The organism is Polynucleobacter sp. UB-Tiil-W10 (assembly GCF_018881605.1).
GTDB lineage: Bacteria > Pseudomonadota > Gammaproteobacteria > Burkholderiales > Burkholderiaceae > Polynucleobacter.
Map to the genome: position 1 here is coordinate 288,358 of NZ_JACVPZ010000001.1, position 55,220 is coordinate 343,577.

At 45.0% G+C, this 55,220-nt stretch carries 64 protein-coding genes and 1 tRNA gene (1 of these 65 running past the window's edge); 26 read left to right on the forward strand and 39 right to left on the reverse strand.

Annotation, left to right across the window (positions count from 1 at the left end):
* Positions 1–201, reverse strand: partial view of a heme-binding protein gene (locus ICN33_RS01340; RefSeq protein ID WP_215391278.1) — the 5' end (the start) only. Its footprint begins 207 nt before the window's first position; only the first 201 of its 408 coding nucleotides appear in the window; its start codon is at positions 199–201; its stop codon lies off the left edge, out of view.
* Positions 202–334: 133 nt separating this feature from the next.
* Positions 335–1,519 (reverse strand): alanine--glyoxylate aminotransferase family protein, encoded by a 1,185-nt coding sequence (locus ICN33_RS01345; RefSeq protein WP_216193832.1) that lies wholly within the window; start codon positions 1,517–1,519, stop codon positions 335–337.
* A gap of 227 nt (positions 1,520–1,746) precedes the next feature.
* Between ICN33_RS01345 and ICN33_RS01350 the strand changes: the two genes are divergently transcribed.
* Together ICN33_RS01350 and ICN33_RS01355 are read left to right on the forward strand one after the other, a co-directional pair.
* Entirely contained in the window at positions 1,747–2,433 is a 687-nt protein-coding gene (locus tag ICN33_RS01350; RefSeq protein ID WP_216193835.1) for a GntR family transcriptional regulator, read from the forward strand.
* Positions 2,430–5,528: an FAD-binding and (Fe-S)-binding domain-containing protein gene (locus tag ICN33_RS01355; protein ID WP_216193837.1), complete on the forward strand. Its 3,099-nt coding sequence runs from the start codon at positions 2,430–2,432 to the stop codon at positions 5,526–5,528. Before ICN33_RS01350 ends, ICN33_RS01355 begins: the two co-directional genes overlap by 4 nt.
* 12 nt (positions 5,529–5,540) lie before the next feature.
* Here ICN33_RS01355 and ICN33_RS01360 read toward each other — a convergent pair whose 3' ends face one another.
* Genes ICN33_RS01360 through queG form a run of 3 tightly spaced genes read right to left on the reverse strand, consistent with a single transcriptional unit; the run spans position 5,541 to position 7,786 of the window.
* The gene (locus tag ICN33_RS01360) at positions 5,541–5,900 is read right to left on the reverse strand and encodes an AzlD domain-containing protein (protein WP_216193839.1); all 360 of its coding nucleotides are present in this window, start codon (positions 5,898–5,900) and stop codon (positions 5,541–5,543) included.
* Positions 5,897–6,682: an AzlC family ABC transporter permease gene (locus ICN33_RS01365; protein WP_216193841.1), complete on the reverse strand. Its 786-nt coding sequence runs from the start codon at positions 6,680–6,682 to the stop codon at positions 5,897–5,899. The genes ICN33_RS01360 and ICN33_RS01365 overlap by 4 nt, the downstream gene beginning before the upstream one ends.
* A gap of 3 nt (positions 6,683–6,685) precedes the next feature.
* The gene (gene queG / locus ICN33_RS01370) at positions 6,686–7,786 is read right to left on the reverse strand and encodes a tRNA epoxyqueuosine(34) reductase QueG (protein ID WP_216193843.1); all 1,101 of its coding nucleotides are present in this window, start codon (positions 7,784–7,786) and stop codon (positions 6,686–6,688) included.
* A 43-nt stretch (positions 7,787–7,829) separates the two neighbouring features.
* Between queG and tsaE the strand changes: the two genes are divergently transcribed.
* The 3 genes from tsaE to ICN33_RS01385 all read left to right on the forward strand — a co-directional run bounded on the left by tsaE (position 7,830) and on the right by ICN33_RS01385 (position 9,916).
* On the forward strand, positions 7,830–8,387 hold the full coding sequence (tsaE, locus tag ICN33_RS01375; RefSeq protein ID WP_216193845.1) for a tRNA (adenosine(37)-N6)-threonylcarbamoyltransferase complex ATPase subunit type 1 TsaE: 558 nt from the start codon (positions 7,830–7,832) through the stop codon (positions 8,385–8,387).
* 20 nt (positions 8,388–8,407) lie between these two features.
* A complete protein-coding gene (locus ICN33_RS01380; RefSeq protein ID WP_216193847.1) occupies positions 8,408–9,754 on the forward strand; it encodes an N-acetylmuramoyl-L-alanine amidase in 1,347 nt (448 codons plus the stop codon).
* An 86-nt stretch (positions 9,755–9,840) separates the two neighbouring features.
* Positions 9,841–9,916, forward strand: a tRNA-Lys gene (locus ICN33_RS01385).
* A gap of 218 nt (positions 9,917–10,134) precedes the next feature.
* Here ICN33_RS01385 and glxR read toward each other — a convergent pair.
* Positions 10,135–11,034, reverse strand: a complete 900-nt coding sequence (gene glxR / locus ICN33_RS01390; protein ID WP_216193849.1) for a 2-hydroxy-3-oxopropionate reductase — start codon at positions 11,032–11,034, stop codon at positions 10,135–10,137.
* 295 nt (positions 11,035–11,329) lie between these two features.
* Here glxR and ICN33_RS01395 point away from each other — a divergent pair, with 295 nt between their 5' ends.
* The 6 genes from ICN33_RS01395 to ICN33_RS01420 all read left to right on the forward strand — a co-directional run bounded on the left by ICN33_RS01395 (position 11,330) and on the right by ICN33_RS01420 (position 16,458).
* Entirely contained in the window at positions 11,330–12,271 is a 942-nt protein-coding gene (locus ICN33_RS01395; RefSeq protein WP_216193851.1) for a 2-keto-3-deoxygluconate permease, read from the forward strand.
* Between the two features lie 82 nt (positions 12,272–12,353).
* Entirely contained in the window at positions 12,354–13,334 is a 981-nt protein-coding gene (locus tag ICN33_RS01400) for a D-glycerate dehydrogenase (protein WP_216193854.1), read from the forward strand.
* 176 nt (positions 13,335–13,510) lie between these two features.
* A complete protein-coding gene (locus ICN33_RS01405; protein WP_068948940.1) occupies positions 13,511–13,708 on the forward strand; it encodes an antitoxin VbhA family protein in 198 nt (65 codons plus the stop codon).
* Positions 13,686–14,279: a Fic family protein gene (locus ICN33_RS01410; protein WP_216193857.1), complete on the forward strand. Its 594-nt coding sequence runs from the start codon at positions 13,686–13,688 to the stop codon at positions 14,277–14,279. The genes ICN33_RS01405 and ICN33_RS01410 overlap by 23 nt, the downstream gene beginning before the upstream one ends.
* A gap of 165 nt (positions 14,280–14,444) precedes the next feature.
* The gene (locus ICN33_RS01415) at positions 14,445–14,939 is read left to right on the forward strand and encodes a hypothetical protein (protein WP_216193858.1); all 495 of its coding nucleotides are present in this window, start codon (positions 14,445–14,447) and stop codon (positions 14,937–14,939) included.
* Positions 14,940–15,051: 112 nt separating this feature from the next.
* A complete protein-coding gene (locus ICN33_RS01420) occupies positions 15,052–16,458 on the forward strand; it encodes a DUF2252 domain-containing protein (RefSeq protein WP_216193860.1) in 1,407 nt (468 codons plus the stop codon).
* A 105-nt stretch (positions 16,459–16,563) separates the two neighbouring features.
* On the opposite strand, the gene ICN33_RS01425 is transcribed toward ICN33_RS01420, so the two are convergent.
* Genes ICN33_RS01425 through ICN33_RS01450 form a run of 6 tightly spaced genes read right to left on the reverse strand, consistent with a single transcriptional unit; the run spans position 16,564 to position 21,883 of the window.
* Positions 16,564–17,370: an alpha/beta fold hydrolase gene (locus ICN33_RS01425; RefSeq protein ID WP_216193862.1), complete on the reverse strand. Its 807-nt coding sequence runs from the start codon at positions 17,368–17,370 to the stop codon at positions 16,564–16,566.
* 9 nt (positions 17,371–17,379) lie between these two features.
* Positions 17,380–18,099: an ABC transporter ATP-binding protein gene (locus ICN33_RS01430; protein ID WP_255530506.1), complete on the reverse strand. Its 720-nt coding sequence runs from the start codon at positions 18,097–18,099 to the stop codon at positions 17,380–17,382.
* Positions 18,089–18,829 carry an ABC transporter ATP-binding protein gene (locus ICN33_RS01435; protein ID WP_216193865.1) on the reverse strand — a complete coding sequence of 247 codons (741 nt, stop codon included), beginning with the start codon at positions 18,827–18,829 and terminating at the stop codon, positions 18,089–18,091. Before ICN33_RS01435 ends, ICN33_RS01430 begins: the two co-directional genes overlap by 11 nt.
* A gap of 3 nt (positions 18,830–18,832) precedes the next feature.
* On the reverse strand, positions 18,833–19,768 hold the full coding sequence (locus ICN33_RS01440) for a branched-chain amino acid ABC transporter permease (RefSeq protein WP_216193866.1): 936 nt from the start codon (positions 19,766–19,768) through the stop codon (positions 18,833–18,835).
* A complete protein-coding gene (locus tag ICN33_RS01445; RefSeq protein WP_216193868.1) occupies positions 19,765–20,625 on the reverse strand; it encodes a branched-chain amino acid ABC transporter permease in 861 nt (286 codons plus the stop codon). The genes ICN33_RS01440 and ICN33_RS01445 overlap by 4 nt, the downstream gene beginning before the upstream one ends.
* 10 nt (positions 20,626–20,635) lie before the next feature.
* Complete coding sequence (locus ICN33_RS01450; protein WP_216193870.1) at positions 20,636–21,883, reverse strand: ABC transporter substrate-binding protein; 1,248 nt, start codon at positions 21,881–21,883, stop codon at positions 20,636–20,638.
* A gap of 210 nt (positions 21,884–22,093) precedes the next feature.
* Between ICN33_RS01450 and ICN33_RS01455 the strand changes: the two genes are divergently transcribed.
* Genes ICN33_RS01455 through maiA form a run of 4 tightly spaced genes read left to right on the forward strand, consistent with a single transcriptional unit; the run spans position 22,094 to position 25,804 of the window.
* Positions 22,094–22,774 carry a GntR family transcriptional regulator gene (locus ICN33_RS01455; protein ID WP_216193872.1) on the forward strand — a complete coding sequence of 227 codons (681 nt, stop codon included), beginning with the start codon at positions 22,094–22,096 and terminating at the stop codon, positions 22,772–22,774.
* 28 nt (positions 22,775–22,802) lie between these two features.
* On the forward strand, positions 22,803–24,323 hold the full coding sequence (locus ICN33_RS01460; RefSeq protein ID WP_216193874.1) for an aldehyde dehydrogenase: 1,521 nt from the start codon (positions 22,803–22,805) through the stop codon (positions 24,321–24,323).
* 40 nt (positions 24,324–24,363) lie between these two features.
* Positions 24,364–25,149 (forward strand): alpha/beta fold hydrolase, encoded by a 786-nt coding sequence (locus ICN33_RS01465; RefSeq protein WP_216193876.1) that lies wholly within the window; start codon positions 24,364–24,366, stop codon positions 25,147–25,149.
* Position 25,150: 1 nt separating this feature from the next.
* On the forward strand, positions 25,151–25,804 hold the full coding sequence (gene maiA, locus ICN33_RS01470; RefSeq protein ID WP_216193878.1) for a maleylacetoacetate isomerase: 654 nt from the start codon (positions 25,151–25,153) through the stop codon (positions 25,802–25,804).
* On the opposite strand, the gene ICN33_RS01475 is transcribed toward maiA, so the two are convergent.
* From ICN33_RS01475 to ICN33_RS01515, 9 genes are all read right to left on the reverse strand, one after another.
* On the reverse strand, positions 25,801–26,289 hold the full coding sequence (locus ICN33_RS01475) for a cupin domain-containing protein (RefSeq protein ID WP_216193880.1): 489 nt from the start codon (positions 26,287–26,289) through the stop codon (positions 25,801–25,803). The two genes, maiA and ICN33_RS01475, sit on opposite strands and share 4 nt — an antisense overlap.
* A gap of 23 nt (positions 26,290–26,312) precedes the next feature.
* The gene (locus ICN33_RS01480) at positions 26,313–26,981 is read right to left on the reverse strand and encodes an amino acid ABC transporter permease (protein WP_216193882.1); all 669 of its coding nucleotides are present in this window, start codon (positions 26,979–26,981) and stop codon (positions 26,313–26,315) included.
* Entirely contained in the window at positions 26,981–27,715 is a 735-nt protein-coding gene (locus ICN33_RS01485) for an amino acid ABC transporter ATP-binding protein (RefSeq protein ID WP_216193884.1), read from the reverse strand. Before ICN33_RS01485 ends, ICN33_RS01480 begins: the two co-directional genes overlap by 1 nt.
* Positions 27,712–28,371: an amino acid ABC transporter permease gene (locus ICN33_RS01490; RefSeq protein WP_216193886.1), complete on the reverse strand. Its 660-nt coding sequence runs from the start codon at positions 28,369–28,371 to the stop codon at positions 27,712–27,714. The genes ICN33_RS01485 and ICN33_RS01490 overlap by 4 nt, the downstream gene beginning before the upstream one ends.
* Positions 28,372–28,390: 19 nt before the next feature.
* Positions 28,391–29,143 (reverse strand): transporter substrate-binding domain-containing protein, encoded by a 753-nt coding sequence (locus tag ICN33_RS01495; RefSeq protein WP_216193890.1) that lies wholly within the window; start codon positions 29,141–29,143, stop codon positions 28,391–28,393.
* Positions 29,144–29,182: 39 nt separating this feature from the next.
* Positions 29,183–29,623, reverse strand: coding sequence for a hypothetical protein (locus ICN33_RS01500; RefSeq protein WP_216193891.1), 441 nt, complete (start codon positions 29,621–29,623; stop codon positions 29,183–29,185).
* A gap of 148 nt (positions 29,624–29,771) precedes the next feature.
* Positions 29,772–30,164 carry a VOC family protein gene (locus ICN33_RS01505; protein ID WP_216193893.1) on the reverse strand — a complete coding sequence of 131 codons (393 nt, stop codon included), beginning with the start codon at positions 30,162–30,164 and terminating at the stop codon, positions 29,772–29,774.
* 14 nt (positions 30,165–30,178) lie between these two features.
* Positions 30,179–31,114, reverse strand: coding sequence for a hydroxymethylglutaryl-CoA lyase (locus ICN33_RS01510; RefSeq protein ID WP_216193895.1), 936 nt, complete (start codon positions 31,112–31,114; stop codon positions 30,179–30,181).
* A gap of 25 nt (positions 31,115–31,139) precedes the next feature.
* Positions 31,140–32,333, reverse strand: coding sequence for a CaiB/BaiF CoA-transferase family protein (locus ICN33_RS01515; protein ID WP_216193897.1), 1,194 nt, complete (start codon positions 32,331–32,333; stop codon positions 31,140–31,142).
* 233 nt (positions 32,334–32,566) lie between these two features.
* Between ICN33_RS01515 and ICN33_RS01520 the strand changes: the two genes are divergently transcribed.
* Complete coding sequence (locus tag ICN33_RS01520) at positions 32,567–32,803, forward strand: hypothetical protein (RefSeq protein ID WP_216193899.1); 237 nt, start codon at positions 32,567–32,569, stop codon at positions 32,801–32,803.
* A 223-nt stretch (positions 32,804–33,026) separates the two neighbouring features.
* Positions 33,027–33,995 carry a sodium-dependent bicarbonate transport family permease gene (locus tag ICN33_RS01525; protein WP_216193901.1) on the forward strand — a complete coding sequence of 323 codons (969 nt, stop codon included), beginning with the start codon at positions 33,027–33,029 and terminating at the stop codon, positions 33,993–33,995.
* A 13-nt stretch (positions 33,996–34,008) separates the two neighbouring features.
* Here the strand turns inward: ICN33_RS01525 and ICN33_RS01530 are convergent, their stop codons facing one another.
* A complete protein-coding gene (locus ICN33_RS01530; protein WP_255530509.1) occupies positions 34,009–34,686 on the reverse strand; it encodes a glutathione S-transferase in 678 nt (225 codons plus the stop codon).
* 156 nt (positions 34,687–34,842) lie between these two features.
* Between ICN33_RS01530 and ICN33_RS01535 the strand changes: the two genes are divergently transcribed.
* Positions 34,843–36,048: a DUF3300 domain-containing protein gene (locus ICN33_RS01535; RefSeq protein ID WP_216193903.1), complete on the forward strand. Its 1,206-nt coding sequence runs from the start codon at positions 34,843–34,845 to the stop codon at positions 36,046–36,048.
* Positions 36,049–36,095: 47 nt separating this feature from the next.
* The gene (locus tag ICN33_RS01540; protein ID WP_216193904.1) at positions 36,096–36,449 is read left to right on the forward strand and encodes a Rap1a/Tai family immunity protein; all 354 of its coding nucleotides are present in this window, start codon (positions 36,096–36,098) and stop codon (positions 36,447–36,449) included.
* An 86-nt stretch (positions 36,450–36,535) separates the two neighbouring features.
* On the opposite strand, the gene ICN33_RS01545 is transcribed toward ICN33_RS01540, so the two are convergent.
* From ICN33_RS01545 to ICN33_RS01560, 4 genes are all read right to left on the reverse strand, one after another.
* A complete protein-coding gene (locus tag ICN33_RS01545; protein WP_255530510.1) occupies positions 36,536–36,862 on the reverse strand; it encodes a hypothetical protein in 327 nt (108 codons plus the stop codon).
* A 78-nt stretch (positions 36,863–36,940) separates the two neighbouring features.
* Positions 36,941–37,114 carry a DUF2256 domain-containing protein gene (locus tag ICN33_RS01550; RefSeq protein ID WP_216193905.1) on the reverse strand — a complete coding sequence of 58 codons (174 nt, stop codon included), beginning with the start codon at positions 37,112–37,114 and terminating at the stop codon, positions 36,941–36,943.
* 5 nt (positions 37,115–37,119) lie between these two features.
* Entirely contained in the window at positions 37,120–38,655 is a 1,536-nt protein-coding gene (locus ICN33_RS01555) for a cryptochrome/photolyase family protein (RefSeq protein ID WP_216193907.1), read from the reverse strand.
* On the reverse strand, positions 38,652–38,921 hold the full coding sequence (locus ICN33_RS01560) for a TIGR03643 family protein (RefSeq protein ID WP_216193909.1): 270 nt from the start codon (positions 38,919–38,921) through the stop codon (positions 38,652–38,654). Before ICN33_RS01560 ends, ICN33_RS01555 begins: the two co-directional genes overlap by 4 nt.
* 370 nt (positions 38,922–39,291) lie before the next feature.
* Between ICN33_RS01560 and ICN33_RS01565 the strand changes: the two genes are divergently transcribed.
* The 3 genes from ICN33_RS01565 to ICN33_RS01575 all read left to right on the forward strand — a co-directional run bounded on the left by ICN33_RS01565 (position 39,292) and on the right by ICN33_RS01575 (position 41,507).
* A complete protein-coding gene (locus tag ICN33_RS01565; protein WP_216193911.1) occupies positions 39,292–39,978 on the forward strand; it encodes a Crp/Fnr family transcriptional regulator in 687 nt (228 codons plus the stop codon).
* Between the two features lie 242 nt (positions 39,979–40,220).
* Positions 40,221–41,084 carry a transglutaminase family protein gene (locus tag ICN33_RS01570; protein WP_216193913.1) on the forward strand — a complete coding sequence of 288 codons (864 nt, stop codon included), beginning with the start codon at positions 40,221–40,223 and terminating at the stop codon, positions 41,082–41,084.
* A gap of 204 nt (positions 41,085–41,288) precedes the next feature.
* The gene (locus tag ICN33_RS01575) at positions 41,289–41,507 is read left to right on the forward strand and encodes a hypothetical protein (RefSeq protein ID WP_216193915.1); all 219 of its coding nucleotides are present in this window, start codon (positions 41,289–41,291) and stop codon (positions 41,505–41,507) included.
* 8 nt (positions 41,508–41,515) lie between these two features.
* On the opposite strand, the gene ICN33_RS01580 is transcribed toward ICN33_RS01575, so the two are convergent.
* The gene (locus ICN33_RS01580; RefSeq protein WP_216193917.1) at positions 41,516–41,893 is read right to left on the reverse strand and encodes a hypothetical protein; all 378 of its coding nucleotides are present in this window, start codon (positions 41,891–41,893) and stop codon (positions 41,516–41,518) included.
* Positions 41,893–42,120, reverse strand: coding sequence for a hypothetical protein (locus ICN33_RS01585; RefSeq protein ID WP_216193919.1), 228 nt, complete (start codon positions 42,118–42,120; stop codon positions 41,893–41,895). The genes ICN33_RS01580 and ICN33_RS01585 overlap by 1 nt, the downstream gene beginning before the upstream one ends.
* A gap of 216 nt (positions 42,121–42,336) precedes the next feature.
* On the opposite strand from ICN33_RS01585, the gene ICN33_RS01590 reads away from it, so the two are divergent.
* Complete coding sequence (locus ICN33_RS01590; RefSeq protein ID WP_216193921.1) at positions 42,337–43,002, forward strand: alpha/beta hydrolase; 666 nt, start codon at positions 42,337–42,339, stop codon at positions 43,000–43,002.
* Here the strand turns inward: ICN33_RS01590 and ICN33_RS01595 are convergent.
* The 4 genes from ICN33_RS01595 to pmbA form a co-directional block, all read right to left on the reverse strand.
* The gene (locus ICN33_RS01595) at positions 42,995–43,780 is read right to left on the reverse strand and encodes a sulfite exporter TauE/SafE family protein (protein WP_216193923.1); all 786 of its coding nucleotides are present in this window, start codon (positions 43,778–43,780) and stop codon (positions 42,995–42,997) included. The genes ICN33_RS01590 and ICN33_RS01595 overlap by 8 nt on opposite strands.
* A 9-nt stretch (positions 43,781–43,789) precedes the next feature.
* The gene (locus ICN33_RS01600) at positions 43,790–45,067 is read right to left on the reverse strand and encodes an NRAMP family divalent metal transporter (RefSeq protein WP_216193924.1); all 1,278 of its coding nucleotides are present in this window, start codon (positions 45,065–45,067) and stop codon (positions 43,790–43,792) included.
* Between the two features lie 114 nt (positions 45,068–45,181).
* Positions 45,182–46,264, reverse strand: a complete 1,083-nt coding sequence (locus tag ICN33_RS01605; RefSeq protein ID WP_216193926.1) for a TRAP transporter substrate-binding protein — start codon at positions 46,262–46,264, stop codon at positions 45,182–45,184.
* Positions 46,265–46,298: 34 nt separating this feature from the next.
* The gene (gene pmbA, locus ICN33_RS01610; RefSeq protein ID WP_216193928.1) at positions 46,299–47,645 is read right to left on the reverse strand and encodes a metalloprotease PmbA; all 1,347 of its coding nucleotides are present in this window, start codon (positions 47,643–47,645) and stop codon (positions 46,299–46,301) included.
* Positions 47,646–47,671: 26 nt separating this feature from the next.
* On the opposite strand from pmbA, the gene mog reads away from it, so the two are divergent.
* Positions 47,672–48,304, forward strand: a complete 633-nt coding sequence (mog, locus tag ICN33_RS01615; RefSeq protein ID WP_216193931.1) for a molybdopterin adenylyltransferase — start codon at positions 47,672–47,674, stop codon at positions 48,302–48,304.
* 65 nt (positions 48,305–48,369) lie between these two features.
* Here mog and orn read toward each other — a convergent pair whose 3' ends face one another.
* Positions 48,370–48,957, reverse strand: a complete 588-nt coding sequence (gene orn, locus ICN33_RS01620) for an oligoribonuclease (protein WP_216193933.1) — start codon at positions 48,955–48,957, stop codon at positions 48,370–48,372.
* A 15-nt stretch (positions 48,958–48,972) separates the two neighbouring features.
* On the opposite strand from orn, the gene ICN33_RS01625 reads away from it, so the two are divergent.
* Positions 48,973–50,226, forward strand: a complete 1,254-nt coding sequence (locus ICN33_RS01625) for a M48 family metallopeptidase (protein ID WP_216193936.1) — start codon at positions 48,973–48,975, stop codon at positions 50,224–50,226.
* Between the two features lie 2 nt (positions 50,227–50,228).
* Positions 50,229–51,242 (forward strand): ribosome small subunit-dependent GTPase A, encoded by a 1,014-nt coding sequence (gene rsgA, locus ICN33_RS01630; RefSeq protein WP_216193938.1) that lies wholly within the window; start codon positions 50,229–50,231, stop codon positions 51,240–51,242.
* Here rsgA and ICN33_RS01635 read toward each other — a convergent pair.
* The 6 genes from ICN33_RS01635 to rpsP all read right to left on the reverse strand — a co-directional run bounded on the left by ICN33_RS01635 (position 51,187) and on the right by rpsP (position 55,161).
* Positions 51,187–52,146 carry a CobD/CbiB family protein gene (locus tag ICN33_RS01635; RefSeq protein WP_216193939.1) on the reverse strand — a complete coding sequence of 320 codons (960 nt, stop codon included), beginning with the start codon at positions 52,144–52,146 and terminating at the stop codon, positions 51,187–51,189. The two genes, rsgA and ICN33_RS01635, sit on opposite strands and share 56 nt — an antisense overlap.
* Positions 52,143–52,880 carry a CoA pyrophosphatase gene (locus ICN33_RS01640; RefSeq protein WP_216193941.1) on the reverse strand — a complete coding sequence of 246 codons (738 nt, stop codon included), beginning with the start codon at positions 52,878–52,880 and terminating at the stop codon, positions 52,143–52,145. The genes ICN33_RS01635 and ICN33_RS01640 overlap by 4 nt, the downstream gene beginning before the upstream one ends.
* A gap of 62 nt (positions 52,881–52,942) precedes the next feature.
* Positions 52,943–53,338, reverse strand: a complete 396-nt coding sequence (gene rplS, locus ICN33_RS01645; RefSeq protein WP_216193943.1) for a 50S ribosomal protein L19 — start codon at positions 53,336–53,338, stop codon at positions 52,943–52,945.
* A 136-nt stretch (positions 53,339–53,474) separates the two neighbouring features.
* Positions 53,475–54,221, reverse strand: a complete 747-nt coding sequence (trmD, locus tag ICN33_RS01650; RefSeq protein WP_216193945.1) for a tRNA (guanosine(37)-N1)-methyltransferase TrmD — start codon at positions 54,219–54,221, stop codon at positions 53,475–53,477.
* Positions 54,222–54,256: 35 nt separating this feature from the next.
* The gene (gene rimM / locus ICN33_RS01655; RefSeq protein WP_216193947.1) at positions 54,257–54,823 is read right to left on the reverse strand and encodes a ribosome maturation factor RimM; all 567 of its coding nucleotides are present in this window, start codon (positions 54,821–54,823) and stop codon (positions 54,257–54,259) included.
* A 92-nt stretch (positions 54,824–54,915) separates the two neighbouring features.
* On the reverse strand, positions 54,916–55,161 hold the full coding sequence (gene rpsP / locus ICN33_RS01660; protein ID WP_071464813.1) for a 30S ribosomal protein S16: 246 nt from the start codon (positions 55,159–55,161) through the stop codon (positions 54,916–54,918).
* Positions 55,162–55,220 lie beyond the last annotated feature (59 nt).

Consider the following 55,220-nt stretch of genomic DNA (forward strand, 5'->3'; position numbering starts at 1 on the left):
TGCAGCAGTGCGTGCTTTCTCTTGCGCAATGTATGCAGATACTGGAGCACAACCATCGCGGCGAGTTAAACCCAATACATGACCGCCATCATCACAAACAGCAATTGTCACTGCCCAGTTATTTTTAGCAGCATGCTTATCTGCCGCGTCCAAAATCTTTTGAACATCAGCTTGAGTTAAGTAAGGTTTAGTAGCCAACATGTTTAATCTTTCTGTCTCGAATATGGTGTATTTGTTTCATGCACTTCTATATAAGTACTTGAATTATAAGGGGTGTAGCTCGATTCCTTATACAGAATCAGGCTCCACCCCGCTCTCGCGCTGTAAGTCCTTCTTATTTAAGGAACTCTTGGGCTGCAACAACTCCGCTGGCCTTGGGTTTGTAGCCCATAGAGCCCAGACTCATCTCTACCCCGCTTAAGGCAGCCATCAAGCTCAGCTCATTACAGTCACCCAAATGACCGATGCGAAATGCCTTGCCTTTGATCTTGCCTAAACCCGTTCCCAAGGAAAGATTGAATTTCTCTAAAGCATGTTTACGTAATACATCCGCATCCATACCTTCTGGAGTAGCTATACAAGTCAGCACTGGTGAATAGCAGCCTTCATCTTGACACTGAATCTCTAGACCCCATGCATTCACCGCTTCTCGACAAGCGGCAGCTAAACGTTGGTGACGCGCAAAAATCGTATCCAGTCCTTCGGCCATCATCATGTCCATGGCTTCATGCAAACCGTACATCAAATTGGTGCTTGGCGTTGTTGGCCAGTAACCATTTTTATTCGACTCAAGAATCTCATCCCAAGCCCAATACGATTTATGTATTTTGTTTTTTTGACTGACTTCAATTGCGCGTGGTGACAAAGCATTAAAGCCAATACCTGGCGGCAACATCAACCCTTTTTGCGATCCAGAGATGGTGACATCGGCACCCCACTTGTCATGCTCATAATCAGCCGAACCCAAGCCAGATACGCTATCCACGAGCAATAGGGCTGGATGCTTTAGAGAATCAATCGCTTTGCGAACGGCAGCAATATTCGATGTCACACCTGTTGAAGTTTCGTTATGCACTACGCAAACTGCTTTAATTTCGTGTTGCGTATCTTTACACAAACGCTCTTCAATCACCGAGGCATCTACACCCCAACGCCAAGAATCTTGTCCCGCTTTACCGACTACCTCAACATCTAAACCAAGACGCTTACCAAGCGCACGCCACAAGTTAGCGAACTGTCCAGTTTCATAAAACAAAACTTTGTCACCAGGATTCAGAACGTTAACCAATGCACCTTCCCAAGCACCCGTTCCAGATGCGGAATAAATAATGACCGGCTGCTCAGTTTTAAAAATCTTTTTAATGCCATCTAATACCTTCAGACCAAATGCGCCAAACTCCGGGCCACGATGGTCAATGGTTTGATAGCTAATCGCGCGCAATACGCGTGGAGGCACAGGACTTGGGCCAGGAATATGTAAAAAATGGCGTCCTGATGCGTGGTTATCAAGTTTCAACATGCTTTGTCTCACTTATTGTGGTTTTATAGATCGTTAGTAGGTGTTTATTTCTGCTGCTAGTGTATGACAATTTTTAGGAAATTGCCATTTTGTATACAATTTATTTTCAATGAAGCTCAAAATAAAGCCTAATTTAAGCCTTTAAAGGCTATATTTATGCCTGAAGATCGTTTATTCTTACTTTTGTATACAAATTAACAGTTACTAGCTTAATCAGGAATGAATGCATGTCAGTGATAGAACAGCCGAATTCACAAAATTTGCATGAAGCGACTTTCGAGAAGCTCAGATCACTTTTGGTCGAAGGCAAGATTGCCCCTGGTAGCAAACTCAATGAACGTGAATTAGCCGAGAGCCTCAACGTCTCTCGTACCCCTATTCGGGAGGCGATTCGTCGCCTGGCTGCTGAAGGCTTGGTTGAGCTTATCGCCAATCGTGGTGCGATCGCCGTACAACTTAGTCTTGAGGATGTACTGAATACATTTGATGTCATTGCAGACCTCGAGGGCTTCTCTGGGGAATTAGCAGCCAAAAATATTAGCGATGCCACCCTCTCTGAATTAGAGGCACTCCAATACGAGATGATGGCCTCATACGCGCGTCGTGATTTGTCGAGCTACTACAAACTCAATTTACGCATTCATCATCTAATCAATCAGGCGGCAAACAATTCTGTTTTATCTAAGCTCTTCACTCAAGTGAATGCGCGTATTGAAGCATTACGCTTTCGCTCCAATCAAGATGGTGTTAAATGGGAGAAGGCTGTAGAAGAACATCAAGAGATGCTCGATGCCTTAAAAGCGCGTGATAGCGTTCGTATGCGAAGAATCATGATTCAGCATGTCAGAAATAAACGTGATGTGGTTGCACATTTACTCAAATCAGAATCCACCCTTGAAACTACCAAATCATGAATAAGCCCTTAGATCTTAAAGAACTCATGATTGATAAAGGTGCACTAGCCAAACGCTTATGCCAAGAAACTGCTGGTGAAGTTATGACCGATAGTGCGAGTCGTGGACGCTATGCAACCGATGCCTCTATCTATCAAGCGATGCCTGTTGCCGTCTTTGTGCCGAAAACTGCGCAAGATATTGCGAGTGCTATTCAGATTGCAGCAGAGATGGGTGTACCTGTTCTACCGCGTGGAGGCGGCACCAGTCAATGCGGTCAAACAACGGGCGCCGCACTGGTAATCGACAATACAAAATACTTTAGAAATGTTTTAGATCTCAATCTGGGTAAAGGCTATGTAGAGGTTGAGCCCGGCATAGTGCTCGATCACCTTAATGGTTCACTGAAACAACATGGTCTTTGGTATCCGGTCGATGTTTCTACCGCTGGACAAGCAACGATTGGCGGCATGGCAGGCAACAACTCCTGTGGAAGCCGCTCGATTGCTTACGGCAATATGGTGCACAACGTTTTAGGAATTGATGCGTGGCTAGCCAATGGGCAAGTGGCGCAGTTTGGCAACTATGCCAATAGCACCGGTGTTGCCAAACAGTTGGGGGACTTTGTCAAAAACTTAGCCACCACCCTCCAACCAGAAATTGAAGCCCGCTTTCCGAAGGTACTTAGAAGAGTTGCTGGTTACAACCTGGATATCTTTCATCCACAGAGTGAGCTGCCCTACACCCAAGATGGCAGCGTGAATTTAGCGCACCTCTTGGTTGGTAGCGAAGGCACTCTTGGCTACTTCAAATCACTCAAGCTCAAACTTGCCCCATTACCGCAGCACAAGGTATTAGGCATTGTGAACTTCGCTAGCTTCTATAAGGCGATGGATAGCGCACAACACATTGTGAAGCTCGGCCCTACCGCTGTTGAGTTGGTCGATCGCACCATGATTGATTTAGCGCGCAGCAACCCTAGCTTTAAGAAGACTATTGAAACGGCCTTAATTGACCACACAGCACAAACTCCAGAAGCGATTTTGTTAGTAGAGTTTTCGGGTGAAGCGCACGCACCATTGCTCGAGAAGCTCAAAGCACTCCAAGAACTCATGAGTGATTTAGGTTTACCAGGATCAGTAGTACCGATGCCTGACGCATCTTTGCAAAAAAATTTGTGGGAAGTGCGTAAAGCAGGCCTGAACATCATGATGAGCTTAAAAGGGGATGGTAAGCCAGTAAGCTTTATTGAAGACTGCGCCGTTCCTTTGGAAAGTCTGGCGGATTACACCCAAGCACTGACTGATGTATTTTCTAAGTATGGTTCTCGCGGTACTTGGTATGCCCATGCCTCAGTAGGCACATTACATGTACGTCCTATTTTGGATATGCGTAGAGATGGCGCCCAAAAGATGCGTGCCGTTGCCGAAGAGGCTTCTGCCTTAGTACGAAAATATAAAGGCGCATACAGCGGAGAACATGGTGATGGCCTCTGTCGTGGCGAGTGGATCTCTTGGCAGTTTGGTCCCAAGATCACTGAAGCTCTCGCAGAAATCAAACACGCTTTTGATCCCAAGGGATTATTTAATCCCGGCAAGATTATTGATCCACCGAAGATGGATGATTCAAGCAACTTTAGATTTCCACCAAGCTATAAAGTAATTCCCTTGCAACCTGCATTAGATTGGTCTGCCTGGAATGTACAAAACGATCCCGTTACTGAGCAAACTACTGCACCCGGTACCGGTGGCGACCCAGCCATGGGTTTGGCTAAGGCTGTTGAGATGTGCAATAACAATGGTCATTGTCGAAAGTTTGATGCAGAAGTAATGTGTCCTAGCTATCGCGTTACGCGTGATGAAAAACATCTCACTCGCGGTAGAGCCAATACGCTGCGTCTTGCGCTTTCGAATCAACTGGATCTCAAGAGTGGCTCCTCAGCAAAGGCATCTCCTTTAGCAAGCGATGCAGTGAAAGAGGTGATGGAATTGTGCGTCAGTTGCAAAGCATGTCGCCGCGAGTGCCCTACTGGCGTTGATATGGCAAAGATGAAGATTGAGTTTTTATCCGCCTACAAGAAGCGCGTTGGCCATTCTTTAAGGGATTTGGCGGTGGCGCACTTACCGAAATACGCACCCGTTATTAGCGACATTCCATTGCTGCCAGCATTACTAAATTTGCGCAACCAGATTAAGCCAATTGCAACGCTCCAAGAGTGGATCATGGGCATTTCTGCGCAAAGAAGTCTGCCAATCTGGAAGAGCAAAACTTTCTGGAACCAAAAAGAGTCAAATGCTGATCAATACACACCAGATCAATTGGCAAATAATGCCGATGGCAAAGGCGTTGTTTTATTGGCCGACACCTTTAATGCTTATTTTGAAGATGAGAATCTCCAAGCAGCATTGAAAGTACTTAAAGCTGCTGGCTATCGTGTTCATATCCCTCATAAGAGTCAAAGTAAGAGCCAAGACCAAACGGCAAAACAAATAACCTCTGAAAGTACTTGCTCAAAAGAGTTTTGCTGCGGCAGAACATACCTTGCCGCAGGCATGGTTGATAAAGCGAAAGCAACTCTTGGTGAATTAGTGAACTACCTCGCACCCTACGCCGAAAAGAATATCCCCATCATTGGTTTAGAGCCCTCTTGCCTCTTTACCTTGAAGGATGAGGCTTTGGTAATGGGCTTTGGTGAAAGTGCTGTTACGGTTTCAAAGCAGGCCCAACTCCTGGAAGAGTTCTTAGCAAGTGAAGTGAAAGCTGGCAAGCTTCAACTCCAACTAAAGGCAGCTAATAAATCTGTGCTTTTTCATGGTCACTGCCATCAGAAGTCTTTTGCCGCTGTTACTCCTGCAATGGAGTTACTCAAACTCATTCCCAATGCAGAGCCTAAGTTGATTGAGTCTTCTTGCTGCGGTATGGCGGGTAGCTTTGGCTATGAGGCAGAACATATTGAAATATCCAAGCAAATGGCTGAAGCCAGTCTTTTGCCAAGTATTCGGAAGTCACCGGATAGCTGGGTGGTTGCTGATGGCACGAGTTGTCGTCATCAGATTGCTGATGGCACTCAAAGAGAGGCTGTACATATCGCCAGAATCTTGGCGGCACATCTTTGAAGAATTAACGTATCAACGAATAATGCCGTAACTCACCATCAGCAAAGTTCCTGTCAGCAATGCAGGAACCAATCGCTTGGTGGGTTTAGAGATCATCACTCCGATAGCCAAAGCGCAAATCAGAATGCGTATCCACAAAGGAACCGTTGCCATTAAGCCTAATGGCATCACGATCAAACGTATGGTTAAAGAAGCGACCATCGCATAGGTCACCGCCGCTAACCAACGGAAGATTTCACTATCTTGGTTAATACTTTGCGACAGGAATACCCCAATTGCGCGGCAGAAGTAAGTACCTAGACAGGCACCTACCAAAGCAATCCACAACCCCCAGCCCGAAAGCGCGCTAGCCATAGTATCCATTGCACTCATCCGACAAGTCCCGCTTTTTTGCGCAGGAACTGGCGATCAATGAAGTAAGCCAAGGTGCCCGCAACCAATCCTGAGGTTAGCAAGCTAGTGTCGCGATCAATCAAAAAGAAGATGGGGCCAAAGATGCAGCCCAAGAAAATCGCAATGCGGTTAATCCAAGGCTTGACCTCGGTAAAGGTGAGCAAGAAAAACAGGGGGTTAATGAACACCAAACCAAGGGTTACAGGGGCAGGCACCAGGCCCGCTAAGAAGTAACCCAAAATGGTTCCTGGGATGGAAATCAACCAACATAGCAATCCCAAGCCAACAAAATAACTTAGACGATGCTTAACCTCAATCGCATGAAACTCGCGCATTGAGATAGCCCATGCAGTCATTGCCAGCAAATGGACAGAAGCATACAAACTGCGATTGCGATCTTTGTGATGAAACTGCGGAAAGAGCGTCACTGTCATCGTAATGAAACGAGTGGAGGTGAGCGTGACCGCCAGAGCGATTGCTAAGGCTGATGAGCCTGTAATTGCCATCTCGAGCAAGACCACTTGCCCCGGTAATGCGAACATGAAGAAGGAGGTAAAGGTAGTGAACCAAACATCAAATCCATTGGTTTTGCCCATTGCTCCAAAGCCCACCATGCCAGCAAAGAGCACCATGGCTGGTGCGCCAGCAGCATCACGAATACCGGACCAAAAAGCATCACTTGGATGTTTAAAGCGTTGTGCCGCAGCCTCCTCTAAAGCGATTTCGCTAGGATCAATGTAGGGTTGGTCTGCAGATGACATGGCCTAATTGTAAGCCTTTAGAGCCCATTGAATATGCTCCGTTACTAAAGCGTCAGCATCAGTAAGTGCATCGCTTAATGCCGATCGTATTGCCGACTTGTCAATCTCCGCTACAGCAGAGTTTGACAGCGCATTACCCATCGCTACCGCCAAATTACGACGCCAACGGATATAACCAATTCTGCGAATTGCACTTCCTTCGTGGCGCTTCTCAAACTCGGCTTCTGTCCAAGACCATAAATGCAAAAGACTCGCCTGCCCTAAACCATGCCGCTGCGCAAAGTCTGGTAACTCAGTGCGTTTTGCAAATTTATTCCAAGGACAAATTAGTTGGCAATCATCGCAACCATAAACTCGGTTGCCCATTGCACTTCTAAATTCAACAGGAATAGCTTCTGGATTTTCAATAGTGAGATAAGAGATACATCTGCGCGCATCCAACTGATATGGCGCTGTAATGGCTTTTGTAGGACATATATCAATACAAGAGGTACAGGTGCCACAATGCTCTTCGATCTCTTGATCAATGGGTAGCGGCACATCTACCAAGATCTCACCCAAGAAAAAAGTAGAGCCAGATTCTCGATTGAGTAAAAGCGTATGTTTACCTCGCCAACCTAATCCCGCCTTACGTGCCAACTCCACTTCCATTAATGGGGCTGAGTCAGTAAATACGCGATAACCCAACTTTCCAATTCGCTCTTCTATTAACTCGGCAAATTCCTGTAAGCGACTACGCAACACCTTGTGATAATCACGCCCACGGGCATACATCGAGACTACCGCTTGAGAGGGATCTTCCAGTCGTTGCCACTCTGTATCAAAGTTGGTTTCGGAAGGCAGGTAATTCATGGAAACGCAAATCACTCGCACAGCCCCGGGCACTAAAAGCTCGGGATTGGAACGTAAATCAGCATGGCGTTGCATGTATTCCATATGGCCATGACGCCCCTCTGCCAGCCACTGATTGAGTCGCTCACTAGCAAGGCCAAGATGCGTATCGGTAATGCGCAACCCATCGAATCCCAGTGCCGCAGCTTGAGCTTCTAGCCAACCCCGTAGATTGGACTCATCTAAAAACTGAGGATTGGTAGATAAAGACATATGGAATACAGAATGTAGCTCAATAATTGAATAAACTAGGGCAATGACCGGAAATCAGACGCCTCAGGCATCTCCCAAAGCATCTCTAAAGCAATATTGTAGGCAGGAAGCGGAAACCGCCAAACTTGCCAAAGGCTTTGCCGCCAGTCTTGAGCGTTTTATTACCCAGAACCCAGATGCCCATCTCAATATCTCCCTAGAAGGAGATTTGGGGGCTGGCAAGACTACTTTTGCCAGATATCTCATTCAGAGCATGGGATATGAGGGCAAAGTGAAGAGTCCCACCTACACATTGTGCGAGCCCTACTCTATTAATAAGACTAAGCAACATAACCAAATTGAATTCTTCACAGTCCATCACTTTGATCTTTACCGCATGCATGATCCATTAGAGTGGCAGGAAGCTGGTTTTGTAGAACATTTTGATGTGCCAGGTTTTTGCTTAATCGAGTGGCCCGAAAAAGCGGAAGGAACTTTGCCCGCATTCGATATTCAGATTCAGTTATCTGCAGGTGTAAATGAATATGAACGATCCATTACGATCAATGCCCTATCAGAGCAAAGTAGAACCGTAGTCGAAGATACTCAAGCCACTCAGTAATGACTAATTGGTAATGATCGATGAGTAAGAAAAATATCAATCTCTCAAGAAGGCAGCATCTCAAGACCTCAGTCAAGCTCTTGAGCTTTGCGCTGCTGCTTACCGAGGTAGAAATTGCTTGGGGCGCCAAGATCTTAGGAGTGCGGGTCTGGCCCTCTGAAGACTACACCCGCGTTACTCTAGAATCCGATACCCCACTGCCAATTACCCAACAGATTCTGACGAATCCAGACCGCTTAGTGGTCGATGTACAAGGATTAGAACTCAATCCTACACTCAAGGATTTGGTCGCCAAAGTAAAACCAAATGATCCATATATTTCACAAGTTCGCGTGGGGCAATTTCAGCCAGGCGTTGTGCGCTTGGTATTTGACTTAAAAGAGCCGATTAAGCCCCAACTCTTTACGCTAGATCCCATTGGTGAATACAACTACCGCATGGTATTTGATCTCTACCCCACCACTCCACTAGACCCTTTAATGGCCCTGGTCAGAAGTAGTGCCAAGAAAGAAAGTGCACTCGAGAAATCCAACGAAGAAGTAGATCTCATTGCGCAGTTTGCCACCAAGAAAGAAAAGGATCTCGCTAAGACTCCAAGCACTCCCGTAGCGCAAGCCATTCCGGATCCTAAGGAATTACCGGCGCCCGCAAAATATAAGCGCTTAATCACGATTGCGATTGATCCTGGCCATGGAGGCGAAGATCCAGGGGCAATCGGTGCTGCAGGCTCTCGAGAAAAGAATGTTGTTCTCGCTATTGCCAAGCGACTTAAAGACAAGATTGAAGGTGAAGCCTATATGCGCCCCTTCTTGACTAGAGATGGTGATTACTTTGTCCCTCTTCACGTCAGAGTACAAAAAGCACGCCGAGTAGAGGCCGATCTATTTGTATCAATCCACGCAGATGCCTTTATTGAGAGAAACGCTAAGGGCGCTTCAGTATTTGCACTCTCTCAAATGGGTGCAAGCAGCACTACAGCAAGATGGATGGCCAACAAAGAAAACGCATCTGATCTGATCGGCGGTATCAACATCAAGACGCAAGATCGTCAAGTAGCTAACCTCCTTCTAGATATGTCGACCACAGCTCAAATTAAAGACTCTTTGCAGGTTGGCAACTCGATTCTGAAGCAAATTGGTGGATTTGCGCCTCTACATAAGCCCAAGGTGGAGCAAGCGAGTTTTGCTGTTTTGAAGGCCCCAGATATCCCCTCCATCCTCGTTGAGACTGCCTTTATTAGTAATCCTCAGGAAGAGGCTAGATTGAACGATGATGGCTACCAGGATCGGATTGCGGAGGCTATTTTGAGAGGAATTAAGGATTATTTTTCCAAAAACCCACCGGTCGCTAGACGCATTAACTCCTAGGAACTTGTAAGTACAAGGGCTGAGAGGCAGACCCCGCAGACCTGAGGAAGACCTACAAACTTCTTGCTATAATTTATGGCTTAACTGGGTCGGTAGCTCAGTCGGTAGAGCAGCGGACTTTTAATCCGTTGGTCGCGAGTTCGAATCTCGCCCGACCCACCAGTTATACAAAGGGATCACAGAAATGTGGTCCCTTTTCTTTTGGCTGAATGGAATGCGGTGGTCACCGTGAGGCCTGACCAAGAATCGGTATTTTTTAAGAATGCGCAGTAATATCGCCAACGCATCGGTAAAAAAATCATATTTGGCCAAATTAAAACCTCATCATTTCTGATGAGGTTTTTTTAACGTAATGCACTTCTTAGGTAGAACGAATTACATTAAGTAGACTTCTGTCCAACTTCGAAATTTGCAAGCTTTTCCAGAGCCTTGACCATTGCAGAGTGATCCCAAGCCTTACCACCATAAGCCAAGCAGGAATTAAATAATTCTTGAGCATTAGCAGTATTAGGTAAAGAAACTCCTAGAGCTCTTGCACTATTGAGCGCTAAATTTAAATCCTTTTGATGCAACTCAATCCTAAAGCCAGGATCGAATGTTCTCTTGATCATGCGCTCAGCATGTACCTCTAAAATTTTAGAGCTGGCAAAACCGCCCATCAGAGCCTCACGAACTCGAGCGGGATCTGCGCCGGCCTTGGAAGCAAACAACAAGGCCTCGGCTACAGCCTCAATATTCAGTGCAACAATAATTTGATTGGCTACTTTAGTAACCTGGCCTGCGCCATTGTCACCAACCAAAGTAATATTTTTACCCATCAGATCAAACATAGGCTTGACTGTCTGGAATACAGACTCTTTGCCACCGACCATGATGGTCAAGGTACCGCCCTTTGCGCCTACCTGACCACCTGAAACAGGGGCATCCAGATATTCACATCCAAGAGCATTAATCTTTTTTGCAAAATCCTTGGTTGCAATTGGAGAGATTGAACTCATATCAACAATAATCTTGCCCTTAGTCAAGCCATGGGCAACTCCATGTTCACCAAAGAGTACTTTCTCAACATCTGGTGTATCGGGCACCATCGTAAAGATAATGTCAGCCATTTTCGCTACTTCTGCTGGAGTTACGCAAACAACAGCGGCACTATTAGCCAACTCTTCTGGCACCTTGCTGCGCGTATTAATAAATAGCTCATGGCCAGCGGCCATTAAGTGCGATGCCATAGGCGCGCCCATAATACCCAACCCGATAAAACCTAGTTTTAACTTACTCATCAGTGATTAACCTATCTTTTATTAGCGCGCTGTCTCGTTTTTTAATATTGAATGGGGTGCTAGCGCTTATGGCACCCCCACAGCCTTATTGTATTGAAAAGAAGATCACTTCGCCCCAGGGCTGATTTGCCTAATTTCTAGGTGTTTTCTCTTAATTTTGAGCTATATCAATAGATTATTTCGACAACACTTGATCTAATGATTGTTGAATTACGCAATCGCAACCGTATTAGCAAAAAACATAAAAATAGGCTCTTTTGAGACCTTGAGACAAACCACACTAGAAAAGGTAAACATGAAAATTTATCAAGCAATTAACAAAGTTCCCGGCGGAATCATGGTGGTACCCCTATTTATAGGGATGCTACTAAATACATTTGCCCCAAATGCCTTAAAAATTGGTGGATTTACCCAGGCATTGACCAATCAGGGCTACCCAACATTTTTAGCAATGTACCTCTTTACTGTTGGTACAAAAATGACGCTCAATGCAGCTCCATCCATGCTTAAGCGTGGCTTTGGAATTATGTTTGCCAAAGTAGGTATTGCAATTGCTGTAGCACTGGCTATTGCCCACTTTTTCAATGGTGATGTTTTAGGTCTTACAACCCTAGCAGTATTGGCAGCTATGAATGACACCAATGGCGGCATGTTCTTGGCGTTGACCAGCACGTTTGGTAATAAGGAAGATGCGGGCACTTATGTCCCACAAAGTATTGAAACCGGCCCCTTCCTGACTATGCTGGTATTGGTTGGCGCGGGTTTAGCCGTTATCCCCTGGATGACCATGTTCTCAGTAATCGCCCCAATTCTTGCTGGTGCAATACTTGGAAACCTAGATAAAGATCTACGTGATTTCTTTGGCGCTCACGAGCCGATCATTGTTCCATTTATGGCGTTTACGCTTGGACAAGGCATCAACCTGAACGCAGTACTCACGGCAGGCTTGCCAGGCATCCTACTCGGAATCTCTGTATTGGTAATCACAGGTATTGTATGCATCCTAGCTGACCGCTTATTAGGCGGCTCTGGAGTTGCTGGAGCAGCAGCATCAAGCACAGCCGGTAATGCTACCGGCACACCACAAGCAGTTGCATTAGCCGATCCAACTTTTGCTGCAATTGCACCAATTGCTACCGTTCAAGTTGCTGCATCAGTGATTGTTACTGCAGTACTCACTCCACTATTAACTGCTTTTGTTTACAATAAAAATAAGCGCAAAAATGGTGGGAATTAAGCTTTAGCAGTCACCTCTGTTTTAAGGTGGTTTTATTTAGTGCAAAACATTTTGTTTTGCACTTTTTTATTAGGAATTTTAAATGTCTAAACCAAATGTATACATCACACGAAGCATTCCCGAACAAACTATTGCCGAGCTAAGAAAGACCTGTGATGTTGAAGTTAATCCCCATGATCGTGCTTTAACTCGCGAAGAACTCATGAATGCTGTTAAGGGCCGTGATGCGGTGATCACCCTATTAACAGATAACGTTGATGCCGAAATTCTCGATGCAGCGGGGCCGCAATGTAAGATTGTCGCCAACTACGCTGTTGGTTTTAACAACTTCAATCTAGATGCAGCCACAAAACGCGGTGTCATTATGACCAATACCCCCGGTGTTTTGGATAAGGCAACCGCCACCCATGCTTGGGCTCTCCTGTTGGCTGCTGCAAAACGTATTTCAGAATCAGAGCGCTACGTTCGCGAGGGTAAATGGAAAGGTTGGTCCCCAATGACATTTATCGGCCAAGATGTGGACGGCAAAACTCTCGGTATCGCCGGCTTGGGCAGAATTGGTACGATGTTTGCTAGAAAAGCGGCAGCCTTTGATATGAAGGTTATATATACCAACGAACAACGTAACCTCGATTTTGAGAAAGAGTATGGAGCTACGTTTGTGGATAAGAAGACCCTTCTAAAAGAGTCAGACTTTCTCTCAATCCATCTGCCTTTAACTCCAGAAACAAAATACTACATCGGAGCAAAAGAATTATCCCAAATGAAACCTAGCGCTATTCTCATTAATGCAGCGCGTGGTCCGCTCGTAAACGAGAAAGAATTAGTCGAAGCACTTCGCAATAAAGTAATTTGGGGTGCTGGACTTGACGTCTTTGAGGATGAACCAAAGCTGGCTGAGGGACTTGATCAATTAGACAATGTTGTAATTGTTCCGCATATCGCCTCTGCTACCCTTGATACGAGACTAGCGATGGGCAAAATCGTGACTGATAACGTTTTAGCAGTACTCAATGGAAAAGCTCCAATTACCTGCATTAATCCTGAGGTCTTAAAAAAATAAATTTTTAGGTAGCTTATGGCGAGATTCGAATCTCGCCCGACCCACCAGCAATACTAAGCCTCGCTTCTGCGGGGCTTTTTTATTAGTCACATCATCCCTCCAAATAGCTATTTAAGGCCTGATTTAGAGCTATTTTATGGCTAGGAAATCACCCCCAAATCGACTAAAATAGACTTATGCCAACTAAGTTTGCCAACCAATCTCAAGCTCGCCAATACAACGTTTCTAACGCTGTAGCTTCTGCTAGGATTGAAGGTATTGTTCCAACTAAGCAGTTAGAGCAAAACCTCACTGATTACGTTGCCGGCAAAAAGAGTATTGCGCAAATATTGGAAGAAACTAAACAACGATATGTCACGCTACGACGCGGATGACACCTACTGCTACCCTGGTACAGACGTACTTCGAAACAAAGCAGAAATAACCAACGCAGAAGATTTAGACACCTACGAAGGTGAGCTATCTACTTTGCGCTCAATTGAAATTCTAGAGAAACCCATAGCAGGTCAATTTGACCTTGCCCATCTTCAGCGCATTCATTTGGCACTCTTTCAGGACGTATATGACTGGGCCGGCAAGATTCGCACAGTAGATATAAGTCGTGGTAATAGTCGCTTTGCTAATGTGCGCTTCATTGAGTCAGCGGCAAATGATATCTTTAACAGACTAGCTCGCGAAAACTGGCTCAAAGGGTTGGATGCCAATGCCTTATCGAAAAGATTGGCGCATTACCTTTCAGAGATCAATGCCCTTCATCCTTTTAGAGAGGGAAATGGTCGCGTACAGCGCATATTCATCTCCCAACTTAGCCAATCAGCCGGATATCAGCTCGACTACTCCGACCTGGAGCAGGAACAAATTTATCAAGCAATGGAACTAGCGTTTAATGGCGATGAATCCATTCTTGCCAATCTGATTTCGGATCGCCTGGATCGAAATGAATAGGTTTGAGCAATTTACCGTCCTGTCTGAGCCAATCAAACCTCTTTAAGCCCGTTGGTCGCGAGTTCGAATCTCGCCCGACCCACCAGTTATACAAAAGCCACCCTCGGGTGGCTTTTTCTTTGGAGTCTAGCTATTTGGATTACAGAAGCTATATTGAGGTAATGTATGTCTAATATTGCTTACATTGGAGATGCAATAGTGCTATTCAAAAAATTACTGAGCATTGCTTTGCTCACCCTCTTAGCGGGATGTCAGGGTATGCCTCAAGAAGGCATGGCCCCCGTGAATCCCGGTGGTGATGTCACCCTTATCTTTAATCGCACAAGCACAGTTTGGTTTGCAATTGTGAGAAGCGCTCAGGTTTATGTGGATGACCTTAAAGTCTGCGTTATCCCCAATGGAGAAAATTGCATAGTCAATATTTCATCAGGGAAACATGTTCTTAAGGTAGATAGCACCTTCTCTGGCTCTTTCGGCGTGTTTTCTCAAGCCTATCAATTTGATAGTGGCAAGACCTATCGATTTGTTATTACGCCAAACAAAACTGAAATGGTTGCAAATAGCATGCCCTTTGGCGTTGCAGAAGCTACATACTATGAAGCAAATAAAGGCAATACCAGCAGCAATAATGGTGACTTCACTATGAAGCCCGCCGACTAATAGCCAAATTAATCCGTTGGTCCCGAGTTCCAATCTAGCCCGCCCCACCAGTTGTAAAAAGCTACCTTTGGGTGGCTTTTTCTTTTGACTCTCTTCATGGCATCATTAAGGGATGTCCAGCGAACTTTATAAGTCATTTCTTAAAAAGAACCCCAGCCGTCAAGAGCGCATTGATTTAGGAAAATCGATTCGCAAACAGGTTGTCAGGTCGTCTATTGGTCAATTTGATATAGAAAGCAAACGTCAATCGCCGATCGACATATTGCTTTCTCAAGCCAAGACACGAATTCCTGAATATGTCCCCATACGCCATGCTCGGATGGCAGTAGATCCATTTGCATTTTTTCGGGGTGGCGCTGCAATCATGGCTAAGGACTTATCCAAGATGCCAAGTCCATCCATCACAGTGCAATTATGTGGTGATATGCATGTGAGTAACTTTGGGTTCTTTTCCACAACTGAGCATCAGTTAGTCTTCGGAATCAATGATTTTGATGAAACCCTTCCCGGCAATTTTGACTGGGATCTGAAACGTCTTATTGCAAGTGCCATGATTGCGTCACAGCAGTTGGGACAAGATCATGCTTATGGGGAAATGATTGTCAGAACCATTATTAGCGCCTATCGAACCTCCATGCATCGATATTCAACACTGTCTTATATTGATCTCAAACGTAGTTATATCGATGAGAAAGCATTAGTCAGCGCTGCAGCAAGAAATGCAAAGCCAGTCAGTCAAATCTACTTACAAAAATTAGTAGACAAAGCGCGAAAAAATAATAGTCAAGGTCTTATCGGCAAGCTGACGGAAAGCACTCCTGAAGGAATCCGATTAATTAACCAACCCCCTTTGATTGAGCACCCAGAATTTTCGCAGCACGGCAGAAAAATATCGGAATTGAATGATGTGGGCCTAAATTCATATATTCAATCGTTAAATCCAGATCGTAGATATTTGTTATTGCGCTACAAATGGATTGATTGGGCTAGAAAGGTTGTCGGCGTTGGAAGTGTTGGTACCGGTTGCTGGGTAATGTATTTTGAGGGTCTTGACGTCAATGACCCCCTTTTCCTTCAAACAAAACAAGCCCAGAAATCAGTATTGGCTTCATTTTTTCCAGATACGCAGTTTCAGTCGGAAGGTGAACGAGTGGTCCACGGGCAATGCTTAATTCAGGGCGCACCGGATCTCTTTTTGGGCTTTGGCAAGACAGCAGAATCAGATTTTTATGTTCGGCAGTTACGCGACATGAAGGGTGGCATTTCTGTTGGTAACGATGGCATTAATGCCAAAGTATTTCCAGATTTTGCAAAACTCTTTGGATGGGCCTTAGCTAACGCGCATGCTCGGTCCGGAGATGCCGCCATGATTGCAGGCTACTGCGGCAAAAGTGAAGCAATGGATGATGCCCTTGTGAGTTTCGCAACAGCTTATAGCAAGCAAAATGAAATAGACTACGACACCTATTTAAAGGCGATAAAGGCCGGGAAAATCTCCTGCGCAACTGAAAACTTTTAATCCCTTGGTCGCGAGTTCAATTTTCACCTGACCTACTAGCTATACAAAAGCCCTTGAATACCCTTCTAAGGGCTTTTTATTTATCAGACGATCTACTAGCGTGAGTTAATGTGTATCGAGCCAGTTTTGCAGACTTTGGTTGAATTTATCAGGCTGTTCCATTAAGAAGAAATGGCTCGCATTGTCAAACAGAATAGTTTCTGAACCTGCAATGCCCTTGCTCAAAATCTCTGTAGCAGTCAAAGAGCAAATTGGATCATTTTTTCCGGCCATGACGAGTGTCGGCTGCATTATTAGATCGAGTTGAGCACTAGTGTCATGGTTTTGGCATGCCTCATTCTGACGGATATAGCATGCAGGAAGTCTTGTTTCCCCACCAATGAGTGCTTCTATTTTTTTAACTTGCTCTTGTTTATTGTTAAAAAATTCATAAGAGACAAAGTTTTGTATAGAGTGTCGTGCGTGATCAGCCCAGCTCATACGCCACTCGAGCGCTTCTCGCATATTCAATAAGACTCGACGGCCAAGAGGATCTAATACTGCAAACGATGCACACAGCACCAAGGACTTCACTCGCTCTGGGGACATTAACGCCATATGCTGAGCAACCGCTCCGCCCATAGATCTGCCAACAACATGTGCCGATGGAATATCCAGAAAATCCATCAAACCCAAAGTATCTCTTGCAAGATCTTGAGTGCTAATAGGTTCATCTACTTGTGTACTCTTGCCTGCACCCCGGTTATCAAATGCAATCACTCTGTAGTGATCTTTTAGGAGCTGTATCTGGGCTGTCCAGGCGCTATAGTCGCCGGCTAAGCCATGAATTAATACCACTGGAACACCCTGGCCAACATCAATATATTGAATATCGTAGTTGCCGATCTTTGCCGTCTTTAATAAATCCTGCATATCGATTCCTTACTCAACACTTAGGTGTGCTTGCAGCTCATGCTGCTTTTCAGTAAATAGTGTTTTGCTGCCAGCAAAGACTACCTTGCCGCCATTTAGAAGCACTACATCATCTGCAACACTTAAAGCAAGATTGAGATTTTGCTCGACCAGCACAATAGAGATAAATGGCTTGAGGGTAGCAATAATATTGCCCACTTCTTTCACAATTTGGGGTGCCAGACCCTCTGAAGGCTCATCCAAAAGCAATACTTTTGGGTTAGTCATCAAGGCCCTGCCGATTGCCAACATCTGTTGCTCACCGCCGGATAGGCTACCTGCTATCTGATTCTTACGTTCATTCAATCGAGGAAAGAACTGAAATACATCTTCAAGAGACCACTGGCGAGGACTTCCAGATCGAGTTGCTTGATAAGCAACATCTAAGTTTTCTTTCACAGTAAGGCTTGGAAATATGCGACGCCCCTGTGGAACAATACCGATGCCTGCATGACAAATTTTCTCTGGTGATAAATTTTGCAATGGCAGACCATCCAACTCAATCAAGCCATTTCTGCCAGATAAAAATCCAATGATAGAGCTGATACAAGTAGTCTTTCCTGCGCCGTTTCTACCCAATAAAGCCAGTACGGTATCTTTCTTCAATTCAAATGAAACGTCATACAGAATATGGCTATCGCCATAAAAGGCATTCAGGCCTTCGATCTTGAGGATGGCATTAGTGGCCAAGATAAATCTCCTTGGTTCGCGGATCATTTACCACCTCTTGACGTGTGCCAGAGGTAATCACTTCTCCATAATGCAACAGTGTTACGCGGTCAGCAAAAGCTAAAGCTACGGCCATATCGTGTTCAATCATCAAGATGGTGATGTTGCGATCAATTTGCTGCAGTAATGCAGTGATCGTTTCACGCTCCTCTGTAGACAAGCCTGCTAGGGGTTCATCGAGCAATAAAATTTGTGGGTTTTGAGCCAAGGCCATTGCGATTTCTAGGCGACGCTTCTCTCCGTACGAGGTCTGCTCCAAAGGCAGATAGGCTTTAGAGCCAAGCCCCACTTTTTCTAGAACGGTCAATGCTTTTTGATCTAAATCAGACTCTGATAAAAAAGATCCCCAGCATTTCCAACGCAGCGGCATTTTTCCTAACAGCGCTAGCTTTACGTTGGAAATTAAATTATCTTTTCCAAAAAGCGTGAGAATTTGGTAGGTCCTTGCTAAATCGAGTTGTGCACGCTTAGCGGTTGGCAACTTAGTAACATTTTTTCCAGCAAGAACAATAGATCCTGAGTCAGAAGCAAGATCACCTGAGATTAGATTAAACAGCGTTGTCTTGCCTGCGCCGTTTGGTCCGATTAGCAAATGCCTCTCTCCTGCATTCACAGTCAAATTGACGCCTTTGGTGACTTTTAGCCCACCAAAGGATTTACTTAAATCGGTAACTTGAAGAATGGGGCTCATACTTTACTTAGGCGCAGTCAGTGCATTTTTAATGCGGGCAAATCCAGCAACAATTCCACCTGGAATGAACATCACGATGAAAATAAATACCAAACCTAATAAGGTTACCCAGTGATCCACATATTGGCTCGCCACATTCTTTAAAAGCATCACTAAAGCAGCTCCAATGACTGGCCCCATCAAAGTGCCAGCGCCACCAGCAATCACCATCAAGAGCATCTCGGCAGAGTTTGCTAATGAAAGACTGTGTGGACTAATAAATTGGTGATAGTAGACATACATAATTCCACCAATGGACCCGAAGAAACCACAAGCAGCAAAGGTTACCCAGCGAATGAGCCAGACATTAAAGCCGAGAGCGCTCATCCGACGAGGCTGATCTTTGGTTCCCCGAATGGTGGCGCCAAAAGGAGATCGAACTAAGATCGCAATAGCAATCCAAACCAATAAAAATACAAAAAGGGTGAAGTAGTAGAAATAACTTGCTTCCCCCAAATCAAATCCAAAAATATGTGGTCTTGTGATGCCAGATATACCGTTATCACCGCCAGTAACACTAGCCCAGCGATAAGCTAAGCCCCATAAAATTTGGCCGAATGCCAAGGTAATCATCAGAAAGCTGATGCCTGTCGCACGCAAAGCAATGAGTCCGAAGACGCCAGCGACAAATGTAGTTCCCACAATAGCAATCGCTGCAGTGCTAGCGTGACTCCAACCCAGCTTTACTGTCAGCCAGCTACTAATGTAGGCTGCTAAACCCAAATACCCCGCATGACCTAACGAAGTCAAGCCGGCATAACCCACGAGCAAATTGAGGCTCATTGCAAAAATGCCAGCGATCAGAATTTGACTTGCTAGGTTGGTGTAATACGTACCCCCAAGAATGATTGGGAGGGTGAGCAAAACAGCCAGGATGGCAATATAAAAAATGCGGTTCAAGCGCTAATCTTTCCAAACAAGCCACGCGGGCGAACAGCCAAAATAATCAGCATCGGTAAAAATAAAATGATGTAAGCCAAATCCGGAAATAAGGCTTGGCCAAAGCTGTAAATAAAACCAATCAAGAAGCTACCAATGAATGCGCCTAATAAACTTCCAAGACCGCCCAGAATCACCACGACCAAAGCAATGGGCAACATATCAGCATCTAGCCCAGGGTAAACCGACAAAATCGGAGCAGCTGCAATACCCCCTACTCCAGCTAAGGCCGCGCCCAAGCAAAAAACAATAGAGAATAATTTAGTCGCTGGTACGCCGATGCCCTGCGCCATTTGACGATCGTCAACGCTTGCGCGAATCATGACGCCCAATTTTGTTTTGTCGAGCAAGAGCCACAATCCTAGCGCCACAAAAATACTAAAAACTACTAATGCAATTCGGTAAAGGGGAAATGTTTGACCCAGGATCTGAACACCGCCAGCTAGAAAACTGGGCGCAGCAACCGGACGAGGATCCCCACCCCAAAACCAAAGACTGCAATCTGCAATGACAAAAGCAACACCTAAGGTAGCCAATACTTGAGACAAGCTATTACCCGCTAAGCGGCGCAGAATAACTCTTTCTACAGCACAGCCCAATAGGCCGATCGCAATTGCGGCGGCAAGGATTGCAAGGAAGAATGAATGGCCAGCCTCAACAACACTGAGGCCCACATAAGCGCCCAACATAAAATAAGCGCCGTGCGAAAGATTGGCGATGCGCATTAATCCGAAAATTAATGAAAAGCCCGCCGCCAGGGTGAAAAGAACTCCCCCTAGGGCAAGGCTATTGAGACTTTGAATTAACCAAAAAGACATGTGGTGCGAATTAGTTTTCTAAATTATTCGCAGGCGGATAATCTCTTGAGTACACAGGGTTAGCCAAGAAGTCCTTTGTCTTATAAGTCCAGAACTGACTGACTGCAGGGTAAGTTTTGATAACCACGTTAGTCAGCTTGCCATCTTTTTTCTCAACCTTACGGATATAAATATCCATAATTGGGTTACCCAATGCATCTAATGTCACTTTACCTCTTGGATCATTTGGCAACTGCACCGCACGCAATGCAGCCATAAAGGCATTTTTATCTTCAATATTGCCTTTGACGTCTTTTAATGCTTGTTCAAGCATCAATGCAGCACCGTAGGCACCCATGGAATAGTAGCCAGGATCCTTTTTGTACATTGCATTGAAGTCTTTTACAAACTTCGCATTAGCAGCGTTGTTAAGGTTTGCAGAATACCAACCGGTTGAAATCACACCCAATGCATCATCACCCATGAAAGGCAATATACCTTCATCAACAGTAGTCATGGCACCAAGCAGTGGAATTTTTCCTTTCAAGCCGTACTCACTGTATTGCTTCACAAACTTCACACCGTTACCACCAGCAAAGGCCGCAAATACAGCATCAACATTTGGTTTAATCTGACCAATATAAGTTCCGTAGTCAGCCACATTCAATGGAGTCCAGAGTTTTTGTACTACCTTGCCACCGTTCTCTTCAAATGTTCTCTGGAAACCAGCTGCAATCTCATGACCAAAAGCAAAGTCATCTGCAATGATGGCAATTCGTTTGTATTTCAAGTCTTTAGCAGCATATTCACCAAGCGCATGACTTGGTTGAGCTGAACTGCCAACACCACGCACAAACCATGGGTTCGGTTTACGTTGGGTCAAATCTTCTGCACCAGCAGATGGGGAGATTACAGGCACCCCTACTTTTTTAATGTAATCGTCAACTGCAATCGCTTCAAATGCAGCCAAAGGTCCGATGATGACTTGAACCTTATCTTTTTCTACCAGCTCTTGTGTTTTAGTTTTTGTAACGGCTGGCTGCCCAGAAGTGTCGGCCACAAAAAGCTCCACTTTTCTACCGGCTATCGTATTGTTGCGCTCCTTCATAAACAGATTGATTGCCTCCTCCATCTGCTTACCGCCAGCGGCCAATGCACCGGATTTGATGGTTAAGAAACCAACACGAATCGGTGTGTTATCTGCTGCATAGGCTGCGGGCGCTATGAGTGCCCCCGTTACTGCAAGCGCTATTGCTTTTAGGTGGATCTTTTTCAACATAACTGTCTCCTCACGGTGTTTTGTACTCTTTAATTATTGTTTTAATGTCTTAGTTGATATACTACAATAAATTTAAATTTAATCAATATTTTTTCTGTAAATATTATTTATTGATATAAATCAATTACTTATAAAATTGTATAGCATCCTGTAAAACCCTTGTGATATATTACGATCAATATTTATAGAGAGCCTAATATCTCTGAAACCATGACAGCCACTATTACAGAACCCGTAGAAATAGACGGTCGACTGCTCCGTGAGAGAGTGTACGAAGAGCTTCGTCAAGATATTTTGTCGTGCCAATTAATGCCTGGCGCTGAAATACGAGAAGCTGAATTGGCAGCGCGGTTTGAAGTCAGCAAATCCCCAGTACGTGATGCTCTCATTAGCCTTGAGCGCGAAGGTTTAGTAATTACTATTCCACGCCAAGGTTATCGGGTAGCCCCTGTTTCAATTTCAGATATGTTGGATATGTTTCATTTGCGCGCAGCGCTTGAGCGAGCCAACATCGAACGCGTGATTCGTCATGCGAGTGACGAACAGTTACAAGCTCTAGATCAATACAAACGTTTTGATGAAAACCAATGGAAAGATGGATTTGTTGGATATAACAAATCGTTCCATAGAAAAATGGCTGAGCTGGGTGGTAATCCACGCATGCGTGATCAACTCATCGACCTAATTGATTTAATGGAAAGAGCTGTACAGATCAGTGTGAGCAATATGAATCACGGCAAGCCTGAAGCACTTGTAGAGGAGCATCGCGAGATCATTGACGTAGTTCAATCGAGATCGATTAAATCTGCCCAGCGCCTAGCTGAGCAACACGTACTTGCCGCAGGCAAGCGTGTCAGTAATGCAGTATCACGCGGAATGATAGTCAACTAATTCAAATAATTTTTATACAAGGATCACCATGTCAACATCTAATAAGCAAGTCCCCATTCGTGGATTATTCATTGATGGTAAAGAAGTACCCGCATCCCAACCAGATTTACTGGATGTTTTAAATCCAGCCACTGGCGAGATGCTTGCACAAATCTCACATGCCACTGACGCAGACGTTGATAAGGCTGTGAAAAGTTCTGCTAAAGCCTTTGCTAGCAGCGAGTGGAGCGCCATGTCCAATCGCACCAGAGCAAAGCTGATTAATAAACTGGCTGATGTTTTTGAAGCGAACTTAGAAGAAATCTATACGCTCGAGACCGCTAATAACGGACGCTCCTTAAATGAGACTCGTGCTCAGGTTTCTCGCTTGCCAGACTTCTTCCGTTACAACGCAGGTCTTGCTATCGCACGTCGCGATTCTGTGATTCCAGTGGATGGCAACTACCTAAATTACACCTTGCGCACCCCTATTGGCGTAGTAGGCAACTCCACACCATTTAATCACCCATTGATGATTATGGTGAAGAGCTTAGCCCCTACCCTCGCATCAGGCTGCACCACAGTAGTCAAACCTTCTGAATACACTCCCCTCACTACATTACGACTCGCGCAGTTGTTTGTTGATGCTGGTTTACCTCCAGGAGTATTTAATGTGATCACTGGACTTGGCCCCTCAACCGGCAAAGCGCTTGCTGAGCATCCTGGTTTGGCGAAATGGGTTCTGACTGGCGGCACCGAGGCTGGACGCATTACTGGCGCATTGGCTGGTAGCAACTTTGCACATCAAACCTTAGAACTCGGTGGCAAGACTCCAGTACTCGTATTTGATGATTTCAATGTGGATCAAGCCGTGAACTATGCAGCTTTTGGCGCTTTCATTGGAGCAGGACAGACCTGTATTTGTGGCAGCCGTCAAATTGTTCAGGCAAATATTTATGACGAGTTTGTTGAAAAGCTGGCAGCTAAGGCTAAATCCATCAGAATTGGTAACCCAATTGATCCGACAGTACAGCTTGGGCCTGTCGTTTCTGCACGCCAACAACAACGCGTTCTCAAATATATCGACATTGGCCTCAATGAAGATAAAGCGCGCCTCGTGGCTGGCGGTAAGGTACCGGCTGATGCATCTCTGAAGGATGGCTTCTTTGTAGAGCCAACCGTTTTTGCAGACGTTACTAGAAACATGCGTATCTTCCAAGAGGAAGTATTTGGACCATTCGTATCCGTCACCAAATTCACTACAGAAGAAGAAGGTCTTGAATTGGCCAATGATTCTCCATTTGGCCTTGCCGGTGCTATTCGCACAAACGACGTGACTAGAGCACACCGTGTTGCTGCAAAACTCAAATGCGGCATTGTTTGGGTAAATGACCATCACCGCTTAGACCCAGCATCACCTTGGGGCGGCATTAAGGACTCCGGTATTGGTCGTGAGTGCGGCACTGAATCATTTGATCAACACTTTGAGACTAAGAGCGTCATGATTCGTTTGGATGATGCGCCATTTGACTGGTACAAAGATACCGCCACTCAACCACGTCTTAACTAATTACTCGTCTTCCAATAGAGAGCAAGGAAAATCAACTCACATGGCAAATAAAACTTTAACCATCGACAATAAAAAATTAAGCTTGGATATTTCAGGCTCTGGAAAACCCATTGTCTTGTTTCACTCTCTATTGGCTGACAGCAGTTCGTTTGCACCACTTGCGGTGGACTTAGTCAAAACCCATCAAATCATTTCTCTTAACCTCCCGGGTTTTGAAGGCTCTGACTTTGTAGGCGGCGATCTCAACACGATTGCCGACCACATTGCTAAAGCCATTGAATCTCTAGAACTCAATGAAAAGCCGATCTTCCTGGGCAATGGTTATGGCGGCTTTATCGCTTTAATTACTAGCATTCGCCATCCAAACCTCGCCTCACGCTTAGTGTTAGCCGATTGCGGTGCCATGTTCTCTGAACCAGGCCGCGCAGCCTTTAAGGGAATGTCGGCTGCAGCTAAAGAAAAAGGTCTAGGGGCTATTGCAGATGTTGCTATGCGCCGCTTATTTGCTCCAGAATTTCAAGAGCAGAACGCAAGCTTGGTGGCAGACAGAAAGACCCGTTTCTTAGCTCTCGATACAGAAACTTTTCATGGTGCATGTGCTGCCCTTTCTACACTCGATATTAGAGATCAACTTTCTAAAGTCACTCAACCAGTCCTAGTGCTTGTTGGGGAATTAGATGAAGCAACTCCTTCAGCAATGTCTGTAGAACTGCATGCTGGATTACCAAACGCAACATTAAACATCTTGCCTGGCTTGGCGCACGTTCCCCAGCTTCAAGCTCCAGCGGTCTTTATGAAGGCTATTAGCAGCTTTATTAACGCCTAATATGAGTGTGACACTGTATGGATTCTGGCGATCCCTAGCTGCTTATCGCGTTAGGGTTGCCCTTAATCTAAAGGGAATTCCTTTTGAAGAGGTATCCGTCAATTTAGCCGGTGGCGAACAGTTTGGAGAGGCCTATAGCGCTCTCAATCCTCAACACGTGGTTCCGTTACTTAAACATGACGGTCATGAAATCGTACAGTCACTTGCTATCCTTGAATACATTGAGGATATTTGGCCTAGTCCAAAACTTATCCCCAGTGCTCCCATCGACAAAGCTGGGGTTAAAGCTCTTGCATTAACCACGATTGCTGATACCCACCCACTCATCGTCCCAAGAGTCAGAAATTTTCTGAATCAAGAATGGGGTCTAGATGAAACCGCCCAAACAAAATGGGCACAGCATTGGTTTACCAAAGGCAATGAGGCAATAGAAAGCACATTAATCAAATTAGGAAAATCCAAAACCTACTCATTTGGTGATGAGGTTACGATTGCCGATATTGCGTTAGCATCGCATGTGATTGGTGCAAAACTATTTAATGTGGACTTGAATGCCGCACCGACGCTGAACGGCATCTTTGAAAACTGTATGAAATTGAATAGCTTTGCAAGCGCCCATCCTTTAAAACAAGCTGGCGCGCCTAAACCAAGCTAACTCCTTGTAAGAGCTTCAATAATCTGAATGTTATCCAGGGAATGACCAAATTCCTCCAAGAGGCTTTGACGCTTCCCCATTTCAAAGTCGCTAAACTCAAAGCCAGGCGCCACAACACAACTTACCAAGCAATAAGAAGAGTCCCTCATGGGTCTTGCTGAAAACCAAGTATTTGCAAGTATGGTGGCTTGAAAATTGCTTGATTCCAATCCAAGCTGAATCGTTTGCAGCAATTTACTTTCATCTAAAAAATAAATGAGTACATCGCAACCATGATGAAAGTACCAAGTTTCATCTGATTTAATCCGGTGCCAAGCTGAAAAATCAGCTCCTGCTAGCAGATAGTAAATGCTGGTGTAGGCACTCTTATCTTCAGCGCTTACAGATTTAACAATTGTTTGTGAACGATGCATCTCTCTGTAAAAGCCACCCTCTGGGTGTGGCTGAAGATTGAGAGTATTAATTAGAGAGTTAATTTCCTGCATGGGGAGTTTTCATTTACCAAGAATTAACTAGCTCGAATGAACAAACGGTTTTCAATACTTCGGGCGACTAATACAATCACCGAAACCAGCAGTAAATACACTAAGGCTGTAACCAGATAAGCTTTAAAAAACTGGAAATTGGTAGAGGCTAGCTCCTGCATGCGGGCAAAAAACTCTGTGTATTGAATCAAAAAGGTAATAGAGCTATCTTTGAGATTGCCAATCACTTGGTTTGTTAATGCCGGCACCGAGGTACGCAATACTTGTGGCAAGGTAATTAGACGAAATATTTGTGACGGCTTAAATCCTTGTGCGGTAGCGGCTTCAATCTGACTCGTATCTAAGCCATTAAATGCTGTTTTTAGGTAAGCAGCGTTATAAGCAGCCACATTCAAGGTAAATCCGATCACTGCAACTGTAAAAGGATTTAATCTGATGCCCCATTGAGGAAGCCCGTAATACATTAAAAACAGGAGCACGATCAGCGGCATACCAATAAAGAAAGAAATGTATGCATTAATGGAATTGCGTACAAGGTTATTTTTACTAAGGGTTAGAAAGAAAACAAAAATACCCAATAAAAATCCAGTAATGCTAATAACGACTGCTAATTCGAGGGTATTTAACAGTCCTGCCAGTATTAAAGGCATTTGCTGCAGCAGGTCTCGCTCGAAAGCTCCCCAGGACCCCATTACACAGCACCCCTTTTACCAAAGAAAGCTTGCAACTCTGGATCAGAACGATCATTGGCCAATACATCAATACGCTCATCTGCTCGAATAATGCCTTTGTCCAAGAACAGCACCCTATCCGAAATGCTTCTTGCCAGACCCAAATCGTGCGTTACACAAATCATCGTAATGCCGTTGTGATGCAAGCGATTAATGAGATCTCCCACATCACGAGACATTACTGGATCCAGTGCAGAGGTTGGCTCATCCAGCAGCACAACCGCGGGATCCATCGCCAAAGCCCTTGCAATTGCAACACGCTGCTTTTGGCCGCCCGATAATTGAGAGGGATATTTACCCTGATGAGGCGTCATCTCAAATTGAGCTAACTCATGCAAGGCTTTCTCGTTAGCCTCTTTTAACCCCATACCTTCTAGTTTACGCAAAGCTAATGTGACATTTTCTAGCACGGTCAGATGGCTATATAAAGCAAATTGCTGAAATACAAATCCAATCTGTTTGCGTAAGGCGCGAACATCCACATTAGGACCCAGAATCTCTTTACCTTTAAATTGAATTGAGCCCGATGTTGGCTCCACCAGTCGATTAATGCATCTCAATAGCGTTGATTTACCGCTGCCGGAAGAGCCCATGAGAACCTTCACTTCGCCTTGCTGCAAATCAAAATTAATACCAGAGAGCACCGCCTGCTTGCCAAACTCCATAGCGAGATCTCGAATAGTGATTACCGTCATACTGCAGCCTCTTCCATGCCAGGAATTTCATAATGTTTCTGAATGAATTGAACGCCCAGTAATAAAATTCGGTAGATCACAAAATAGAGAACGCCAACGGCAAAATACACATCAATTCCTTTTAAGGTAGTTGCTGTCAATGTCATAGCCTGCTTTGTAATCTCTGGTATGCCAACGGTGTATGCGAATGGCGAATACTTCAGCACGGAAGTAAATTCATTGACCATACCGGGCACAGAAAATCGGAGCATCTGCGGGATTTCAATATACCTGAGCACCTGAATACGACTCATGCCCATAGCCTGAGCGGCAAGAACTTCGCCGGGATCAATTGAGCTAAATGCGCCACGAAATACTTCGGTTAAATAGGCGCCAGCAACTAAACCTAGACTGAGCGCCATGGCCATTAAAGGCGGCGGCTTAATACCAAAGCCAGGAAGACCAAAGTAAACCATGAATAGCAAAACCAGTACCGGAACGCCACGAAAGATATAGGTATAGACATCGATTAAAAAACAAACGCTTCCGATAGCCAGTCTATACAGGCTAGCTAGCAGCAAACCAACTGTAAAGCCAGTTATGCTGCAAACCAGCGTAACGATTACTGTATAGAAAACGCCATTTCCTAGCTCTAACAGAATACCCAAAAGACTCATGGTCAAATTTTCCGAGAGCTTACTTCATCCATTTATTCAAGATCGCTTGGATTTTTTCAGGACCCAATTCTGCAAGGTACTTATCAAAATCATCACGCAACTTTGACCCCTTAGCAAAGGCAAAACCTAACTTATCGTAGCCCTTAAAAACATAAGAACTTTGCAATGGCAAATTCAGTTTATTTTCATAATTCAAAAATACGGGCTCTTCAATGAATGCTAAATCAATATTGCCATTCTGTAGATCGGTCACCACTTCAGCATAAGAAGGATAAAGCTTTACCTTGCTTAAAGAGTAGTAGCCCTTGGGCTCTAACTCATTTCTAATCAAGTCATCGTAAGCCATGCCGCGAGGGTAACCAATGGAGTATTTCTTTAGCTGGCTTAGATCGGTAATTTGAATATTTTTACTTTTGAGACTTACCAAGTGCCAAGAGTTATCGTAATACGGCTGAGAAAAATCCATCGCCTCTTTACGCTTATCCGTAATGGAAATACCCGAAAAAGCAACATCCGCTTGTCCGCTAGATACGGCGCCAAGCATGCCCTGCCAATCATAAGGAGTCACTTTCAAGGTGCAGCCACGTGACTGGCAATAACCTTGGAAAATATCCATATCCACACCGACAATCTGGCCCTTTTGATCAAAAAGCATTGGGGGTGAAGATGGCGAGACGGCAACCTTAATTTCTTTTGAATCAGTACCTTTTGAGCAAGCAACCATTCCAATACTCAAAATACATATTAGTAAGGCTAAAAATCGGCGCTTCATAGATAAACTCCTTAGTAAATTGCTAAATTGATTATTGAATTACTTCTTAATCATTTCAAAACAAGATGCCACCATTGGTTTAGATGTGACTTGGGTATAGCAAATCTCTAAATTTTTAGAATCCACTAATTTAAAGGTGAAGCTTCCGGTTTCATTGACCATCACACCACTTTTCATATCTTTGGCGTACGCCCCCAATACTACTTCTTTGTGCTTAATATCAGTTGGGTGCTTGCCATTGGTTGCACCAATAAAGCCCACAAAGTTTCTGCCCTCTTCTTTATCAACCACTAATACATATTCTACGTTTCTAAATCGAACAGCCTTTTCTTTCCCCGCCTCAGTAGGATGAAACATTCCAGAGCCAGATACAGCCGAATTACTAACGCCACTCCAAGTGCCAACCATATTTGATGGTGTTTGAGACCATGCCAGCGTTGATGCCAATCCAAGTGCTGCCGTTACCATTTTCAATTTCATTGTTGTTATCCATTTGTTATTCAGAAAATTCAGTTCAGCCGTGGTGATTGCAATTCAGCATCACAACTCAGGACTAAAGTGAGAATACTGCAATATTTGGATGGGCAGACTATCGAGGGTGGCTTTCCCCACCCTCGCAAGTGATTTTTTACATTAATTCAGATATCTCAATTAAGTTTTGATCCGGGTCGCGGACGTAGACAGAGACAATTTTTTGTGTGGCCCCAGTACGAATGATCGGGCCCTCAATGATGGGCCAAGATTCTAAATTTAGCTTTTCAATGACCTTTTCTAGTGGGCGATCAGCTATAAAGCAAAGATCAAGCGATCCAGGCGTTGGAATATCCGCCTTAGGCTCAAACTCTTTGCCCTGGATATGCAAGTTTATTTTCTGATTGCCAAACTTAAAAGCCTTACGCTCTACTGGCGGAGTGCCCCCATTAAAAGATTCTAGTTTCATACCCAGAATACGAGTATAAAAATCCACACACTCATCCTCCTTTGCGGTTGTGAGAACTAGATGATCTAAATGGTCAATCATGATTCATTTCCTGTTTATTGAGCGCGCCGCAATTCATCTACGTAGCTTGGCTCTGGGTGCAATGTATAAGTGCTTCCAGCTTTAGCCACTTGCCCCGGTACTTCATGCCCCACAATCTTTGGCAACTCCCTAGCCAACTGTATTAGTTTAGGGATATTCATACCAGTGTCATAACCCATAGCATCGAGCATATGGATCGCATCCTCGCTTGAAATATTCCCACTAGCTCCTGGCGCATATGGGCACCCACCCAAGCCACCTAATGAGCCATCAAAACGAACAATACCCGATTGAACAGCAGCCAAAACATTGGCCAAGCCCATTCCTCGAGTATTGTGAAAGTGCAAGGTGAGTTGCAGGCTTGGAAAACGTTTTTGCAATACTTCACTCATCTTTTTAACTTGATCGGGATTTGCCATTCCTGTTGTGTCGCAAATCGTCAGGCCCCTGACGCCCAGATCAGCAAAGCGCTGTGCAAAACCCTCTACAACTTCTTGGGGCACTTCGCCCTCCATTGGACAGCCAAAACAGGTTGATAGGGAGACATTAATGGGCGTTCTGCCATCAACGTACTGAATTACCTCTACCAATCCTGCAAAGCTCTTTTCTCTACCCATTCGAAGGTTAGCTAGGTTATGAGTCTCTGAAGTAGACATCACCAGATTAAATTCATCCGCCTTTGATTCGAAGGCGCGCTCTGCACCTCTTAAGTTAGGAACGAGTACTGTGTACTCAACCCCCGGCAATCGCTTGATCCGCCCCATAACCTCTTCAGCATCTCGCAACATTGGAATTGCTTTAGGAGAGGTAAATGAGGTCACCTCAATCTTGGCAAACCCACATTCACTAAGCTCATCAACCAACCTCACCTTATCATCTGTTGGTACAAAATTGGCCTCAATCTGAAAGCCATCTCTCAGCACTACATCATTGAAATAAATTCTGGTCATGATCTTTTCTGGTTTTTTAATTTAACTACTTAGTAAATGCAATGCCGCGCTCTTTAAGAGAGGCGACCTGATCATCACTTAAGCCTATGCTCTTTAAGATCTCATCGGTGTTCTGACCAATCTCTGGCGCTAGTGTCTTAATGGACCCTGGCGTACGAGAGAGCTTTGGAATCACGCCAGGAACATCTACCTTGCTGCCATCTTGCATCTGAATAGTGTGAATATTTTCCCGAGCTTTGTAGTGTGGATCATTAGCGATATCGGCAACGGTATAAATTCTGCCTGCTGGTACAGCAGCTAAATCCAACATCTCTACAGCCTTAGTTGTACTGACTGTTTTGGTCCATTGGCCAATCGCATGATCAAGCTCGGTTACCCGCTTAACACGACCATCGTTATTCTCTAATTGCGGATCATTTCCTAAGTCATCACGCCCAATCACTGTCATCAAGCGCTTAAAAATGCTATCGCCATTACCGGCCACCAATACGTAACCGCCATCTGCGCACTGGTAGGCGTTAGTTGGGGCAATACCGGGTAATGCACTGCCTGCCGCTTGTCGCACCTCACCGAATGCACTGTACTCAGGCAGCAAACTTTCCATACAATTAAACACCGCTTCATACAAAGCAATATCAATGATTTGACCTTTACCACTGGTATGGCGCTCTTGTAACGCGAGTAAAATACCAATCACCCCATGCAAAGATGCCAAGGTATCGCCAATGCTAATACCTACGCGCACCGGTACTCTGCCAGGCTCGGCAGTGAGATGACGCAAGCCACCCATTGCCTCAGCAACAACACCGAACCCAGGTTTATCTCTATACGGGCCAGTCTGACCATAGCCGCTAATACGAAGAACAATGAGTTTGGGGTTGAGTTCAAGCAATCTTTCTGGATCAAGACCCCAACCCTCTAAGGTTCCAGGGCGAAAGTTTTCAATCAATATGTCTGCCTCTTTAACCAAGGTTCTGACAATATCTTGTGCCTCTACCTCCCTTAAATCCAAAGAGAGTGATCGTTTATTGCGAGACTGTACTTGCCACCAAATGGATGTGCCATCTTTTAAAAGTCGCCACTTACGAAGGGCATCGCCTACCTTAGGCGGCTCGATCTTAATCACATCAGCGCCAAAATCAGCTAACGTTTTAGCAGCAAATGGTCCAGCAATCAGTTGCCCCATCTCGATTACTTTTAATTTTGCTAACGGCTCCATTACCTCTCCCAAGATATGCATTGATGCAAAGTTACCCTTCATCAATAGGGCTCAAATTGCTATTCTAAGACCTATTCCTCTCCTTTTCCGAAGGCCTAAAAGCGGGCATCAATCCTTCCCATTCCCCAGAAACCCCCATCAGGAGCTAATTGATGGCTATCACTCCTGGGCACACCCCCCCCCACCATGCTTTTTAAAATGACATGCCTTTCAAACAGGCATAAGATGGATTGATGACGATCCTTTTTCTACTTCTCTCACCGGCGCTATTTGCATTATTTTTAATCATTCGATTTCAGTTATGCACTTCTCGTCGCAGATACCTGGTTGACACCTATGGTGTTGATTCCAAGAAACTCCGAAAGCTAAGCTGCAAAGAAGTCAGCAAACTCAGGAAGCAGATTCAAGAGATGAAGGCTAAAGATGATGCCTATGGTCTTGAATCTGTTATCAAGCCCTATAGACCGTAATTAGACGATTGTTCACTCAAGCTATTTTTTCATTTGAAAAACTAATGGCTGAGGATGGCTCTAAACCCTCTTTGAATGCCGTTAAGTATGTTGTCAAGCTTGCCAAGAACTCTCGTAGTGCCATCTGCGAAACTTTAATTGGTGAAGTAGCTTTTGTATGCGCCTATAGTCTTATAAATTATGGGGGTAAGAATAAACGCTGAGTAAGACTTAGAATGAATTGATGACCAATTTCCTTGACCCCGCCATACTATTTTTTATCTTTGGGGTATTCGCAGGATCAGTCAAATCCAACCTAGAAATTCCGCCGCAAATTTCTCGGTTTCTATCGCTCTATTTATTAATGGCCTTAGGACTTAAAGGCGGATTTGCCCTGCACAAGTCTGGGTTCACTAGCGAAATTGCTTTCTCTCTAGGATTGGCAGTATTCCTTGCTACCATCATTCCCATCATTGGATACTGGATATTAAGAAGAAAGTTGGGCGCCTTTGATGCTGCAGCAATTGCAGCAACCTATGGATCGGTGAGCGCCGTTACCTTTATTACTGCCACACAATACTTAGATCAATTTAACATCGCCTACGGTGGTCACATGGCAGCAGCGATGGCGCTCATGGAATCTCCTGCAATCATTTTGGCGATAGTGTTAGCGAATAAGGCAAGAGCATCTGTGGCGCCCGATCTAACATCCAAGCAAGAACCTGCTGGTATTGCCAAAATACTGCATGAGTCATTTACAGACGGCGCGCAACTTCTATTACTGGGATCAATGGCGGTCGCCCTCATTAGCGGCGACTCTGGACAAAAATTAATGGCGCCATTCTCCATTGACTTGTTTAAGGGCATGCTGGCCTTTTTCCTACTGGACATGGGGCTGATGGCCGCCAGAAACTTCAAAGGCTTAAAAGGTAAGCCGCCCATTACCTTGCTATATGCCATAGGTTCACCACTGTCACATGCACTGCTAGCGCTGGCTCTTTGCAAAATGATTGGACTACCTCTAGGAAATACCATTTTGCTAATGGTGCTTGCCTCTAGCGCATCCTATATTGCAGTTCCTGCAGTATTACGTCATGCACTACCCGAAGTGAATCCAGCCCTATACATGGGAATGTCTTTGGGAATTACATTCCCATTCAACATCATCTTGGGCATCCCGCTTTACACCATCATTGCCACTTATTTCTTATAGAAATTCACCCCACCTAATCCAGCCAGACTGAATGTTTCTGCATCACCGCATTAAATAATTCAGACTCCAGATGTTGGGTAAGCCATCTTTTGGTTTCAGGTATGGGTAGCTGCTCAAATCTTTTTGTGTCGGCCATGGAAAACTGTCTAATAAACGGAAAAATAGCGATGTCTATCCAAGACATCTTGTTACCCAACAAGTATTGAGAATTTTGTAAAACCTTCTCCATTGGCAGCAACATCAATTCCAAAGCTTCATGAAGAACTGTATCTTGGTTCAACTCTGGAAATCGATTGGGATACTTGTATTGATCTAATAGCAATTTAAATCGTTCATCATTTCTTTCAATCCATGCTTGAGCAATTACCTCATCCACATTTCCCCAGTTATCCGGATCAGATTGTTCAATTGCCCAGCGCATGATGTCAACGCTCTGATCCAGAACTAAGCCATCAAGGCAGAGTACAGGAACAGTTCCCTTGGGGGATGCCAGTAACATTGATTGAGGCTTATTCCGTAGGTCAATCTCGCGATGCTCAATATCAATGTCTGCGTATTTCAAAGCCATACGTGCGCGCATTGCATATGGGCATCTGCGATAAGAGTACAAAATGGGCTTCATGTATGCAATGGCTGATTGAATGTTTATTTTCGAAGTTAAGGCGGTCATCACTGCTTGTGATTCATTCAAATATAGTCGAAATCCATAGATTGGAGAATGGAAGGGTCCTCCCCAAACTTCAGGTTTAGGTCTTAATCAGTCAATCGCTGATTAGGCGCCTTAAATGGCAGCAAAACCAAAAGATTGGGTAGAATATTTTCTCTACCTAATGATAAGGATGCGCTAATGTTGGCACCAAATAAAAGAGGGATGCCCTCTCGATTACTAGCCGGAATCTTAATGACTGCACTTAGCCTCCCAGCTATCGTTCCAGTTACCTATGCTCAAAGCAGCAGCCAAGATCAAGCAAGCAAACAATCTCAGGCTCAATTAGAAGCGCTGGTAGCACCCATTGCCCTATATCCAGATTCTTTAGTTTCGCAAATTCTGATGGCTTCTACTTATCCATTAGAAGTTTCAGAGGCAACCAATTGGTTGCGTGCCAATAGCAAAATCAAAGGTGATGCACTCAATAACGCATTACAACAACAAAATTGGGATGCCAGCGTGAAGTCTTTGGTGTCCTTCCCACCTGTTCTAGAAATGATGGGCTCACAACTGAGTTGGACGCAAAACTTAGGCAATGCTGTACTAGCCCAACAATCCGACACAATGGCAGCGATTCAAGCCTTGCGCGCTAAGGCAAAGAAATCGGGCTCCTTGCAATCCAATAGCCAACAAACCGTCACCACCCAAGGGAGCGGCTCATCTGAAACGATCATCATTCAACCGACCAACCCACAAGTAGTTTATGTGCCCTCCTATAACCCGACAGTGGTCTATGGCGCATGGCCATATCCAGCTTACCCACCAGTCGCATACTATCCACCCGGATACGCAGCAGGTACAGCTCTACTTTCTTTTGGAGTTGGCATGGCCGTTGGCGCAGCCCTTTGGGGTGGATGTCATTGGGGTGGCGGTTACAGCGGCGGCAACTCACTTACCGTTAATAACAATACTTACAATAACTTCAATCGCAAAACCAATAGCAATTGGAATGGCAATAAATCCGGTACCAGCGACTGGAAGTCAGATGCACAACGTCGCAATGCCAATATGGGCGGCGGCAGTACAAATCGTGATGCCGAACGTGACCAACTTCGCCAAAGCCTGCAACGTAATGGCATTAGTAGCGAAGACCGCGGCAACATGGGTAATGCAGGCAATCGTGACGGTAGTCGCAGTAGTAATGGCAATAGTGATCGCTCTAGCGATCGAACCCCAGGTAATCGCGATGGTGGGGCTAGTAATTTTAAAAATGATTCCAGCGGCTTTGGTGATGCACACGGCGCTAAATTTAATGGTGGTAGTGATCGCTTCGGCGGCGGTGGTGCACGCTCAGGTGGCGACCACTTCGGCGGTGGGGGTGGCGGCTTTAGAGGCAGACGCTAAAAAAATTATTTCAATTTAAAGATTAAGACTAATACGAAAGAAAAAACATGAAAAAGCAGATTTTATTAATGGCATTCACTAGCGCAGTTTTGGGCTTCTCAAGCGGGTCTCAGGCAGCCAATATGATTAGCACTCAAGAACTCTTGCAAGACTGCAAAGGTACTAACGGCACTTTTATTACCTGTGAGATTTACGGTCAAGCCGTCTACGATACTTATTTGGTAACCCGCAATCCAAAATCAGCCCCAGAATTTATTTGTGTAAAGCAGCCTGCACCAACGCGTAAGGAAGTAATTCAGGACTATGTCAAATGGGCCGAAGCAAATCCTAAATATGCGACTGAACCAGCAGCTGATACTATTCTGCGTTTCTTAGCAGGAAAATTCCCCTGCGGAAAATAAACTTCCTAAAGCGGTAATAGCAACACATTCAATCAGGCCACTTTCGAGTGGCCTGATTGCTTAGGAATACTCAGCATTCATCACGCTCAATAATTCACTCTTTGCCAGCCACTAGGGCAAGCCTGCGTTTGTGGATAGTAAAGCCCGTTCTCTGGACAATAAGCAGCAGTTTGAGCGTGTGGCGGGTAGGCATACTGCGGTGCGTAATACACGGGGGCTGGCCTGTTATACGCATTAGCCACAACGATCCCAGCAACGGCACCCACTGCGAACGGCGCCCAGCCACCACGCCAACCACCATTGCCACCGTAATAGCCGCCGTAATAACCACCTCTACCGCCATGAGCACTGGCTGAACTAGCCAATCCAGCAAGCATTACCCCTGTAAGCAGGCAAATCAGTATTTTCTTCATGCAGACCTCCCAGTCATCAAGGAACTCTGTCCTTTCCTACATAACGGGTTAGGCTTACAGCGAGTTGACACTCTTAAATTAAATACTTTTGGACCCATCTGAGGGACTCTTTTTAGCCCTACAGGCATCCGAACAGTATTTGATGGATTCCCAATTTTTAGCCCAGGACTTTCTCCAGGTCATTTCTTTTTTACATACAACGCAAATCTTGCTAGGTAGAAAACTTTTGTTTCCCTTGAATGATGTTTTCATGATTGCTAGAGGTCATCAAGTTGATTCAAAATGCGTTTGGCATGAAGCGTTATTTCCTGTTGATCTTCATCACTGATTCTTTTGAGGTTGGCAGTCATTAATCTAGTCCTTGGGCTAGCCTCAAATTGATCTCGATGCTTGATGAGGAAATTCCAATACAAAGTAGTCATAGGACAAGCCTCTTGCCCATAACGAACCTCGGGCTTGTACTTGCAAGAGCCGCAATAATTACTCATCCGCTTGATATAAGCACCGCTCGCTATGTAAGGCTTACTGGTAAATCTACCGCCATTCGCAAATAACGCCATGCCTGCCGTATTGGGCAACTCAACCCATTCAATTGCATCTACGTAGATAGCCAAATACCACTCGCTTACTTCCTGAGGCAGAATTTCCGCCAAGAGTGCAAAGTTTCCCGTCACCATTAAGCGCTGAATATGGTGTGCATAGCCGTATTGCAGTGTTTGTCCAATTGCATCCTGCATGCAGGCCATTTGGGTTTTTCCGGTCCAATACCATTTGGGCAATGGATTTTGGTGTTCGTAATAGTTGTCCTTTGCCATCTGAGGCATATCAAGCCAATACATACCCCTTACAAACTCACGCCACCCCAAAATTTGTCGAATGAAGCCCTCGATGGTCGATAGATCTAAAGAATATTTTTTCCAGGCCACCAGAACTGCATCTACCACTTCACGGGGATTGAGCAACTTCAGATTGAGCGAACTCGACAATATAGAGTGCCACCCAAATGGGGTATCTATCCACATAGCATCTTGATAAACACCGAAGTTTCTCAGGCGATATTCAACAAAATACTCGAGCGCTTGAACGGCTTGATCTCTAGTAACCGGCCAATTAAATGACTCTAATGATCCAGGATGATCTGAATAAGTCTTTTCAACAAACGCCAACACTTCTTGTGTAATGGCATCTATCTCAAACGCTGCGGGAGCATCAATAATGCCAGGCCCTTTTTTGGGATAGGGCTTGCGATTATCTTGATCAAAGTTCCACTGCCCGCCCTCAGGATTGCCATCGGCATCAATCAACACATGGTGTTTCTTGCGCATCAAGCGATAAAAATATTCCAGTCTAAGTTCTTTTTTATTGGCCGACCACTCCACAAACTCTTGGCGCGAGCAATAAAAGTGATCATCCTCACGCATCTCCAAATCAATGCTGAGATCTTTTGCAATCACTTCAATAGCCTGCTTTAAGCGCCACTCACCTGGCTCAATGCAAACTAATTTTTTTATGCTCTTGTTGAGCACTTGCTCTTTAAGTGTCTCCACAATCGTGAGCGAAGAATCTTTGATATAGGTAAGGGGGTAGCCTAGCGCTTCGATTGACTTTGCAAAGTGACGCATTGCCGAGAGAAACAAAGCAATCTTGGCCTTATGAGACCAAACGTACTGCGCCTCATTGGCAGATTCAATCATGATGATTTCATCCGATTGAGGATCAAAGTCTCGTAAAGCAGAACTGTTTAAATCAAGCTGGTCCCCCAAGACAAGGACTAAACGCTGAGGATGCTTCATTTATTTTTGTATTGAGTTGGGCAATAAGCCCGGGTCACTTCTTCGCTACGCAAAGCACTGTGTTTAGTTGCTCGTCCAGTGACCCGTTTGCGCCAGAGCTCAAAAGAGCTTCGCTTGAGCTCCCTACGCATAATGGCAATTACCTGAGGCTCGCCCAATCCAAAGGTTTTCTCAATGGCATCAAATGGCGTGCGATCTTCCCAGGCCATCTCGATTAGACGAGATAAATCTGGTTCTGGGAGGATTTTGGGGCTTAGTTTTGGCACCCTTTAATTTTAAGACTTATTCAACAAACTGGTTGGGAACCATCTCACCCCTTAACGACCTACCTGAATTCATCACATGCACAAAATAATGGTACAAATTCATTCGAATCAAGATGATCTAAAGATCGATACAAAAATACACACCGCAGACAGCACTACTGCTCCATAATCAAGTTAGTGGGGTAAATCATTGTGATACCTCATTAATAGCTAACAAAGAAGCTACTAATACAGCTTCAGAAATAAGGCAAAAGATTTAGCGGGATTTTTTAAGAATTCAGCTTAATTTCACAATCTATACCTGCCAGGTCAATTGGTGGGGGGTTATCGTGCAAGCTGGCTATGTGTGCGCAACACTGAGGTGACGTAGATGAATAAGAATAGCTTGATTGAATTGCTCCCAAAAAGGATCCAAGAATTCATTTTTCAAAAAGGTGAGCTTATTGAGCTTACTTTATCGAAAATTATCTGCGTCGAAGATGAGCCTATTCAATTCATCTACTTTCCAACGGATGGATTTGTATCATTAGTGCAAAGTCTTGATCAACACCCGCCCCTAGAAATTGGAATGATCGGTAGAGAAGGCGTCCTAGGCGCAGAGATTGCCTTCGATATTCAAAAGAACCTGTTTGGAGCCCTTGTTCAAGGCTCCGGTAATGCGTGGAAAATAGAAAAAGAAGCTTTCCTGGAAATAATGAATAGCCATACAGAAGTAAAGAAAATTATTCTCTCGTACATGGCTGTCAGAATTAAACAGCTAAGCCTTTCGGCCGCTTGTGAACACTTCCATGAGATTGGCCCACGACTAGCAAAGTGGCTCTTAATGAGCGAGGATCGCGCTCAGTCCTCAACCTTTCTGATGACTCATGAGTTCATATCCTTAATGCTAGGTGTGAGACGCGTTGGTATCACTACTGCGGCTGCAGAATTTAAAAGAAATGGTCTGATTGAATATCGCCGAGGTGAAATGAAAATACTGAACCGCCCCTCTTTGATGGCGGCTTCCTGTAGCTGCTATCTACAAAATCGAAAAATTTACTCTTCCTTTATTGAGTAACTTAAACTCAATCAAGTGCTTTAATTTTTAACTCCACTAATTGAGGCCTAAGCACCCAATCTGAGATTGATGAAAATATGATGAGATTAAGTCCAGCCTAATCAACCTTAATTCTTTTCAAATCATAGGATTTGCTTAGGTGAATCCGCCAAAATGAAGTGAGATTGCCTTTTGTAGCATTAATTTTTTAATCCCTATGTCATTCGAATTCCTAATACGGATGACTACGCAAGAAAGCACACTTGATCAGACTTGAGTTTTCCATAAACCTGAATTATGAAATTGACTCCCCTGGAAGCGATTTCATTTTCATTATTCAAGCGAGTCAAACGAATCATCAATTCATTGTCAGTGAGTCTCTCAGCGTGAATCAAGACATCCCTTTAGCAAGCTATATTGACAAGAGAACTCATCTTAGATTGCTTCGTCTTAAAGGGGTGCCCGGTATATTAAATCTGGCATACGCGTGCGTGGTCGATCTCGACCACTACACCGCAATACCCAGCCAAATATATGAAACGCCCATTAGCGATCTTCCTGGGGAGATATTGATCTATTTATACCCAAGCAGATATTGCCAATCAGATTTCATTAAAGATATTGCCGTTAAAACATTCGGCAATATGATTCATGGCTATAGCCGTGTTCAAGCAATTCAAGATTGGGTCACAAATCACGTCAGCTTTTGTAATAACACCTCGACAGAGCACACTACCGCGATTGATACTTATCTTAGTAAAACTGGTGTATGTCGTGACTTTGCCCACTTAATGATTGCCTTGTGCAGAGCGCTTAACATCCCAGCAAGGTTCGTTACCGGAATTGACTATGGCTCAGACCCAATACTTGGGCCCACTGACTTTCATGCCTACGTGGAGGTATATCTTGATGGTCGCTGGTATATTTTTGACCCATCCGGCATAGCAATCCCAATGGGATTTGTCAGGCTGGGTACTGGCAGGGATGCAGCCGACACCTCAATTGCAACGATTTATGGTTCAGTCCGAGGCTCAACACCAATAGTTTCAATTAAAGCCATCCCTAATGCACTGGGAGTAGTGCTGATTCCAGAACATGTGTCGCGCGCAATATCGACTGATGAGTAGCCCTTCGAAGCATCACAGAATGGATTTCAATTTTTGCATGCCCTACTTTAGTGCCAATATTTGCATCATTTCCTTCAAACAGGCTTTCAAGGCATTTAGTAATCGCTATTTGGGATTTTCCTGCTTAACCCCTCTTTGGTGCATGTGATTTTGAAACTGTGCAAAACAAAATATCGTTCTAATTCTTAATACTTATGATGGGTCATGCGGATCAAAATTACCAAGAGTCTGGTTTTACCAGCCCAAATACTTGAGACAGAAAGTATTCCCGAAGCCCTATTTCCTGAGGGCGACTATCTTGCCAACCTCACGCCAGACGGAAAGATTGAGGTAATTAATACTCGAAAAATAAAGGCACTCTTTTCGTTCTCCCAATTTAGAGAAAGAGTATCTCTAGGAGAGTTTATTGTGATGGAGGCTTAGCTCCAATTTCAATGGGCTAAATCTAGACTCACCACTACAGCAGCCAATGCTGAAACAGATGTAAATGCTTTTGCATTCACGCCACTTATATCGACATCTTCCCAATTAAACTCCAAAGAGAAATGGGCAGACTCAACGATTAACTCATAACTCCCAGAGGTTTTATTGCTCTGGCCACCCTCAGGTTCTTCGCTAACGGGCACCCTTAGGGACTCTATGGCAGCAATCAATGTACTTATCTCATTACCAGTGAGCTCTCGAGAACGGAGTACATCATCCGTGCGCTTAATCGAAATCTTGGAGGCCTCGTCGATCGTCACCTCGTATTGGTTCAGACCGAGATCCTCCCAAACAGTTAACTCCAAAGCAATGGGATATGTTTTCATCAATCCACCTCGTCAATATGGGGTTCATCAAAATGTGTCTTGTGAGGCCTAAGCCCTGCTTCCAACTGAGTCCATTTACTTTGTTGAATTCGGTAGGAGCAATCTTTTGCATGATTCTCTAATAAACCAAAAATAATGGTGGTCGGGATTTTGCAATGAAGGCATCGATATGCGTGCTGATGTTCTTCAATCTTCTCTTGGGAGTAGTCGATATAAAACGGTTTCATTGCAACCCTTCTTTATCCAGATCAAGCTAATAAAACATATTACACCTGAGTTTTATTAAAGTGGAATCCATTTCAGGCTATTTAACCAACATCCGCCCTTTTCCTGTAGTTACTGCGAATATCTCCCCTGCAAGGGCTCCACTAGATATCAACTTAAAATAAGAAGTCTATAGGAGTCGATTATTATCGGCTGAACATACTGTTGAGAAAATAAATATGCTTCCTTGTATTGAATTAGAAACTAGCCCAAACCCAACATCAGCCGTTATCTGGCTCCATGGCCTTGGTGCAGATGGCAATGACTTTGTACCGATCGTTCCCGAACTAAAGCTGACCGGATGCCCTGGAATTCGCTTTGTCTTTCCAAGTGCACCAAGCATGCCAGTCACAGTCAATGGCGGCTACGTAATGCCAGCTTGGTATGACATCATCGGCAGAAACCTCATGGATCAAGAAGATGCTGCAGGCATTCATCGATCTGCTGCGGCCATTGTTCAATTAATTGAAAAAGAAGCTGGGCGTGGTATTGCTTATGACAAGATTGTTTTGGCCGGATTTTCACAAGGATGTGCAATGGCTCTACAGGTTGGATTGCGCTTTCCACACAAGCTTGCAGGCATTATGGCTTTATCAGGCTACTTACCCCTAGCAATGACTGCCAATATTGAAAAGCATGCGGCTAATTCCAATACACCCATCTTTATGGCGCATGGAACTTACGACCCTGTGGTCACTCTTGATCGCGCTCAAGCGTCTCATGCCTTATTAGAAAACATGGGTTATTCAGTGGATTGGAATGAGTATCCGATGGAGCACTCCGTTAATCCTGAAGAGCTCATGGATATTTCACGCTTCTTACAAGAAGTATTGATAGCTAAATAAGTCCATCCGTAATGAGCTTGATACTGGCAATCAGTAAAAAGAATCTTACTGAGCGGTAATACCATTTCATAGAGATTCTTTTGGCAAGGTAAAAGCCGCAGTAGACCCCTACCGGCACGCAAGGTAACAAGATGATTGAGGTTGCCAGTTGCCGGTAATTCAGCAATTCCAAATAGGCATAGGGGCCTAACTTGCCAAAATTAATGAACATGAAAAAGATCCCCAAGGTTGAGGTATAGACCATCGGCAAGAGCTTTTCTCGAAGCATATACACCGTAATTGGTGGCCCACCAATATGCGCAACAAAGGAAGTAAAACCAGACGTTAGGCCCATTACGCGCCCAAGCCATGGATAGGACTTTGTCTCCTTCATATCCATGTGGGACATAGCGAGATTCTGGATTAAAAAGAGTAGGGTAAATATACCAATCGAGAGCGTTAAGACTTTTGGCGTGATAGCGGTAAAGAAAAACATTCCCAATAGAAGACCCACTATTGCGGGCGGGGTAATGATCTTCAGAATGCGCCAATTTGCATTACGAATAAAGCGACGCATACCTACCAAGTCGATTGCAATCAAGAGTGGCAACAAAATTGCCAAAGCCTCGTTAATACTGGATTGACTTGCCATTAACGGCAAAGAAAGAATGCCAAGCCCTGCGCCAAAGCCACTTTTAGATACGCCAAGAATGATGACGCTGATCACGGCGCACACAAAAAATACAAGCGAATGCGCATGAAAAGACTGGGCTAGCGAAGTAATAGCAAAATCAAACATCCGATGATCTTACCAAGCAATGAATAAATAGGTAGCAGCCATAGCCATAAAGCCTGTTGCTAACCATCCTAGGATCCTCATGCTTAAGGTAGCCACATGGATACCCATTACAGATTCTTTTGACGATAAAACCATAATAGCCACCATCAAAGGTACAGCAACAATGCCATTAATCACCGCACTCCAAAACAAAGCCTTCATAGGGCTAATAGGTGAGTATTGAATTGCTAGGGCGCCCAAAACACTAAACGCAATGATGGCGTAGAACTTGCTTGCTTGAGCCGCCGAGTCTTCCAAACTGGAGCGCCAACCAAATACTTCAGATAAGGCATAGGCAGCCGAACCTGCAAGCACAGGAACGCCCATCAGACCTACGCCCAATATTCCAAGCGCAAAAAGAAGAAAAGTAAATTCACCCGCAAGAGGTCTGAGTGCTGATGCAGCTTGGGCGGCAGTATTAATATCATGTATACCGGCCGCATGTAGAGTTACTGCTGTGGCAAGAATAATGCAATACGCAGCAACATTTGAGTACAACATGCCGCTCCAGGTATCCCAATGAATTCTTCCGAGCTCTCTTTTGACTTCTTCATTATTTTTGCAATTCATCAGACTGGGCTCGCCACGCAAGTTCATGTCCTCCACTTCTTGGGATGATTGCCAAAAAAATAAATAGGGGCTGATAGTGGTCCCAAAAATGCCGACAACAACCGCAGCTGATTCCGCACTCCAACTAAGCTGCGGGAAAAAAGTACTCCAGAGAACATCACCCCAAGGAATATGCACAGTAAAGAGTACTGCCCCATAAGCCAACAATGACAAAGAGAGCCACTTCAAAAAGAAAACGTAGTGACGATATGGAATCAATATTTGTAAACCTAGGGTCACCAACACAAAAACGCCAGTCATGATGTGCCAATTAACGCCCGTCACTAACTGCGCAACTTCTCCCATCGCAGCAATATCAGCGGCAATGTTCAGGACATTTGCAATCAATAACAGCAATACGAGAGTTATCAGCACTACAGGAGGAAAGGCAATCTTCATGTTGGCCGATAAGCCGCGCCCCGTTACCCTCCCAATACGTGCACACAGGACCTGAATCGTCGACATTAGGGGGTATGCAAATGGCATTGTCCACAACATATTTAAACCAAACTGCGCTCCCGCCTGAGAATACGTAACAATTCCACTGGGATCATCATCAGCAACACCCGTCACCAATCCGGGGCCAACTCGAGATAAGGGATGTTGTTTAAGACGAATCCATATTGCAGTGAAATTCATGCGAAGCAATGTGAGATATTCATCGCTTCAGTGTAGCCCCTAATAGATCGTGGAGGTGAGATCACTCCAAAGAAAAGGGCTCACTAGGAGCCCTTTTAGCTGAGAACTTTAATCTCAAAGTTTCTTACTAAAACTGTATTGAGCAAATGCTTGCTCGGCCACATTAAACCACTGAGCCTCCATGTTTCTGAAAGCGCGATAGTCCTCAAAAATCTTTTTGAATTGCGGATTCTTTGCAGACTCTTCTGCGTATGTTTCTTGACTTGCTTTAAAGCAAGCATCTAAAACAGAGTTATTAAATTTACGCAGAACAGCCCCATTTTGCAAAAGGCGTTGTAAAGCAGGCGGATTGAGCGCATCGTACTTGGCGCACATGTCGGTGTGCGCCTCAAAACAAGCGGCTTCCCAGGCTGCCTGATAAGAAGGCGGCAAAGAATCCCATTGCTTCTTGTTTACCAAGAAAGAAAGTCCAGCAGCGCCTTCCCAGAAAGCGGGGTAATAGTAATTCTTTGCTACCTTAGCCAAGCCCAATTTCTCATCATCATAGGGGCCAACGAATTCAGCGGCATCAATCGTGCCCTTTTCTAAAGCTGAATAAATTTCTCCAGCAGGAAGTTGTTGTGGAACAACTCCGAGTTTTGCAAGCACTTGGCCAGCAAAACCAGCAATCCGGAATTTCAGACCCTTGAGGTCTTCCGGTGATTTAATCTCCTTCCGAAACCAGCCGCCCATTTGCGTACCAGTTTGTCCACCCAGAAAATTAACAATGTTGTAACTTGCATAGAGCTCACGCATTAATTTCATACCGTTGCCGTGAAGCATCCATGCAGACTGCTGACGAGCCGTCATACCAAATGGTGCGGCGGTATCGAAAATAAAAGCACTGTTTTTACCAAGGTAATAATAACTAGCGGTATGTCCACATTCCACTGTACCGTTTTGAACGGCATCTAACACCTGAAGCGCTGGTACTACCTCACCCGCTGCAAATATCTTGACATTAAATTTGCCATCAGTCGCCTTGCGTAAGGAATTAGCAAAAACTTCTGGAGTGCCAAATAGGGTATCAAGCGATTTAGGGAAGCTTGAAACTAGACGCCAATTTAGTGTTGGCAAACTTTGAGCGAAGGATGGGGCAGCTAAGGCTGCGGCTCCAGCTCCAATAGTGGCATTCTTTAAAAATGAACGTCTTTGCATTATTGTCTCCCTGTAAAAATACTTCGATCTATATTTACTTTCCACCAACTGTCATCGAGCCAAGCAAAATAGATCCCGTTTCTTTGGTGCCCCGGATCAGTGTATCGCTACCAATGAGCTGAATATCCATCAGCATATCGCGCAAGTTACCAGCAATCGTCACTTCCTCAACTGGGTACTGAATTTCACCATTCTCCACCCAATAGCCAAAGGCACCGCGGGAATAATCGCCCGTCACGTAATTGACGCCTTGCCCCATTAATTCAGTAACCAGTAGACCGGTACCCATTTCTTTTAGCAAAGCAGGTAAGCCGCCTTTGGGGGTCTTCTTGCTTTGCAAAGTGAGGTGATGGGAACCGCCAGCGTTACCAGTGGTCTTCATACCTAACTTACGCGCAGAATAAGTAGACAAGAAGTAACCCTCTAATACTCCTTTGTCTACCACTGTTCTAGCAGAAGTTTTTACGCCTTCTTCATCAAATGGTGCGCTACCCGTCATCGACTTCATATGCGGATCTTCAAATAGGCTGACATGCTTTGGTAACACTTGCTTACCTAAACTATCTAGCAAAAAGCTGGAGCGTCGATACAAGGCGCCACCTGAGACTGCCTGTACCAGACCACCTAATAAACCTGCAGCCAAAGGCGCCTCAAAGATTACTGGGCAACGTCGAGTAGTTAAAGATCTTGCTTTAAGACGCGATAAAGCTCTCTGTGCAGCATAAGTTCCTATTGCAGCAGGATCAGCTAGCTCTTCAGGAATACGAGAGCTGGAATACCAATCATCGCGTTGCATGTGCGCCTTCTTACCACCCTCGCTTGCAATCGGCGCGCAAGAAATATAGTGTCGAGAAAATGGATAGCCACCCATAAATCCGTGCGAAGTGCCCATCATGAAATGCGCATGATGTGCTGACACTGATGCGCCATCACTATTCTGAATTTGTTTACTCACTGAAAAAGCAGCGCCCTCAGCAGTACGTGCGATCTCCACAGCAAGGGCAGCATCTAAATTCCATGGATGAAACAAATCTAAATCAAGTGGATTTTTTTCTAGGAGCTTAGCTTCAGCAGGACCCGCACACAGATCTTCTGCAGTGTGTTGTGCAATGTGATAAGCAGCATCTACCGTAGCCTTCAAAGACTCTTTAGAAAAATCACTTGTGCTGGCATTGCCGCGATGGTGACCCAGAAATACAGTAACCCCGACCTGCTTATCTAAGCTTTGCTCGATGGTCTCGACCTCACCCTTACGAACGGTGACGGATAGCCCCTGCCCCTCCGAAACCTCGGCTACGGCATCTGAGGCACCCCTTCTTTTGGCCTCTTTGAGCATGAAATCAATGATTTCTTGAAACTGATTGGATGTGTATGTAAACATGTCCTAATAATAGCTAGAATAGAAACATGAAGCATACAGAAGCCCTAAAGCGAAATAGCCCAAACGAGGTCAAAATCGGCCTTATTTCCATCTCAGATCGAGCCAGCAAAGGCGTCTATCAGGATGAAGGTATTCCTGCCCTACAGGCATGGCTTATGAAGGCCATCAATAATCCCTGCGCTTTTCATGAGCGACTCATTGCAGACGAGTCTGAAAGCATTACCGAGACGATCGTCGAGCTGGTAGATGAGCTCGGATGCGATCTAGTGCTCACTACAGGCGGCACTGGCCCCTCTAGAAGAGATGTCACCCCCGAGGCTACCCGCGAAGCCGGAACACGTGAAATGCCTGGGTTTGGCGAACAAATGCGTCAAATTAGCCTCAATTTCGTACCCACCGCAATTCTCTCCCGGCAAACCGCCGTCCTTAGAGAAATCGATAGTCATGCTGCCCTAGTAATCAATCTCCCGGGACAACCCAAAGCGATTGCAGAGACGTTGGAAGGTCTTAAGGATGAAAACGGCAAATCAATTGTTCCCGGCATCTTTGCCGCAGTGCCCTACTGCATCGATCTGATTGGCGGCCCCTATATCGAAACCGATGAAACAATCATTAAAGTCTTCAGACCGAAGAGCGCCATTAAGAAATCTGGGGCTTAATTCGTTTAAGCCAATAAAGAAAAGGTCCGTATTGCGGACCTTTTGATTTCGAGGCGTCTAGCGAATCACTGAGGCAGAGGCACAATAAACTTCTCGCGGTAGTACTTAAGCTCTTCAATCGACTCCTCAATGTCTGCTAAAGCGGTGTGAGCCTGATTCTTAGTAAAGCCCTTCACCAACTCAGGATGCCAACGCTTACAAAGCTCTTTCAAAGTAGACACGTCAATGTTCCGATAATGAAAGTAGGCCTCTAACTTTGGCATGTACTTGGCCATAAAGCGTCTGTCTTGCCCAATCGTATTGCCACACATCGGAGCAATACCTGCCTTAATATATTTTTTCAGAAAGGCGATGCACTCGGCCTCCACGGTTGCCTCATCCAAAGTCGATGCTTTCACCTTATCAATCAAACCAGAGCGGCCATGGGTACCCTTATTCCAGGCGTCCATTGCATCTAAAACCACATCATCTTGATGCACCACCCAAACAGGGGCTGTGGCGATGGTGTTGAGATGGGCGTCAGTCACAATGATGGCAATTTCCAGAATCCGTTCGGTTTCTGGGTTTAAACCCGACATCTCCATATCCACCCAAATGAGGTGTTCATTGGCTGGCGCCACCTTAGTTGCTGCTGTGTTCGTTTGCTCGCTCATATCTATAATGATCTCATGACATTTACAATTATTTTTCTAATCGCTTTTATTGCTAGTTTTGGCTTACGCCACTGGCTCTCCCAACGTCAAATTCGCTATGTGGCGCAGCATCGAGATGCCGTCCCTGCAGATTTTGTTGAAAAGGTCACTTTAGCTGAACATCAAAAAGCGGCTGACTATACCATCGCTAAATTACGCCTAGGCATTTTAGAAAATGGTGTAAGCGCCATTATTTTAATTGGCTTCACCTTATTAGGTGGTTTACAGATTCTGAATATGGCATTACTTCAATTTTTAGGCGAAGGTATTGCCCAGCAAATAGCCCTGCTCGTTTCAATTGTGATCATCTCCGGCATTATTGATATCCCCTTCTCTTGGTACAAGCAGTTTCATCTAGAGGAGCGCTTCGGTTTTAACCGTATGGGGAAGAAGCTATTCTTCTCCGACATGATTAAAGGCATGGGGGTAGGTGGTGCGATAGGTGTTCCACTACTCTGGGTCATATTGACCTTGATGGCCAAAGCAGGAGACTTATGGTGGCTGTGGGCATGGATCGTATTGACTGTGTTTAGCTTGCTTATGCAGTGGATCTTCCCAACATTTATTGCTCCGCTTTTCAATAAATTTCAAGCATTAGAAGATGGTCCCTTAAAGAATCAGATTGAAGCATTACTCAAACGTTGTGACTTTGCTAGCCAAGGACTCTTTGTCATGGATGGCAGTAAGCGCAGCGCTCATGGCAACGCCTTCTTTGCAGGCATGGGTAAAGCCAAACGCATTGTATTTTTTGATACCTTAATTGAGAAGCTCAATCCAGGCGAAGTGGAGGCAGTGCTCGCGCATGAGCTTGGTCATTTCAAATGCAAACATATTCGCAAACGCCTCTTGGTCTCATTCGCCTTGAGCTTTGCCATGCTTGCCCTCTTGGGCTGGGTCAGTACCAAGGTTTGGTTTTACACAGACTTAGGTGTCATGCCCAACCTCAATGGCTACAACGGTGGTCTGGCATTGGCGCTCTTTATGCTGGTCTCTCCCGTGTTTAGCTTTTTCTTTACGCCACTGTCTAGTCTAGCGTCGCGCAAGCATGAATATGAAGCCGATGGATTTGCTGCTGAGAAATCGTCCGCTAAAGCTTTAATTACTGCGCTAGTGAAGCTATATCAAGACAATGCATCAACCTTAACGCCTGATCCGATCTACACCGCTTTTTATAGTTCGCATCCGCCAGCCCCATTACGTATTGCCAACTTACAACGGTTTAGCTCATAACGATGGAGCAGTTTCATGCGCTACTGATTGCCTCCTACGGAAGGCATTATTTAGCGCAGCGTTTGATCGCTGATGCAAGCGGGCAGGAATCGCCTGATGGTCCATTGATTCAAGTGAGCACACCAGCCAAACAACACATCGGCGCAGTAGGCGATCGCATGTTGCTGGAGATGACTTCAGCCGATCAAGCGCGCATCATCCAAATTGAACCTCGAGAAAATCTTCTCTATCGGTCAGATGCATTTAAGAGCAAGCTGATTGCATCCAACGTTGATCAAATCCTAGTGGTACTTGCAACACAACCCGCTTTCTCGCCAGATCTTTTGGGTAGAGCAGTAGTGGCTGCAGAAGCTAATCAGATTGGCTTACATATTCTGCTAAATAAGTGCGACCTCAAAGATAATATTGAGCATGCTCGTAAAATCATCGCGCCCTACGCGCGCATGGGTTATCAAGTGAGTGAAGTCTCTGCCAAGTTTGATCCAGCCTCTATTGATGCATTACGTTCTGCGCTGCAGGGCAAAGTCTCCGTCTTTGTGGGCCAGTCTGGCATGGGTAAATCCAGCCTCCTCAATGCTTGGATTCCAAATGCAGCCGCTCTTACACAAGAGTATTCAGTGCGCTTAGATACTGGCAAACACACCACTACTGCTTGTCGCTATTTTGAATTACCTGAGGTATGGGGAAGAGATGCGACTGGTAAGCTTGGCGCCCTGATTGATTCGCCGGGCTTTCAAGAATTTGGTTTAGCTCACATGTCTGTGAGTGAATTACAGCATGCCTTTAGAGAATTTAAAGACCTATTAGGAAAGTGCCGCTTTCATAACTGCGCCCATCTATCTGAACCCGATTGCGCTGTTCGCGAAGCAGTAGACAAAAATGAAATAGCGCCAGAAAGACTGACGCTATTTAGACAGCTACACTCAGATTCAAAAACAGCTGATGTACAAATCCAGGGAATTAGCCAAGCCAAAGAGCGATGGTCAGCATTAGCAACAAAGCCATCCAAGCGATAACCAAGCGCCACACTAACCCCACTGCAGAGCGCATCGTACGCTCGGTTGGCTCAAGACCCACCTCATACACTACGGGTTCACCTGCTTCTGCCATACGTAAGGCCTCATCGCTATCGGGTTCACTCATAGGCTCACCCAAACGAACGCCAAGAGCGCCACTACCTGCCGCCAAAATTACAGCAGACAAAGAGTCTGACCATTTTTGCGTGAGATAACGCCAACCATATACAGCGCCTTCGAAGTTGCCAACGATAGCAAAGCCCATTGCAGTAATGCGCGCAGGAACCCAATCCAAAACGTAGAAGAAATGACGAGCTGAATCACTTAGGTTGAAGTCGCCTCGCTCAGACCATCGTTGCGCAGCGATATCAGCCAAGCGATACAGCACAACACCCGCAGGGCCCATTGGCATCATGAACCAGAACAACACACCAAAGACATGGTGATGCGAACCGATGATGGCACGCTCTAGGGCTAAAGAGATGACCTCTGTCTCGCTAAGGTTTGCAGTATCTAACTCTGGGCCATACCACTCACCCAAGGCAGCGCGAGCTGCGGGTAAATCATGAACTGCGATCGCTTCATGAACCGCAGTAAAAGAATGGCTGAACTGACGGAAGCCAAAAAATAAATAGGCAATGACGACGTTCCAAATGAAACCCAGGATTGGATAAGTCACCATGCAAGTGACATACACAATAAAGACTAGAAAGGTTGGCAGTACGAAGGCCACTAAGCAGGCGATACGAGCACCCACAGGACTTGCACCTTCTTCGGTCTTGCCACCGAATTCAGAGGCAACCCAATCTAACCAGCGAGCGCATACACGCGCAATCCAATGATTTGAAGTTACCGGGCGATATTGCTCAGCAATGAGAGCGAAGAGAATAGAAAAGAAAGTCATACTTTTAATAAATGATAAAGGTTACGCAACATTCCCGCAGTGGCACCCCAAATAAAGCGGTTCTCATAAGGCATTGAATAAAAACGTCGTCCACCCTGCTCACTTTGCCACAATCTGACCTGATGATTGGCGGGATCTAACAAAAAACTCAGGGGCACCTCAAATATATCGGCTACCTCAAACTCATCCAAGACATATTCTGCCTGAGCTTGTACTAATCCTACTACTGGTGTAACGCTATAGCCAGAAACTGTTAAATACTGAGGCAAGTGACCAATAATCTCGACTCGCTCAGGGTCTAAGCCGATCTCCTCTTTGCTTTCACGCAAAGCCGTGTCATTTGGGCTTTGATCCTCAGGATCCATGCGACCCCCTGGAAAGCTAATCTGCCCCGCATGATCCCGCAAATGATTGGTTCTTTGCGTCAGCAGTACTGAGAGGCCCTCTTCTTTCAAAAGAAGGGGTATGAGTACTGCTGCTCTAGTAACCTTTCCAGCCACCTGACGCTTAGCAATAATATCGGCCGCAATCACATGACGGTTTTCATCAGTAATCTCTGGCTCCCATTGCGGCGGCGATTGAAGTCGCGCCCTCAAGCCCGATGGCTCCAGAAATTCTTTTGCAACCTTCTTCTCATCAGCGCATACCTGATGAATCGGAATGGCTTGCGCATCAAATCCTGGAGGCGCAGCAACATTCATTGCATTGTCTTCAGGTGTTGAGGTCTTTGCCATCTTCATATTCTAAGGCAACAAAAAAGGCGACCGAGGCCGCCTTTTTTATTTCGAGCCGATATTTATTCTGCGGCTGGAGCTGCTACTGCTACCTTACGGGCAGGAAGCTTCTCTTTAATACGTGCAGACTTACCTGAACGATCACGCAAGTAATACAACTTAGCGCGACGCACATCACCGCGACGCTTCACTTCAATACCAGCGATCAATGGTGAGTAAGTTTGGAAAGTACGCTCTACACCTTCGCCAGAAGAAATCTTACGAACGATAAAGCTTGAATTGAGTCCGCGATTACGCTTAGCAATCACAACGCCTTCAAAGGCCTGGGCACGCTTACGTGTACCCTCAACTACGTTTACGCTAACAATTACAGTGTCGCCAGGAGCAAAGCTTGGCAATACTTTATTAGCACTTAAGCGAGCAATTTCTTCTTGCTCAATTTTTTCAATTAAATTCATTTTTAATCCTTAAACATCGTATTAGCGTTTAATCCCGAGATTTAAATCAACGGACCTAATAGAGGATGCAGTTAAAACAATTTCACTAAACCAAAAACCAAACTCCTTTTTCACTACCGCACACTACTAATAGTATTTACAGCGAGCGAAGAAATTGTTCATCTTCTCGGGTTAGCAACCCTTTGGCTCTGGCCGATTCAATTAAGTCCGGCCTTAACCTGAACGTCAGCTCTAAAGACTTCTGCCGACGCCAATCTGCTATTTTAGCGTGATGTCCGCCTAAAAGCACGTCCGGCACCGATAAATTTTCATATATTTCGGGCCTGGTGTAGTGGGGATAGTCCAAAAGACCGTTCATAAAGCTGTCCTGAGTGGCGGATTCACCATCTCCAAGCGCCCCTGGAATAAGTCTAATGACCGCATCCATCATGGCCATGGCGGGTATTTCTCCGCCAGAAACCACAAAATCCCCAATAGAAAGCTGTAAATCGACGTTTCGATTGACAAAACGCTGGTCTATAGCCTCATAACGCCCACAAATAAAGCTTAAATTTCCATAATTCAGAATATCTGTCGCCATCTTCTGAGAAAAGCGCTCACCCTGAGGTGCCAATAAGCAAATTGGTCCACTTTTGATCCCCGCTGACTCATGGGATGCTTTTATTCCGGCAACTGTGTCTTCCAAGGGTTTGGCCATCATTACCATCCCAGGACCACCACCATAGGCACGATCATCCACTGTTTTACGGGGATCGGAACAAAAATCTCGGGGATTCCACAGATGAACACTAGCAAGCGATTGTTCACAAGCGCGACCTGTAATGCCCCACTGCGTTAAAGCAGAGAACATCTCTGGAAACAAAGTGACAACATCAAAGCGCATATCGGTAATTATTTTTGAAATTGATCTAAGAACTCTTATTGCCAGTCAGACTGCCAATCAAGGGTAATTGTTTTATTTGGTAGGTCGACGTTTTGCACTACTTCTTTTACAAACGGAACCAAATACTTGATCGTCTTTGTTGGCGCATCACCAATAGCAATGACACCATGAGCACCATTTTCGGTGACATCAATCACCTCACCGAGTGCTTCACTTTGCAAATTGACCGCATTACATCCAATCAAATCTACCCAGTAATACGAATCACTTTCCTCTTTTGGAAAAGCATCGCGAGCTACTAAGATACGTGAACCCTTTAAGGCAAGTGCCTGATCACGATCTGTAACACCCTCCAATGTCATTACAACATTACCGCTATGCATCTTGGCGCTCTTGACTTTGTACTGCGTCAGTGATGCCTGTGCTTGAGACGCAGAAACACCCGCATCCCTACGTGGGATAAGAGATAACCAAATCGACTTAGAAGAGAGAAGTGCTACAGGCTCTGATGAGTGAGGTCTTACCTTCACTTGACCCTGCAAACCTTGTGCCTCAGATATGGCGCCAAGTTCAATCAAATCATTCAAGGAAGGTGTACTCATCTGTAAGCCACCTTATTTTCCCGGAATAAAACTACTAAAAATCCTGCCACTAAAAACTCCACCACATCGATGAAGTCTTTAGCAATTGGACATTAAACAGCTGGATTATTTTTGATCAAACGAACTACTGTTGGGGAGATTTGCGCGCCAACACCAGTCCAATAAGTCAAACGATCTTGAGCAATACGCATTGCTTGCTCAGATGCGGCTGCTTGTGGATTGAAATAACCAATACGCTCGATAAAGTTCGAGTCACGACGGTTGCGCTTATCAGTAGCAACGATGCTGTAAAAAGGGCGCTTCTTAGAACCGCCGCGTGCCAGTCGAATGACGACCATACTTATTCCTTAAAATCTAAAATGAAAACAGGTTGATTACAACCCAATGAAATTTCTAC

What these genes read in the sequence shown, in the direction of transcription:
- ICN33_RS01345 (WP_216193832.1), bottom strand. Translation starts at nt 1,519, where the DNA reads ATGTTGAAACTTGATAACCACGCATCAGGACGCCATTTTTTACATATT.
- ICN33_RS01350 (WP_216193835.1), top strand. Translation starts at nt 1,747, where the DNA reads ATGTCAGTGATAGAACAGCCGAATTCACAAAATTTGCATGAAGCGACT.
- ICN33_RS01355 (WP_216193837.1), top strand. Translation starts at nt 2,430, where the DNA reads ATGAATAAGCCCTTAGATCTTAAAGAACTCATGATTGATAAAGGTGCA.
- ICN33_RS01360 (WP_216193839.1), bottom strand. Translation starts at nt 5,900, where the DNA reads ATGAGTGCAATGGATACTATGGCTAGCGCGCTTTCGGGCTGGGGGTTG.
- ICN33_RS01365 (WP_216193841.1), bottom strand. Translation starts at nt 6,682, where the DNA reads ATGTCATCTGCAGACCAACCCTACATTGATCCTAGCGAAATCGCTTTA.
- queG (WP_216193843.1), bottom strand. Translation starts at nt 7,786, where the DNA reads ATGTCTTTATCTACCAATCCTCAGTTTTTAGATGAGTCCAATCTACGG.
- tsaE (WP_216193845.1), top strand. Translation starts at nt 7,830, where the DNA reads ATGACCGGAAATCAGACGCCTCAGGCATCTCCCAAAGCATCTCTAAAG.
- ICN33_RS01380 (WP_216193847.1), top strand. Translation starts at nt 8,408, where the DNA reads ATGAGTAAGAAAAATATCAATCTCTCAAGAAGGCAGCATCTCAAGACC.
- glxR (WP_216193849.1), bottom strand. Translation starts at nt 11,034, where the DNA reads ATGAGTAAGTTAAAACTAGGTTTTATCGGGTTGGGTATTATGGGCGCG.
- ICN33_RS01395 (WP_216193851.1), top strand. Translation starts at nt 11,330, where the DNA reads ATGAAAATTTATCAAGCAATTAACAAAGTTCCCGGCGGAATCATGGTG.
- ICN33_RS01400 (WP_216193854.1), top strand. Translation starts at nt 12,354, where the DNA reads ATGTCTAAACCAAATGTATACATCACACGAAGCATTCCCGAACAAACT.
- ICN33_RS01405 (WP_068948940.1), top strand. Translation starts at nt 13,511, where the DNA reads ATGCCAACTAAGTTTGCCAACCAATCTCAAGCTCGCCAATACAACGTT.
- ICN33_RS01410 (WP_216193857.1), top strand. Translation starts at nt 13,686, where the DNA reads ATGTCACGCTACGACGCGGATGACACCTACTGCTACCCTGGTACAGAC.
- ICN33_RS01415 (WP_216193858.1), top strand. Translation starts at nt 14,445, where the DNA reads ATGTCTAATATTGCTTACATTGGAGATGCAATAGTGCTATTCAAAAAA.
- ICN33_RS01420 (WP_216193860.1), top strand. Translation starts at nt 15,052, where the DNA reads ATGTCCAGCGAACTTTATAAGTCATTTCTTAAAAAGAACCCCAGCCGT.
- ICN33_RS01425 (WP_216193862.1), bottom strand. Translation starts at nt 17,370, where the DNA reads ATGCAGGATTTATTAAAGACGGCAAAGATCGGCAACTACGATATTCAA.
- ICN33_RS01435 (WP_216193865.1), bottom strand. Translation starts at nt 18,829, where the DNA reads ATGAGCCCCATTCTTCAAGTTACCGATTTAAGTAAATCCTTTGGTGGG.
- ICN33_RS01445 (WP_216193868.1), bottom strand. Translation starts at nt 20,625, where the DNA reads ATGTCTTTTTGGTTAATTCAAAGTCTCAATAGCCTTGCCCTAGGGGGA.
- ICN33_RS01450 (WP_216193870.1), bottom strand. Translation starts at nt 21,883, where the DNA reads ATGTTGAAAAAGATCCACCTAAAAGCAATAGCGCTTGCAGTAACGGGG.
- ICN33_RS01455 (WP_216193872.1), top strand. Translation starts at nt 22,094, where the DNA reads ATGACAGCCACTATTACAGAACCCGTAGAAATAGACGGTCGACTGCTC.
- ICN33_RS01460 (WP_216193874.1), top strand. Translation starts at nt 22,803, where the DNA reads ATGTCAACATCTAATAAGCAAGTCCCCATTCGTGGATTATTCATTGAT.
- ICN33_RS01465 (WP_216193876.1), top strand. Translation starts at nt 24,364, where the DNA reads ATGGCAAATAAAACTTTAACCATCGACAATAAAAAATTAAGCTTGGAT.
- maiA (WP_216193878.1), top strand. Translation starts at nt 25,151, where the DNA reads ATGAGTGTGACACTGTATGGATTCTGGCGATCCCTAGCTGCTTATCGC.
- ICN33_RS01475 (WP_216193880.1), bottom strand. Translation starts at nt 26,289, where the DNA reads ATGCAGGAAATTAACTCTCTAATTAATACTCTCAATCTTCAGCCACAC.
- ICN33_RS01480 (WP_216193882.1), bottom strand. Translation starts at nt 26,981, where the DNA reads ATGGGGTCCTGGGGAGCTTTCGAGCGAGACCTGCTGCAGCAAATGCCT.
- ICN33_RS01485 (WP_216193884.1), bottom strand. Translation starts at nt 27,715, where the DNA reads ATGACGGTAATCACTATTCGAGATCTCGCTATGGAGTTTGGCAAGCAG.
- ICN33_RS01490 (WP_216193886.1), bottom strand. Translation starts at nt 28,371, where the DNA reads ATGAGTCTTTTGGGTATTCTGTTAGAGCTAGGAAATGGCGTTTTCTAT.
- ICN33_RS01495 (WP_216193890.1), bottom strand. Translation starts at nt 29,143, where the DNA reads ATGAAGCGCCGATTTTTAGCCTTACTAATATGTATTTTGAGTATTGGA.
- ICN33_RS01500 (WP_216193891.1), bottom strand. Translation starts at nt 29,623, where the DNA reads ATGAAATTGAAAATGGTAACGGCAGCACTTGGATTGGCATCAACGCTG.
- ICN33_RS01505 (WP_216193893.1), bottom strand. Translation starts at nt 30,164, where the DNA reads ATGATTGACCATTTAGATCATCTAGTTCTCACAACCGCAAAGGAGGAT.
- ICN33_RS01510 (WP_216193895.1), bottom strand. Translation starts at nt 31,114, where the DNA reads ATGACCAGAATTTATTTCAATGATGTAGTGCTGAGAGATGGCTTTCAG.
- ICN33_RS01515 (WP_216193897.1), bottom strand. Translation starts at nt 32,333, where the DNA reads ATGGAGCCGTTAGCAAAATTAAAAGTAATCGAGATGGGGCAACTGATT.
- ICN33_RS01520 (WP_216193899.1), top strand. Translation starts at nt 32,567, where the DNA reads ATGACGATCCTTTTTCTACTTCTCTCACCGGCGCTATTTGCATTATTT.
- ICN33_RS01525 (WP_216193901.1), top strand. Translation starts at nt 33,027, where the DNA reads ATGACCAATTTCCTTGACCCCGCCATACTATTTTTTATCTTTGGGGTA.
- ICN33_RS01535 (WP_216193903.1), top strand. Translation starts at nt 34,843, where the DNA reads ATGTTGGCACCAAATAAAAGAGGGATGCCCTCTCGATTACTAGCCGGA.
- ICN33_RS01540 (WP_216193904.1), top strand. Translation starts at nt 36,096, where the DNA reads ATGAAAAAGCAGATTTTATTAATGGCATTCACTAGCGCAGTTTTGGGC.
- ICN33_RS01545 (WP_255530510.1), bottom strand. Translation starts at nt 36,862, where the DNA reads ATGAAGAAAATACTGATTTGCCTGCTTACAGGGGTAATGCTTGCTGGA.
- ICN33_RS01550 (WP_216193905.1), bottom strand. Translation starts at nt 37,114, where the DNA reads ATGAAAACATCATTCAAGGGAAACAAAAGTTTTCTACCTAGCAAGATT.
- ICN33_RS01555 (WP_216193907.1), bottom strand. Translation starts at nt 38,655, where the DNA reads ATGAAGCATCCTCAGCGTTTAGTCCTTGTCTTGGGGGACCAGCTTGAT.
- ICN33_RS01565 (WP_216193911.1), top strand. Translation starts at nt 39,292, where the DNA reads ATGAATAAGAATAGCTTGATTGAATTGCTCCCAAAAAGGATCCAAGAA.
- ICN33_RS01575 (WP_216193915.1), top strand. Translation starts at nt 41,289, where the DNA reads ATGCGGATCAAAATTACCAAGAGTCTGGTTTTACCAGCCCAAATACTT.
- ICN33_RS01580 (WP_216193917.1), bottom strand. Translation starts at nt 41,893, where the DNA reads ATGAAAACATATCCCATTGCTTTGGAGTTAACTGTTTGGGAGGATCTC.
- ICN33_RS01585 (WP_216193919.1), bottom strand. Translation starts at nt 42,120, where the DNA reads ATGAAACCGTTTTATATCGACTACTCCCAAGAGAAGATTGAAGAACAT.
- ICN33_RS01590 (WP_216193921.1), top strand. Translation starts at nt 42,337, where the DNA reads ATGCTTCCTTGTATTGAATTAGAAACTAGCCCAAACCCAACATCAGCC.
- ICN33_RS01595 (WP_216193923.1), bottom strand. Translation starts at nt 43,780, where the DNA reads ATGTTTGATTTTGCTATTACTTCGCTAGCCCAGTCTTTTCATGCGCAT.
- ICN33_RS01600 (WP_216193924.1), bottom strand. Translation starts at nt 45,067, where the DNA reads ATGAATTTCACTGCAATATGGATTCGTCTTAAACAACATCCCTTATCT.
- ICN33_RS01605 (WP_216193926.1), bottom strand. Translation starts at nt 46,264, where the DNA reads ATGCAAAGACGTTCATTTTTAAAGAATGCCACTATTGGAGCTGGAGCC.
- pmbA (WP_216193928.1), bottom strand. Translation starts at nt 47,645, where the DNA reads ATGTTTACATACACATCCAATCAGTTTCAAGAAATCATTGATTTCATG.
- mog (WP_216193931.1), top strand. Translation starts at nt 47,672, where the DNA reads ATGAAGCATACAGAAGCCCTAAAGCGAAATAGCCCAAACGAGGTCAAA.
- orn (WP_216193933.1), bottom strand. Translation starts at nt 48,957, where the DNA reads ATGAGCGAGCAAACGAACACAGCAGCAACTAAGGTGGCGCCAGCCAAT.
- ICN33_RS01625 (WP_216193936.1), top strand. Translation starts at nt 48,973, where the DNA reads ATGACATTTACAATTATTTTTCTAATCGCTTTTATTGCTAGTTTTGGC.
- rsgA (WP_216193938.1), top strand. Translation starts at nt 50,229, where the DNA reads ATGGAGCAGTTTCATGCGCTACTGATTGCCTCCTACGGAAGGCATTAT.
- ICN33_RS01635 (WP_216193939.1), bottom strand. Translation starts at nt 52,146, where the DNA reads ATGACTTTCTTTTCTATTCTCTTCGCTCTCATTGCTGAGCAATATCGC.
- ICN33_RS01640 (WP_216193941.1), bottom strand. Translation starts at nt 52,880, where the DNA reads ATGGCAAAGACCTCAACACCTGAAGACAATGCAATGAATGTTGCTGCG.
- rplS (WP_216193943.1), bottom strand. Translation starts at nt 53,338, where the DNA reads ATGAATTTAATTGAAAAAATTGAGCAAGAAGAAATTGCTCGCTTAAGT.
- trmD (WP_216193945.1), bottom strand. Translation starts at nt 54,221, where the DNA reads ATGCGCTTTGATGTTGTCACTTTGTTTCCAGAGATGTTCTCTGCTTTA.
- rimM (WP_216193947.1), bottom strand. Translation starts at nt 54,823, where the DNA reads ATGAGTACACCTTCCTTGAATGATTTGATTGAACTTGGCGCCATATCT.
- rpsP (WP_071464813.1), bottom strand. Translation starts at nt 55,161, where the DNA reads ATGGTCGTCATTCGACTGGCACGCGGCGGTTCTAAGAAGCGCCCTTTT.